This window comes from Sphingomonas telluris (assembly GCF_022568775.1).
GTDB classification, from domain to species: Bacteria; Pseudomonadota; Alphaproteobacteria; order Sphingomonadales; family Sphingomonadaceae; genus Sphingomicrobium; species Sphingomicrobium telluris.
Window position 1 is genome coordinate 193372 of the sequence record NZ_JAKZHW010000002.1, and the last position, 53836, is coordinate 247207.

63 protein-coding genes and 1 tRNA gene (2 of these 64 running past the window's edge) are annotated in these 53836 nt (G+C 64.9%); 21 read left to right on the forward strand and 43 right to left on the reverse strand.

Going from position 1 to position 53836, the window contains the following annotated elements; genetic code table 11:
- Window positions 1-1421, reverse strand: partial view of a TonB-dependent receptor gene (locus tag LZ016_RS11915; RefSeq protein ID WP_241447687.1) — the 5' portion only. Its footprint begins 901 nt before the window's first position; the window shows 1421 of its 2322 coding nt (coding positions 1-1421); the start codon lies at window positions 1419-1421; its stop codon lies beyond the left edge, outside the window.
- A gap of 126 nt (window positions 1422-1547) precedes the next feature.
- On the opposite strand from LZ016_RS11915, the gene LZ016_RS11920 reads away from it, so the two are divergent.
- Window positions 1548-2192: a TetR/AcrR family transcriptional regulator gene (locus LZ016_RS11920; protein WP_241448365.1), complete on the forward strand. Its 645-nt coding sequence runs from the start codon at window positions 1548-1550 to the stop codon at window positions 2190-2192.
- On the opposite strand, the gene LZ016_RS11925 is transcribed toward LZ016_RS11920, so the two are convergent.
- The 3 genes from LZ016_RS11925 to LZ016_RS11935 are packed head-to-tail and all read right to left on the reverse strand — an operon-like array spanning window position 2189 to window position 4604.
- On the reverse strand, window positions 2189-3337 hold the full coding sequence (locus LZ016_RS11925) for an aminotransferase class V-fold PLP-dependent enzyme (protein ID WP_241447688.1): 1149 nt from the start codon (window positions 3335-3337) through the stop codon (window positions 2189-2191). The two genes, LZ016_RS11920 and LZ016_RS11925, sit on opposite strands and share 4 nt — an antisense overlap.
- Entirely contained in the window at window positions 3334-4101 is a 768-nt protein-coding gene (locus LZ016_RS11930; protein WP_241447689.1) for a tryptophan 2,3-dioxygenase, read from the reverse strand. The genes LZ016_RS11925 and LZ016_RS11930 overlap by 4 nt, the downstream gene beginning before the upstream one ends.
- Window positions 4102-4145: 44 nt before the next feature.
- Window positions 4146-4604, reverse strand: a complete 459-nt coding sequence (locus tag LZ016_RS11935; protein ID WP_241447690.1) for an outer membrane protein assembly factor BamE — start codon at window positions 4602-4604, stop codon at window positions 4146-4148.
- A gap of 120 nt (window positions 4605-4724) precedes the next feature.
- Between LZ016_RS11935 and LZ016_RS11940 the strand changes: the two genes are divergently transcribed.
- Window positions 4725-5237: a ubiquinol-cytochrome C chaperone family protein gene (locus LZ016_RS11940; protein WP_241447691.1), complete on the forward strand. Its 513-nt coding sequence runs from the start codon at window positions 4725-4727 to the stop codon at window positions 5235-5237.
- A complete protein-coding gene (locus tag LZ016_RS11945; RefSeq protein ID WP_241447692.1) occupies window positions 5234-5761 on the forward strand; it encodes a YceD family protein in 528 nt (175 codons plus the stop codon). The genes LZ016_RS11940 and LZ016_RS11945 overlap by 4 nt, the downstream gene beginning before the upstream one ends.
- Here LZ016_RS11945 and ssb read toward each other — a convergent pair.
- From ssb to LZ016_RS11970, 5 genes are read right to left on the reverse strand one after another with little or no spacing between them, the layout of a single operon-like run.
- On the reverse strand, window positions 5758-6240 hold the full coding sequence (gene ssb / locus LZ016_RS11950; RefSeq protein WP_241447693.1) for a single-stranded DNA-binding protein: 483 nt from the start codon (window positions 6238-6240) through the stop codon (window positions 5758-5760). The genes LZ016_RS11945 and ssb overlap by 4 nt on opposite strands.
- Before the next feature lie 27 nt (window positions 6241-6267).
- Window positions 6268-8115 (reverse strand): ferrous iron transporter B, encoded by a 1848-nt coding sequence (feoB, locus tag LZ016_RS11955; RefSeq protein WP_241447694.1) that lies wholly within the window; start codon window positions 8113-8115, stop codon window positions 6268-6270.
- A 7-nt stretch (window positions 8116-8122) separates the two neighbouring features.
- Entirely contained in the window at window positions 8123-8389 is a 267-nt protein-coding gene (locus tag LZ016_RS11960) for a FeoA family protein (RefSeq protein ID WP_241447695.1), read from the reverse strand.
- Window positions 8390-8431: 42 nt separating this feature from the next.
- Window positions 8432-9082, reverse strand: a complete 651-nt coding sequence (locus LZ016_RS11965; RefSeq protein WP_241447696.1) for a COQ9 family protein — start codon at window positions 9080-9082, stop codon at window positions 8432-8434.
- A 6-nt stretch (window positions 9083-9088) separates the two neighbouring features.
- The gene (locus tag LZ016_RS11970; RefSeq protein ID WP_241447697.1) at window positions 9089-9985 is read right to left on the reverse strand and encodes a DMT family transporter; all 897 of its coding nucleotides are present in this window, start codon (window positions 9983-9985) and stop codon (window positions 9089-9091) included.
- Between the two features lie 161 nt (window positions 9986-10146).
- Here LZ016_RS11970 and LZ016_RS11975 point away from each other — a divergent pair, with 161 nt between their 5' ends.
- The gene (locus tag LZ016_RS11975; RefSeq protein WP_241447698.1) at window positions 10147-11235 is read left to right on the forward strand and encodes an alkene reductase; all 1089 of its coding nucleotides are present in this window, start codon (window positions 10147-10149) and stop codon (window positions 11233-11235) included.
- Here LZ016_RS11975 and ribH read toward each other — a convergent pair.
- Genes ribH through LZ016_RS12000 form a run of 5 tightly spaced genes read right to left on the reverse strand, consistent with a single transcriptional unit; the run spans window position 11232 to window position 14900 of the window.
- Window positions 11232-11654, reverse strand: coding sequence for a 6,7-dimethyl-8-ribityllumazine synthase (gene ribH / locus LZ016_RS11980; protein ID WP_241447699.1), 423 nt, complete (start codon window positions 11652-11654; stop codon window positions 11232-11234). The two genes, LZ016_RS11975 and ribH, sit on opposite strands and share 4 nt — an antisense overlap.
- Before the next feature lie 4 nt (window positions 11655-11658).
- A complete protein-coding gene (ribB, locus tag LZ016_RS11985) occupies window positions 11659-12942 on the reverse strand; it encodes a 3,4-dihydroxy-2-butanone-4-phosphate synthase (protein ID WP_241447700.1) in 1284 nt (427 codons plus the stop codon).
- 54 nt (window positions 12943-12996) lie between these two features.
- Window positions 12997-13602 (reverse strand): riboflavin synthase, encoded by a 606-nt coding sequence (locus LZ016_RS11990; RefSeq protein WP_241447701.1) that lies wholly within the window; start codon window positions 13600-13602, stop codon window positions 12997-12999.
- Window positions 13603-13611: 9 nt separating this feature from the next.
- A complete protein-coding gene (gene ribD, locus LZ016_RS11995; protein ID WP_241447702.1) occupies window positions 13612-14583 on the reverse strand; it encodes a bifunctional diaminohydroxyphosphoribosylaminopyrimidine deaminase/5-amino-6-(5-phosphoribosylamino)uracil reductase RibD in 972 nt (323 codons plus the stop codon).
- Window positions 14580-14900, reverse strand: a complete 321-nt coding sequence (locus LZ016_RS12000) for a hypothetical protein (protein ID WP_241447703.1) — start codon at window positions 14898-14900, stop codon at window positions 14580-14582. The genes ribD and LZ016_RS12000 overlap by 4 nt, the downstream gene beginning before the upstream one ends.
- Before the next feature lie 342 nt (window positions 14901-15242).
- On the opposite strand from LZ016_RS12000, the gene LZ016_RS12005 reads away from it, so the two are divergent.
- Complete coding sequence (locus LZ016_RS12005; protein ID WP_241447704.1) at window positions 15243-15497, forward strand: hypothetical protein; 255 nt, start codon at window positions 15243-15245, stop codon at window positions 15495-15497.
- 57 nt (window positions 15498-15554) lie between these two features.
- Here LZ016_RS12005 and LZ016_RS12010 read toward each other — a convergent pair whose 3' ends face one another.
- From LZ016_RS12010 to LZ016_RS12025, 4 genes are all read right to left on the reverse strand, one after another.
- On the reverse strand, window positions 15555-16226 hold the full coding sequence (locus LZ016_RS12010) for an energy transducer TonB (protein ID WP_241447705.1): 672 nt from the start codon (window positions 16224-16226) through the stop codon (window positions 15555-15557).
- Window positions 16227-16316: 90 nt separating this feature from the next.
- Window positions 16317-17633, reverse strand: a complete 1317-nt coding sequence (gltX, locus tag LZ016_RS12015) for a glutamate--tRNA ligase (protein ID WP_241447706.1) — start codon at window positions 17631-17633, stop codon at window positions 16317-16319.
- 1 nt (window position 17634) lies between these two features.
- Window positions 17635-18072 carry an META domain-containing protein gene (locus LZ016_RS12020; RefSeq protein ID WP_241447707.1) on the reverse strand — a complete coding sequence of 146 codons (438 nt, stop codon included), beginning with the start codon at window positions 18070-18072 and terminating at the stop codon, window positions 17635-17637.
- Window positions 18069-19745, reverse strand: a complete 1677-nt coding sequence (locus LZ016_RS12025; protein WP_241447708.1) for an NAD+ synthase — start codon at window positions 19743-19745, stop codon at window positions 18069-18071. Before LZ016_RS12025 ends, LZ016_RS12020 begins: the two co-directional genes overlap by 4 nt.
- 94 nt (window positions 19746-19839) lie before the next feature.
- On the opposite strand from LZ016_RS12025, the gene LZ016_RS12030 reads away from it, so the two are divergent.
- The 6 genes from LZ016_RS12030 to rplT all read left to right on the forward strand — a co-directional run bounded on the left by LZ016_RS12030 (window position 19840) and on the right by rplT (window position 23155).
- Window positions 19840-20772 (forward strand): ribose-phosphate pyrophosphokinase, encoded by a 933-nt coding sequence (locus tag LZ016_RS12030; protein WP_241447709.1) that lies wholly within the window; start codon window positions 19840-19842, stop codon window positions 20770-20772.
- A gap of 17 nt (window positions 20773-20789) precedes the next feature.
- Entirely contained in the window at window positions 20790-21374 is a 585-nt protein-coding gene (locus tag LZ016_RS12035) for an SOS response-associated peptidase family protein (protein WP_241447710.1), read from the forward strand.
- A gap of 11 nt (window positions 21375-21385) precedes the next feature.
- Entirely contained in the window at window positions 21386-21745 is a 360-nt protein-coding gene (locus LZ016_RS12040) for a cupin domain-containing protein (protein ID WP_241447711.1), read from the forward strand.
- A 30-nt stretch (window positions 21746-21775) separates the two neighbouring features.
- Window positions 21776-22429, forward strand: coding sequence for an SDR family oxidoreductase (locus LZ016_RS12045; protein WP_241447712.1), 654 nt, complete (start codon window positions 21776-21778; stop codon window positions 22427-22429).
- A 137-nt stretch (window positions 22430-22566) separates the two neighbouring features.
- Window positions 22567-22770 (forward strand): 50S ribosomal protein L35, encoded by a 204-nt coding sequence (gene rpmI / locus LZ016_RS12050; RefSeq protein ID WP_126717626.1) that lies wholly within the window; start codon window positions 22567-22569, stop codon window positions 22768-22770.
- A gap of 13 nt (window positions 22771-22783) precedes the next feature.
- A complete protein-coding gene (rplT, locus tag LZ016_RS12055; protein WP_241447713.1) occupies window positions 22784-23155 on the forward strand; it encodes a 50S ribosomal protein L20 in 372 nt (123 codons plus the stop codon).
- A 65-nt stretch (window positions 23156-23220) separates the two neighbouring features.
- Here the strand turns inward: rplT and LZ016_RS12060 are convergent, their stop codons facing one another.
- Genes LZ016_RS12060 through aceA form a run of 4 tightly spaced genes read right to left on the reverse strand, consistent with a single transcriptional unit; the run spans window position 23221 to window position 27132 of the window.
- Entirely contained in the window at window positions 23221-24030 is an 810-nt protein-coding gene (locus LZ016_RS12060) for a COG4705 family protein (RefSeq protein ID WP_241447714.1), read from the reverse strand.
- Window positions 24031-24081: 51 nt separating this feature from the next.
- Window positions 24082-25650, reverse strand: coding sequence for a malate synthase A (aceB, locus tag LZ016_RS12065; protein WP_241447715.1), 1569 nt, complete (start codon window positions 25648-25650; stop codon window positions 24082-24084).
- Window positions 25647-25844 (reverse strand): DUF4170 domain-containing protein, encoded by a 198-nt coding sequence (locus tag LZ016_RS12070; RefSeq protein ID WP_241447716.1) that lies wholly within the window; start codon window positions 25842-25844, stop codon window positions 25647-25649. Before LZ016_RS12070 ends, aceB begins: the two co-directional genes overlap by 4 nt.
- Before the next feature lie 10 nt (window positions 25845-25854).
- Window positions 25855-27132 (reverse strand): isocitrate lyase, encoded by a 1278-nt coding sequence (gene aceA, locus LZ016_RS12075; protein ID WP_241447717.1) that lies wholly within the window; start codon window positions 27130-27132, stop codon window positions 25855-25857.
- Window positions 27133-27253: 121 nt separating this feature from the next.
- On the opposite strand from aceA, the gene LZ016_RS12080 reads away from it, so the two are divergent.
- Window positions 27254-28678, forward strand: coding sequence for a helix-turn-helix domain-containing protein (locus LZ016_RS12080; RefSeq protein WP_277622773.1), 1425 nt, complete (start codon window positions 27254-27256; stop codon window positions 28676-28678).
- On the opposite strand, the gene LZ016_RS12085 is transcribed toward LZ016_RS12080, so the two are convergent.
- A complete protein-coding gene (locus LZ016_RS12085) occupies window positions 28675-29583 on the reverse strand; it encodes a DUF5996 family protein (protein ID WP_241447719.1) in 909 nt (302 codons plus the stop codon). The genes LZ016_RS12080 and LZ016_RS12085 overlap by 4 nt on opposite strands.
- A 58-nt stretch (window positions 29584-29641) precedes the next feature.
- Between LZ016_RS12085 and pheS the strand changes: the two genes are divergently transcribed.
- Window positions 29642-30709 (forward strand): phenylalanine--tRNA ligase subunit alpha, encoded by a 1068-nt coding sequence (gene pheS / locus LZ016_RS12090; protein ID WP_241447720.1) that lies wholly within the window; start codon window positions 29642-29644, stop codon window positions 30707-30709.
- The gene (gene pheT, locus LZ016_RS12095; RefSeq protein WP_241447721.1) at window positions 30706-33060 is read left to right on the forward strand and encodes a phenylalanine--tRNA ligase subunit beta; all 2355 of its coding nucleotides are present in this window, start codon (window positions 30706-30708) and stop codon (window positions 33058-33060) included. Before pheS ends, pheT begins: the two co-directional genes overlap by 4 nt.
- Here the strand turns inward: pheT and LZ016_RS12100 are convergent.
- From LZ016_RS12100 to ftsE, 4 genes are read right to left on the reverse strand one after another with little or no spacing between them, the layout of a single operon-like run.
- The gene (locus LZ016_RS12100) at window positions 33049-33729 is read right to left on the reverse strand and encodes a lysophospholipid acyltransferase family protein (protein ID WP_241447722.1); all 681 of its coding nucleotides are present in this window, start codon (window positions 33727-33729) and stop codon (window positions 33049-33051) included. The two genes, pheT and LZ016_RS12100, sit on opposite strands and share 12 nt — an antisense overlap.
- On the reverse strand, window positions 33726-34259 hold the full coding sequence (locus LZ016_RS12105) for a YdcF family protein (protein ID WP_241447723.1): 534 nt from the start codon (window positions 34257-34259) through the stop codon (window positions 33726-33728). Before LZ016_RS12105 ends, LZ016_RS12100 begins: the two co-directional genes overlap by 4 nt.
- The gene (locus LZ016_RS12110) at window positions 34256-35134 is read right to left on the reverse strand and encodes a cell division protein FtsX (RefSeq protein WP_241447724.1); all 879 of its coding nucleotides are present in this window, start codon (window positions 35132-35134) and stop codon (window positions 34256-34258) included. Before LZ016_RS12110 ends, LZ016_RS12105 begins: the two co-directional genes overlap by 4 nt.
- Window positions 35131-35844, reverse strand: coding sequence for a cell division ATP-binding protein FtsE (ftsE, locus tag LZ016_RS12115; RefSeq protein ID WP_241448366.1), 714 nt, complete (start codon window positions 35842-35844; stop codon window positions 35131-35133). The genes LZ016_RS12110 and ftsE overlap by 4 nt, the downstream gene beginning before the upstream one ends.
- 119 nt (window positions 35845-35963) lie before the next feature.
- Between ftsE and LZ016_RS12120 the strand changes: the two genes are divergently transcribed.
- Complete coding sequence (locus LZ016_RS12120; RefSeq protein ID WP_241447725.1) at window positions 35964-36872, forward strand: zinc-ribbon domain-containing protein; 909 nt, start codon at window positions 35964-35966, stop codon at window positions 36870-36872.
- A 4-nt stretch (window positions 36873-36876) separates the two neighbouring features.
- Here LZ016_RS12120 and LZ016_RS12125 read toward each other — a convergent pair whose 3' ends face one another.
- On the reverse strand, window positions 36877-37089 hold the full coding sequence (locus LZ016_RS12125) for a hypothetical protein (protein WP_241447726.1): 213 nt from the start codon (window positions 37087-37089) through the stop codon (window positions 36877-36879).
- A gap of 161 nt (window positions 37090-37250) precedes the next feature.
- On the opposite strand from LZ016_RS12125, the gene LZ016_RS12130 reads away from it, so the two are divergent.
- Window positions 37251-37337: transfer RNA gene (locus LZ016_RS12130), tRNA-Leu, on the forward strand.
- 81 nt (window positions 37338-37418) lie between these two features.
- Here LZ016_RS12130 and LZ016_RS12135 read toward each other — a convergent pair.
- From LZ016_RS12135 to LZ016_RS12150, 4 genes are all read right to left on the reverse strand, one after another.
- Complete coding sequence (locus tag LZ016_RS12135; protein ID WP_241447727.1) at window positions 37419-40088, reverse strand: MSCRAMM family protein; 2670 nt, start codon at window positions 40086-40088, stop codon at window positions 37419-37421.
- Window positions 40089-40118: 30 nt separating this feature from the next.
- A complete protein-coding gene (locus tag LZ016_RS12140; protein WP_241447728.1) occupies window positions 40119-40940 on the reverse strand; it encodes a fimbrial biogenesis chaperone in 822 nt (273 codons plus the stop codon).
- A 174-nt stretch (window positions 40941-41114) separates the two neighbouring features.
- Window positions 41115-41606: a DUF4402 domain-containing protein gene (locus LZ016_RS12145; RefSeq protein ID WP_241447729.1), complete on the reverse strand. Its 492-nt coding sequence runs from the start codon at window positions 41604-41606 to the stop codon at window positions 41115-41117.
- Between the two features lie 152 nt (window positions 41607-41758).
- Window positions 41759-42283 carry a DUF4402 domain-containing protein gene (locus LZ016_RS12150; protein ID WP_241447730.1) on the reverse strand — a complete coding sequence of 175 codons (525 nt, stop codon included), beginning with the start codon at window positions 42281-42283 and terminating at the stop codon, window positions 41759-41761.
- Between the two features lie 169 nt (window positions 42284-42452).
- Here LZ016_RS12150 and LZ016_RS12155 point away from each other — a divergent pair, with 169 nt between their 5' ends.
- Window positions 42453-44534 (forward strand): transglycosylase domain-containing protein, encoded by a 2082-nt coding sequence (locus tag LZ016_RS12155; RefSeq protein ID WP_241447731.1) that lies wholly within the window; start codon window positions 42453-42455, stop codon window positions 44532-44534.
- Here LZ016_RS12155 and LZ016_RS12160 read toward each other — a convergent pair.
- Complete coding sequence (locus LZ016_RS12160) at window positions 44481-45110, reverse strand: M48 family metallopeptidase (protein WP_241447732.1); 630 nt, start codon at window positions 45108-45110, stop codon at window positions 44481-44483. The genes LZ016_RS12155 and LZ016_RS12160 overlap by 54 nt on opposite strands.
- Window positions 45111-45177: 67 nt before the next feature.
- Window positions 45178-45630, reverse strand: coding sequence for a YcgN family cysteine cluster protein (locus LZ016_RS12165; RefSeq protein ID WP_241447733.1), 453 nt, complete (start codon window positions 45628-45630; stop codon window positions 45178-45180).
- 52 nt (window positions 45631-45682) lie between these two features.
- On the opposite strand from LZ016_RS12165, the gene LZ016_RS12170 reads away from it, so the two are divergent.
- A complete protein-coding gene (locus LZ016_RS12170; RefSeq protein ID WP_241447734.1) occupies window positions 45683-46291 on the forward strand; it encodes an ankyrin repeat domain-containing protein in 609 nt (202 codons plus the stop codon).
- Here the strand turns inward: LZ016_RS12170 and LZ016_RS12175 are convergent.
- The 9 genes from LZ016_RS12175 to LZ016_RS12215 form a co-directional block, all read right to left on the reverse strand.
- A complete protein-coding gene (locus tag LZ016_RS12175; protein ID WP_436286366.1) occupies window positions 46288-46782 on the reverse strand; it encodes an MmcB family DNA repair protein in 495 nt (164 codons plus the stop codon). The two genes, LZ016_RS12170 and LZ016_RS12175, sit on opposite strands and share 4 nt — an antisense overlap.
- 32 nt (window positions 46783-46814) lie before the next feature.
- Window positions 46815-47468, reverse strand: a complete 654-nt coding sequence (locus LZ016_RS12180; RefSeq protein ID WP_241447735.1) for a cell wall hydrolase — start codon at window positions 47466-47468, stop codon at window positions 46815-46817.
- Window positions 47469-47646: 178 nt separating this feature from the next.
- Complete coding sequence (locus LZ016_RS12185; RefSeq protein ID WP_241447736.1) at window positions 47647-47988, reverse strand: DUF1491 family protein; 342 nt, start codon at window positions 47986-47988, stop codon at window positions 47647-47649.
- Complete coding sequence (locus tag LZ016_RS12190; protein ID WP_241447737.1) at window positions 47988-48461, reverse strand: PaaI family thioesterase; 474 nt, start codon at window positions 48459-48461, stop codon at window positions 47988-47990. The genes LZ016_RS12185 and LZ016_RS12190 overlap by 1 nt, the downstream gene beginning before the upstream one ends.
- Window positions 48442-48906, reverse strand: coding sequence for a PTS sugar transporter subunit IIA (locus LZ016_RS12195; RefSeq protein ID WP_241447738.1), 465 nt, complete (start codon window positions 48904-48906; stop codon window positions 48442-48444). The genes LZ016_RS12190 and LZ016_RS12195 overlap by 20 nt, the downstream gene beginning before the upstream one ends.
- 67 nt (window positions 48907-48973) lie before the next feature.
- Window positions 48974-49543 (reverse strand): ribosome hibernation promotion factor, encoded by a 570-nt coding sequence (locus tag LZ016_RS12200; RefSeq protein ID WP_241447739.1) that lies wholly within the window; start codon window positions 49541-49543, stop codon window positions 48974-48976.
- Between the two features lie 71 nt (window positions 49544-49614).
- Window positions 49615-50313 carry a DNA polymerase III subunit epsilon gene (gene dnaQ, locus LZ016_RS12205; RefSeq protein ID WP_241447740.1) on the reverse strand — a complete coding sequence of 233 codons (699 nt, stop codon included), beginning with the start codon at window positions 50311-50313 and terminating at the stop codon, window positions 49615-49617.
- A 21-nt stretch (window positions 50314-50334) separates the two neighbouring features.
- Window positions 50335-50928 (reverse strand): dephospho-CoA kinase, encoded by a 594-nt coding sequence (gene coaE / locus LZ016_RS12210; RefSeq protein ID WP_241447741.1) that lies wholly within the window; start codon window positions 50926-50928, stop codon window positions 50335-50337.
- A 40-nt stretch (window positions 50929-50968) separates the two neighbouring features.
- A complete protein-coding gene (locus LZ016_RS12215; protein WP_241447742.1) occupies window positions 50969-51550 on the reverse strand; it encodes a Maf family protein in 582 nt (193 codons plus the stop codon).
- A 345-nt stretch (window positions 51551-51895) separates the two neighbouring features.
- Here LZ016_RS12215 and hemE point away from each other — a divergent pair, with 345 nt between their 5' ends.
- The 3 genes from hemE to rho all read left to right on the forward strand — a co-directional run.
- Window positions 51896-52909, forward strand: coding sequence for a uroporphyrinogen decarboxylase (gene hemE / locus LZ016_RS12220; protein WP_241448368.1), 1014 nt, complete (start codon window positions 51896-51898; stop codon window positions 52907-52909).
- Complete coding sequence (locus LZ016_RS12225; protein WP_241447743.1) at window positions 52906-53358, forward strand: CopD family protein; 453 nt, start codon at window positions 52906-52908, stop codon at window positions 53356-53358. Before hemE ends, LZ016_RS12225 begins: the two co-directional genes overlap by 4 nt.
- A 174-nt stretch (window positions 53359-53532) precedes the next feature.
- Window positions 53533-53836, forward strand: the beginning of a protein-coding gene (gene rho, locus LZ016_RS12230; RefSeq protein WP_241447744.1) for a transcription termination factor Rho. 953 nt of this gene lie beyond the right edge of the window; 304 of the gene's 1257 nt are visible here — the first part of the coding sequence; it begins with the start codon at window positions 53533-53535; its stop codon lies off the right edge, out of view.

Genomic DNA, 53836 nt, shown 5'->3' on the forward strand with positions numbered 1-53836 from the left:
GTGCTGGTCGTCCGCCAGTAATCCTTCGTCTCCTTGGTGAACCGAACACCGGCCGACAGGCGAACGTTCGGCACGATCTCGTAGCTGCCGTTTGCGTAGCCGGCGTAGCTCTTGGTGTTGAGCTTGTCGTCAATCGTACGCAGGAAGCCGCTGTTCAGGAAGAGCGGGCCGAGCAGGTCGTCGGCATAAGCTTCCTGATGCGAGTCCACGTTCTCGTTGAGGTAGTAGAGACCCGCGACGCCGTTGAACCTGTCGCTGGTATAGGCGAGCTGGAATTCCTGGCTGAACTGATGCTGGTCGACGCCGACGAAGACGTCGCCGACTTCGTAATGCGTGGCATCGATGTCGATGTAGTCGTCGGTCTTGAGGTTCCGGTACGCCGTGATCGACTTCAGCGTCACGTTATCGGTCACGTCGAAGGCGGCCGTGCCGGCGAAACCGTAGTGCTTCAGCTTCGTCGAGTTCGGCAGGCCGGGCGTGGTCTCGCCCTTCCAATTATATTTGCCGGAGCCGACCGGGTCGGTGACGACCAAGGTTCCGCCCGAGAAAGTCGTCAGGTTGTTGACCGGGCGCCCGACACTGAGCGCGGCATCGTCTCGGCTGTAATCAGCCGTCAGGTCGATGCGGATACGGTCCGACGGAGTGAAGGCGACTGCGCCGCGCGCGCCGAAGGAATCGCGGTCGTTATATTCGCGGTCGTCGAGGCGATCCTCGACATAGCCGTCGTGCGTCGAGCGCATGATCGAGACGCCGACAGCGACGCCATTAGCGATCGGGCCCGAGATGTTTCCGCGCAGGTCGAACTGCTTGTACGAGCCGACGGAGGCGCTGCCCTCGGCGCGGAGCTCGTCGCCGGGCTTGCGGCTGACGAACTTGATTGCGCCGCCGATCGTGTTCTTGCCGTAGAGCGTGCCCTGCGGACCGCGCAGCACCTCGATGCGCTCGACGTCGAGCAGATCGAGCTGGTTGCCGCGGATGCGCGAGAGATAGACGTCGTCGACATAGACGCCGACGGCTGGGTCGAACGTCTGCAACGCGTCGGGCTGGCCGATGCCGCGGATGAAGATGTTGGTCGCATTCGACGAGCCGCGGCCCTGCACGATGTTGAGGTTCGGCACTGCACCCTGCAGACCGGTCGTGTCCGTCGCCTGGATGCGGTCGAGAGCGCGCTCGTTGAAAGCGGAGATGGACGACGGGACGCGCTGGATACGCTCGTCGGTACGACGCGCAGTGACGATCACGTCCGTCGTCGCCGTGTCCTGGCCTTCGTCGTTGGTGGCTCCGGTCGCGTCCGGTGCGGGAGGTTGCTGGTTCGCTTCGGCAGTGGTCTGCTCGGCGGTCTGCGCCCAGCTGGGTGTGGCGATTGCGAGGCTTGCGACACCTGCAAGCAGCAGGCGGCCAAAACGGTCAGCGCGGATCATCTATTTCCCCTCTCCCTCGGCGCTAATATGATTGCGCCCGGTCCGGTCTTGCGTAATACTGAAACCTGAACCGGCTTTCATGTTGCATGAAGAAACGGGACAGACAAGGGGGGATGCTTGGCGCGAATCCGTGAACGAAGCGCTGATGCGCCCGCGCAACAGGAGAGCGCTGCGAGCGACGGGAAGGCGCCGCGTACCGCGCGCGGCGAACGCACGCTGCGCAAGATCCTCGACGCGGCGCTGGAGGAGTTCGGCGAAAAGGGCTTTTCCGACGGCTCGATCGTCGGAATCACCAGCCGCGCCCGCGTCGCGCTCGGAACATTCTACACCTACTTCGACAGCAAGGAGGCGGTGTTCCGGGCGTTGGTCAAGGACATGTCCGCGCAGGTCCGCGACAATGTTGCACCGGCCCTGGAGCAGTCGACGGATACACTCGACGGCGAGCGTCGCGCGCTTCAGTCCTTCCTGGAATTCGTCGCTACGCACCGGCAGGTTTATCGCATCATCGACGAGGCCGAGTTCGTGGACCCTGACGGGTTCCGCAAGCATTACGAAACGACAGCCGAGCGCATCGCCGCGCGCCTTCAGGCCGGAAAAGACAAAGGGGAGGTGAACGCCATCGATTCGAAGCTCGCGAGCGAGGTCGAAGCTTGGGCCATCATGGGCATGAACGTCTTCCTCGGCCTGCGCTTCGGGGTGTGGAGCAAGGAGGATCCGGAGGAAGTCACTCGCGTTGCCAACGGCCTCATTCGGCGCGGGCTGGAGCCCTAAGTCAGCGACTTCGCCAAGGCGACGAACGCGTCCACGTCGGCTTCGTCATGATAGATCGCCAGCCCGATGCGGAGGACGTCGCCGCGCACGTCCGTAATGCAGTTGCGCGCCTTGAGCTCGTTGGACCACCGCTGCGCCTCAGGTGAACGAAAGGCGAGAAATCGCGCATCGCCGGGCCGGTTGAGCCGCTCCGCTGAACCGACGCTCGTTCCCGCAAGCCGCTCGAGCAGAGCTTCTTGAAGCGCTTCCACATGAGCGGAGACACGCCCGGTCGTGAGGCCATTCGCCTTCAGCATCCGCTTGATCGCGTTGAAGCGGTACAGCCCCGACGCGTCGAACGTCGCGCCCATGAAGCGCATCCCGTCCTTGCGATAACCGACGGAGCCCGGCGGCAGCGTCAGATCCTCGAACTCCGCGAACCAACCCGTGATCCGCGGCCGCTCGCCGAAGCCCGGCGGAGCATGGAGAAAGGCGCAGCCCTCCCCCGCCATCGCATATTTATATCCGCCGCCAAGGTAGAACGCCGACCCGGGCGCGCTTCCGGCGAATGGCCGCTCGAGTGCCATGAACGCGTGATAGCCGTCGACGACGACCCACGGTCCTTCCGGCCGGCTCAGCTCCGCCAGTTCCTCGACGCGTTCGAAGCGCCGGCCGCTCCCGAACAGCACCTGGCTGACGAAGATGAAATCCTGCTCGCCGCTGCGTGCGCGTTCGAGGAAGCGGTCGGAGAAGCTGTCAAAAGGCTCGGCAGGAACGCGCTCGATCGTTGCCGCGCCGGCTTCTTCCCACCGAGCGAACTGGCGCCGCGCGCTGTGGAATTCGCCATCGCTGGTGAGCACGCGGATCGGCCAGGTCGACGTTGCCGCCGCGAACAGGCTGACGAGCAGTTGATGCGTGTTCGGAGCGAAGACGAGCGCTTCCGGCATTCCTGTGCCGAGCTCCGCTGCGACATGGCCCTGCGCTTCGGGCCAGACCTCGTCCATGATCCGGTCCCACTTGCGGTCCGCCATCCGCGCCGCGTCTTCCCAGCATTCGACTTGTCCATCGAAGCTGGCGTCGGGCCAGAGATGGTGGCTGTGCGCGGCGACGTGCAGGCGCGTGGGGTCGGCGCCGAGGCTCCGCGAAAACAGATGCTTGAAACTCAAAGCTCGGTTCTCAGCGACCACAATTCCGGAAACACGCGCTTTTCGAGCGTGGCGCGGAGATAGGGCGCGCCGGCCGATCCACCCGTCCCGGGACGGTTGCCGATAATGCGCTCGACCGTCAGCACATGCTTGTGCCGCCACGCAAGGAGGGCGTCGTCGATGTCGACCAGCTTCTCGGCCAGTTCGTACAGTTCGAACCAGCGATCGGCGTCGCGATAGACCTGCAGCCAGGCGCGGCTGAGCGCCTCGACCGAGCGGTCGCCGACATCGAAGCCCGCCCGTTCGAGCGCTCCAATCGCTGCGTCGCGAAGGCTCGGCTCCTCAAGCGCGCGCTGAAGCCTTGCGCGCTCCACGCTGCCTTCCTCGTAATGATTGACGAAGTTCGGCTCCTTGAGCCCAAGGCGAAACTCGATCTCGCGGAACTGAGCGGATTGGAAGCCCGACGACGTGCCCAGCACGTTGCGGAATTTGAGATAGTCGACCGGCGTCAGGGTCGAGAGCACGTCCCACGAGAGGGTCATGACGGCCTGGATGCGGCTGATCCGCGCCATTGCCTTGTACGCCTCGCCCATCCGATCCTCGCCGACGAACGGGATGGCCAGCGCCAGCTCGTGGAGAAGCTGCTTCATCCACAGCTCCTTGGTCTGGTGGATGACGATGAAGAGCATTTCGTCGTGGAGCGGCGACAACGGCTGCTGCGCCGACAGGAGTTGGTCGAGCTTCAGATAGTCGGCATAGGTCATGCCGGCGGGCGTCGCGGTCATGGGAGAGCGCTTACGGCAAAGGCCATAAGCTGCCTAGATCGGCCTTACTGGCTGCCCGGAAGGCCCGGCTGGCGGATCGTCCCGATGTTGCCGAACAGCTCTTCGAAGAAGCTCTTGCTGCGGCCGAGCGTCGGAGTCTGGTCCTTCGACGGCTTGATCGCGGCGATCAGGGCCTCGTCGGTCTGCTCGACCGAGGCGACGTTGCCCGCCCCGTCGAACCGGATGTGCAGCACCGTCTGGTCTATCGTTTTCGGATTGCGGAAGGCGAAGGCGCGGGTCTCGCGAGCGACATAATACCAGTCGTTCTGGTCGAACGTGCCGGTGAAGGTCGGCAGACCGAGCGTCTTTTCGACCGACGCCTTGTTGTCGGTTCCGACGGCCACGGCCGTGGTCAGCGTCTCGTCCATCACATAGCCGCGATGCTCGCGCGTGCTGAGGCCGCAGCCGGCCAGAACCGCCGCGCCCACGAACATCGTCGCAACCTTAACAACCGCAGACTTCATGATTGGACCTTCTTCCCTTCGAGCCGCATCGCTTGCGCGAAGGCGACCGCGCCTCAATATGCGGGGCGCCCCAGGAGGCGCAAGCCCAAGTGCCCGAACCGCAATCGAATGAGGAGTCCTATGTTTCGCCGCCTGTTCGCAAGATTAACGGGCGAGCCCCAGCGCGGGCAGGCGCTGTTCAACCTCGCAGTGACCGAGGCCCGGCCGACGCACTGGTTCCTCGAAGGTGGCGTGCCCGACACCGTGAACGGACGATTCGCCGTGCTCGCCACCATCGTGGCGCTGATCACCGTTCGCCTCGAGAGCGCGGGGCCGGAAGGCGCAGAGGCCACGGTCGCGCTGACGGAGCGCCTCGTGGAGTCGCTCGACACCGAGATTCGCGAGATGGGCGTAGGCGACCCGACGCTCGGCAAGCAGGTTCGGAGGCTCGTCGGTTCGGTCGGAGCACGGGTCGAACGATGGCGCAGTGTCATCGGTCAGAAGGACTGGGGCGACGAAGTTCAACTCAGTCTCGATCTCGACGAGACGGTCGGCGCGCGCGCCGTGGCGCATGACGAGAACGCGCTTCGAGACCTGTGGAGGCGTCTCAGCGAGTCGAGCGTTGAGCAGCTGGCCGAAGGGAGGACTGCATGAGCGACGATTTTGCGCACCGCCTCCCGCTCAACCAGATTCGCGACGGCGAACGCATCGATCTGTCTGCCGACGAAGGCGAGCGCGGGCGAATCGCAGAGCGGTTGGGACTTCCGGCACTCGATTGCATGAACGCCCATGCCGCGCTGGACGTGAAGGGCGAGATCGTGCGCGTGCGTGGGCGGCTCAAGGCCAGCCTTTCGCAAAGCTGTGTCGTCACCGGCGATCCCGTCGAAGCGCATATCGACGAACCGTTCGACATCTACTTCCTGCCCGAGCCGACACAGTCGACGCCCGACGAGGAAGTGGAGCTGGCGGAATCGGACTGTGACGTCGTCTTCCACGACGGCGCTACGATCGATCTTGGCGAGGCGATTGCCGATACTTTGGCGCTGAGCCTCGATCCCTATCCGCGCAGCGCGGGCGCAGAAGCGACTCTAAAGGAAGCGGGCGTGCTCACCGAAGAACAGGCTGGTCCGTTTGCTGCGCTCGCCAAGCTGAAGCGGAGCGACTCCGACCAGCCCTAGAAGGGGACGTCGTCGTCCAGGTCGCTGTCGAACGCCGCCGGTTGCGGGCGCTGCTGGCGCTGCTGCGGCTGACCGCCGCCGCCGAAATCCTCGCCGGCCCCGAAGTCGCGGCCCCCGCCGCCACCGCCGCCCTCGCGGCCGTCGAGCAGCACGAGTTCACCGCGGAAGCGCTGGAGGACGACCTCGGTCGTGTACTTGTCGTTGCCCGACTGGTCGGTCCACTTGCGGGTCTGGAGCTGGCCTTCGAGGTAGACCTTCGAACCCTTGCGCAGGTAGCTCTTCGCGACGCGGCCCAGGTTCTCGTTGAAGATCACGACATTGTGCCACTCGGTACGCTCCTGGCGGTTGCCGTCGCGGTCCTTCCACTGCTCCGACGTAGCGATGCGCATGTTCACGACTTCGCCGCCGTTGTTGAGCGAACGGGCCTCCGGATCCGCGCCGAGATTGCCGACCAGGATCACCTTGTTCACGCCCGCCATTTCGACCTCCTTGATTCTGGAGGCCAGCTATAAACCGAGCGCGACCGCCGTCCAGTAGGTTGCGCCCGCCGCGACATAGGCGAGCACGAAAAGGTAGCTCACCATGAAGAGCGGCCACTTCCAACCGTTCGTCTCGCGGCGGGTGACTGCGATCGTCGAGATGCACTGTGGCGCGAACACGAACCAGGCGAGGAAGGCCAGCGCGGTCGCCAGCGACCAGCGGCCGCGCAGCTTGTCCTCGAGCGCGACGTTGGCGGAGGCGTCGTCGCCGGAATCGATCGAATAGACGGTCCCGATTGCGCTGACGGCGACCTCACGTGCCGCCATGGCCGGCAGCAGCGCAAGCGAGATATCGCGGTTGAATCCGATCGGCTTCACGACCTGGTAGATGCCGTCGCCGATGTGACCGGCGATCGAGGCTTCTACCTGGCTTTGTCCCGGCTTCGCCTGCGGGAAGCTCGCGAGAGCCCACAGCAGGACCGTTGTTCCAAGGATGATCGTGCCGGCGCGCTTCAGGAAGATGACCGCACGCTGATAGAGGCCGATGACCACGTCCTTCAGCAGCGGCATCTGGTATTTCGGCAGCTCCATCATGAATGCGCCGCCGCCACCGCGCGTAATCGTCCGGCGCAAAGCCAGCGACGCGAGGAGCGCTCCGGACACGCCGGCGATGTAGAGGCCGAACATCACCAATCCCTGCAGGCCGATGCCGTAGCCGACGCTGCGATCGGGAATGAACGCCGCGATGATCAAGGTGTAGACGGGAAGCCGCGCCGAGCAGGTCATCAGCGGCGCGACCAGGATGGTGGTCAGGCGGTCCTTGGGATTGTCGATGGTGCGCGTGGCCATGATGCCCGGCACCGCGCATGCGAAGCTCGACAGCAGCGGAATAAAGGCACGTCCCGACAGCCCCGCGCCGTGCATCAGCTTGTCCATCAGGAAGGCGGCGCGGACCATGTAGCCGCTCGCTTCGAGCAATAGGATGAAGAGGAACAGGATCAGGATCTGCGGCAGGAAAACGATTACCGCCCCGACCCCACCGAGCACGCCGTCGACGAGCAGCGATCGGAGCAGCCCGTCAGGGAGCAGGTCCGTCACCCCTTGGCCGACCCACGCGACGAAGCTTTCGATCCAGCTAACAGGCACTTCGCTCCAGGCGAAGACGGCCTGGAACATGACGAAGAGGACGGCCGCGAGGATCAGCGGCCCCACGACCGGATGCAGAAGAACGGAATCTAGCCGGTGGGTCCACAGGCGGACGGGGCTTTCGCGAAGCACAGCCGCCTTGGCGATGTCGCGTGCCCTGCGCTGCAGGCGGACCAGGTCCGACGGCGCATGCTCGTGCACTCCGCAACGCGGCGAAGACAGCATGTCGTCGAGCGCCGCCTGCAGCTCGGCAATGCCGCGGCGGCGGACGGCGACGGTCTCGATCACCGGAACGCCAAGTTCCGCCTCGAGCACCTTCGCATCGAGCTCCAGCCCGTCGCGCTTGGCAAGGTCGACCATGTTCAGAGCGACGATCGTCGGCAGGCCGAGCTCGATCAGCTGCAGTGCGAAACGCAGATGGTTATCGAGATTGGAGGCGTCGACGACGATGACTAGCGCATCCGGCGCACGCTCGCCCTTCTGTCGGCCGAGAAGCACGTCGCGCGTCACCGCTTCGTCTGGGCTTCCCGGTTCGAGGCTGTAGCTGCCGGGAAGGTCGACCATCTCGACCGGACGGCCGTCGGCGAGCACGAGCCGCCCGGATTTCCGCTCGACGGTGACGCCGGGGTAGTTGCCGACCTTCTGACGCGCGCCCGTAAGTGCGTTGAACAGCGCGCTCTTGCCGGCATTCGGGTTGCCGGCGACTGCAACCAGCGGAAGGGGTGTCATGCCGGGCCTATGCGGTCGGGATCACGCGGACGGCGCGGGCGTGGGTGCGGCGGATCGCGACGGTCATGCGCCCGACGCGAATTGCCAAAGGGTCGCGGCCGAACGGGCCAAGGTGGAGCGGCTCGACCGTCACGCCCTCATCGAAGCCGAAATTGCGGAGACGGCACGCCTCGCTCTCTTCGAGCAACGTCCAGTCGATGGACACAATGGACGCGCGCGTGCCGACCTTAAGCTGGTCGAGCGAAACCGACTCCGGTTTGAAGTGCGCGGTCATCTTGCAAGTGATTATCAATAACGGCGCACTTTGGAAAGTGAACTAGCGCGCGGGGTAGCGCAGGCGGCCGAGGAAGCGGCTGACGCTGAAATGCTCCTGTCCGCTCCATTCGTGCTTCAGCTTCTCGATCTTCATCACGTCGTCGATGCGGCGATCGAGGAAACTGGACGTCTCGGCAAAGCCCGGAGTTTGATCGTCGAGCCACACGAGCAAAGTCGACGCATAGACTCCGCCAAGCATGAGCCGCTTGGTGTAGTGATTGTAGTCGGTGCTGGTGTCGCCGGCGATCCGCCACATGACGTCCGCCGTGCGCCAGCCGGTCTTGAGCCCCGTCGGCGCATTCTGCGGCATGGCCAGGACGGACAACGCACGTCGAACAGCTTCGCGTGCGGGTTCCATGATCTCCAGACGCTTCCAGACGATGGCGCGGATTTTCTCGCGGATCTTCAGGCCGTCGAGGCGCTCGGGCGTGAACCAGTCTTCCAGGGCGCGGTCGACGCCGCGGATGTAGAGGTCGATCTTGCTCGCCTGATCCTTCGGCACCGCGAGCTTCGCCTGACCGGGATCGATGCCCAGCTGGTTCGCTGCCGCGTCGACCGCTGCAGCGGTCCAGCCGTCGAACACCGCATTCTCGCCGATCGGCAAGGCGATCTGGCGCCGGATCTGCTCAAGGTGACTCGGCTGGTCGTCCATGGGCACTCAACTCGCGCCCTCCGTCGCGGGTTTCAAGTCCCTGGCTGGCAAGCGCACGAGGATCAGGGCCGCCGCAATGGCGAAGGCGCCGATCCAATCGAGCGGCTGCAGTGTCTCGCCATACACTGCCCAGCCGACGAAAGCTGAGATGGCGGGCTGAGTCAGCAAGGTCAGTCCGACGACCAGCGGCGACAGCCCTCCGATCGCATAGACGAGCAGCCCCTGGCCGATGACTTGACTGCTAATCGCCAGAATCACCGCGAAGGTCCAATCGTCGGGGATGATCTTCTCGCCCAGCAGGATGGAGAAGGGCAGCAGCATGACCGCGCCCATCGCGCTCGACAGGAAGAGCAGTGGCAATGGCGCCAGCTTCTCGCGGGCGCGTTCGACCGAGATGAGATAGCCGGCGTAGAGCAGGCCCGCAGAGAGGGCGAGCAGGTCGCCATGGAGGTTGCGGGCAGACAGCTCGGCGCTGCTGCTCATCAGCAGGATGGCCCCGAGCGCAGCCAGGATGAGCGCGGCCGCCTGGATGGGCGACGGCCAGCTTCGCGCCAGCCAGAGCCCCCACCCCGCGAAAGCGAAACTGGCGACATTGCCGAACAAAGTCGCATTGCCGAGCTTCGTCATGTGGATGCCGACGTGCCAGGCGGCGAGGTCCGCTGCGAAGAAGAAGGCGGCGAAGGCGATGACGATGCCGAGCGCCTTGCCCGGCCAATGCACGGGCTGCCCTGCGAAGCGCGCGATTGCGAAAAGGAAGGGCAGCGCCAGCGCTAGCCGCCAGAACCCCGCCGCGACCGGGCCGACGCCCGCGAGGCGAACGAACCATGGGCCGAGCGCGAGCGCGCTGCTGCCGACGAACAGGGCCGGAAAGGCGAACGGATGATGATGCTTCGGGCGAGCCACTGGCCGCGCCTAGGGCCTGCGCACGAAGCTTGAAACCCCGAAGCGCAGCGCCGCTCGATAAATCAGGCTTATGGCTGTCGAGGCCGATTTGAATTGAAAGCGAACGGCCCAAACCTATTTGCGCGGCTGGCGCTGGGGAGCGTCGCATTGGAAGGACTCAAATGGCTGGTTTGTTCGATCCACTCGAGCTTGGTGCGCTCGACCTCCCCAACAGAATTGCGATGGCGCCGCTGACGCGCGCCCGTTCAGGCCGCGAAGGCGTGCCGAACGATTTGATGGCAGCTTATTACGCGCAGCGAGCCAGCGCGGGCCTGATCATTTCCGAAGCGACCGGCATTAGCCGCGAAGGTCTCGGATGGCCGAACGCTCCGGGTCTGTGGAACGACGAGCAGGTCGATGGCTGGAAGCTCGTGACCGGGGCCGTCCACCACAACGGCGGACGCATCGTCGCGCAGCTCTGGCACATGGGCCGTCTGGTCCACCCCGATCTCGGTGGCGGTCAGCCCGTCAGCTCTTCAGCAACGACTGCGCCTGACTTTGCGCACACTTACGAGGGCAAGAAGCTCTACGTCGAAGCGCGCGAAGCCACTCGCGAGGACATCCAGCGGATCATCGGCGACTATGTCACCGCAGCACGCAACGCGATCCGCGCCGGATTCGACGGCGTCCAGATCCACGGCGCCAACGGCTATCTCGTCGACCAATTCCTCCGCGACGGAGCCAACTTCCGCACCGACGAATATGGCGGCTCGATCGAGAACCGGCTTCGCTTCGTCACCGAGGTGCTGAAGGCGGTTGGCGACGCGATCGGGATGGACCGCGTCGGGATCCGCTTCTCCCCGAACATCTACGTCCAGGGCGTCGAAGACAGCGATCCGATCGCATTGTTCACCGCATTGGCGCAGCGGCTTGAAGAACTGAAGGTGCCGTGGATCGAGCTCCGCGAGGCGCATCAGCCGACGTCCGCGGGCGCGATCCCGACCGCGCCCGTCAGCCCGGCGATCCGCGCGATCTATTCGGGCAAGATCCTGGTCAACAGCGACTATGACGGCCCAAGTGCGCACGCGCGGATGGCGGAGGGCATCGCCGACGGGATTAGCTTTGGTCGACCCTTCATCTCCAATCCGGACCTCGTGCACCGCATCGCCATTGGCGCGCCGCTGGCGCCAGGAGACGTCGGCACATTCTATGCCGGCGGAACCGAAGGCTATGTAGACTACCCGGCACTACAGGAAGCGAAGGCCGCCTAGGCCCCGTACTTCTCGCGAAGGTCGTAAAGCGAAAGGGCGGCGCGCGCAGCGTGGCCGCCCTTGTCGCCCTGCTTGGGATCGGCGCGGACGATCGCCTGCTCCTCATTCTCGACGGTGAGCACGCCATTGCCGATGGCGAAGCCGTCGACGGTCAGGTCCATCAGCGCGCGTGCGCTTTCCTCCGACACGATCTCGAAGTGATAGGTCTCACCGCGGATCACCACGCCCAAGGCCACGAAGGCGCAGAAGCGCCCGCTCTTTGCGGCCAGCGCAATCGCCGCGGGAAGCTCCAGGGCACCGGGGACGGTAATCGTCTCGTGCTTGTGACCCGCGGCTTCGATGGCTGCCCGCGCGCCTTCAAGGAGCATGTCGTTGAGCTGCGGATAGAAGCGCGCCTCGACAATCAGGATGGTCGCCATGACGTCAGGCCTGCCGCTCGATGGCGCGTTCCTCGACGATCTCCAGCCCGTACCCCGCGAGCGCCACAGGCGACTGGTGCGTGTTCGTGAGCAAGATCATCTGGTGCACTCCGAGCGCGGCCAGGATCTGCGCACCGATACCGTAGCTTCGAAGCTCGTGCCCGCCTTCGGGCGGCTTGCCCGAGCGCAGATCGGCGGAGCGTGAGAGCGAACCCGGCGCAGCGGCGTGCAGCGCGACGATCAAGCCTGAACCCTGCTGCTCGATCATGTGCATGGCGCCCTGGAGCTGGCCCGAACGCGGGCCGGCCTCGCCGAGGACGTCGGCGAACAGGTCGAGGCTGTGCATGCGCACGAGCACCGGCTTGGTCGGGTCGAGCGCACCGTGGACGAGTGCGAGCTGCTCCTCGCCGGTCGCCTTGTCGCGGAAGACCTGCGCCTGCCACTCGGCGCCGCTCTTCGCCTTGAACGCGGTCGAGGCCGAGCGCTCGACCATGTGGTCCTTCTTCAGACGGTAGGCGATGAGATCGCGGATCGTGCCGATCTTGAGATTGTGCTGGCGCGCGAAGTCCATGAGGTCGTCGAGGCGCGCCATGGTGCCGTCGTCGCGCATGATCTCGCAGATCACGCCACTGCTGTTGAGACCGGCCAGACGGGAGATGTCGACCGCAGCCTCGGTGTGACCCGCACGGACCAGAACGCCGCCGGGACGCGCCACGAGCGGGAAGACGTGGCCTGGAGAGACGATCGAGTCCGCTCCATGCGAGGCGTCGATGGCGACGGCGATGGTTCGCGCGCGATCGGCAGCGCTGATGCCCGTCGAAATGCCCTCGCGTGCCTCGATGGAAACGGTGAAGGCGGTCTCGTTGCGGCTGCGGTTGTTGTTCACCATCGGCTGCAGGCCGAGCGCGTCGGCGCGTTCCTTCGTCAGCGCGAGGCAGATGAGGCCGCGGCCGTGGCGGGCCATGAAGTTGATCGTCTCCGGAGTCGCCATCTGCGCGGGAATGACGAGGTCGCCCTCGTTCTCGCGGTCTTCATCGTCGACGAGGATGAACATGCGGCCGTTGCGGGCCTCGTTGATGATCGCCTCGGCGCCGACCAGCACTTCGTTGTTGCCGCGCTGGATGAGCTTTTCCAGCCGCATCAGCGTATCGGCCGTGGGATTCCATTCCGTCGAGCCCAGCTTGCGCAGCGAATTGGGGTGAAGGCCGGCAGCGCGGGCCAAAGCGGCGCGACTGACCTCGCCGGTTTCGATGATGGCATTCAGCCGATCCATAAGATTCGTGCTCATGGAGCGGGCATATATCACACTCGAGTGTGATAAAAAGGAGGAACAGGCGTGTTCCTATTGTGCGCGGGCCGCAATCATCCGATCGAGATAGCGGGCGATCACGTCGATCTCGACATTCAGCTGTTTGCCCGGTGCGAGCGCGCCGAGCGTGGTCTCATGCACCGTGTGCGGGATGATGTTGACGGAGAAGTGAGTCCCATCCTCGGCATCGCGAACTTCGTTCACTGTCAGCGACACGCCATCGAGCGAGATCGAGCCCTTCTGCGCGATCGCCGGCGCCAGGTCGCGCCCGACGCGGATGCCGATCTTGCGGGAATCACCTTCGGGGCACACGCCGATGACTTCACCGACGCTGTCGACATGACCGGTGACGATATGACCGCCGAGCTCGTCGCCCATGCGCAGCGGCCGCTCGAGGTTCAGGCGCGCACCCTGCTTCCACATGTCGGCAGCGGTCCGTGAGACCGTCTCTGCGGAAACATCGACCGCGAACCAGTCCGGGCCCTTGTCGACGACGGTCAGGCAGACGCCCGAGCAGGAGATGGATGCGCCAAGATCGACTGTGGAGAGGTCGTAGCCGGTGCGGATCTGGAGCCGCAGATCGCCGCGCTGCTCCGCGCTGATCACTACCCCGACGTCGGTGACGATGCCTGTGAACATGGCCGCGCCCTAGCGCACCCGCTCGTAAACTTCGAGACGGTCGACGCCGAGGCGCCTGCCGTCGCTGGGCGCCCAAAGACCGTGCGCGTCCGCGATGGCGTCGAGGCCGACATAGCCGAAACTGGACTTGCCCTCGCCGACGATGATCGGCGCGCGATAGATCAGGATCCGGTCGACCAGATCGGCCGCCAGGAATGCCGTCGCGGTCGCCGATCCCCCTTCGACGAGCAGATCGTTGACGTCATGAAGTCGGTACACATCCTGCGGAGATTGCAGGATTTCCCATCCGTCGACCGCCTCGCCGTGCGTCAGCAGAGCCCGGCGCGGCGACCAGTCTTCGAGCCCCGGAAGGCGGACGTCCAGGCGCGGCGCATCGGCTTGGTAGGTGCCGCGGCCGACGAGGATCATGTCGGAATGCGCCCTCTCCAGATGCACATGCGCGCGCGCATCTTCCCCGGTGATCCATTTGCTCTCGCCGGAGGGGAGCGCGATCTTGCCGTCGATCGACAGGGCCAGCTTCAGCGTGATGCGCGGGCGGCCGAGCTTCAGCCGCGTCAGCCAACCGGACAGCGATTCCTCGGCGGCCCTTCGACCCACGCCCACCTTCACGTCGATGCCCGCGTCGCGAAGTCGCATGATCCCTTTTCCGGACGTGCGCGGGTCGGGGTCCTTCATTCCAACGACAACGCGCGCGGGCTTGGCCTTCAGCAGGAGGTCCGTGCAGGCAGGGCCACGAGAGCTCTGGTGTGTACAGGGCTCCAGCGTCACGTACACCGTGGCTCCGGTGGCCTTCCTCCCGGCCTGTTCTAGCGCAGCCGCCTCGGCGTGTGGCCGGCCGCCAGCCGCCGTTGCTCCTCGCCCGACCACCCCGCCATCTGCGGAGACGATCACGCAGCCGACGTTCGGATTGGGCGCGCTTCGCCCGCGAGCGGCTTCGCCGAGCCGCACCGCTTCGGCTATGAAGCGCCGGTCAGCGCTCACATTCCGAGCTGCTTTTCCAGCTTCTGGAATTGCCGTTGCTTTTCTTTGGCGTAGGCGTCGCGCTTCGCCTGGTCTTTCTTCTGATCGGCGATGATCTCCGCGTCCGTGCGGTCGGCCGACCAACTCTCCGCGTAGACGACCTGCGGCGGGGGCGCGGTGTTGATCTTCGAATCGACCAGGAACTCGATGACGATAATGGTCGTCACGAGGACGGCGAGCAGCGCGCCAATCACCTGCTCACGGCTGCGCTGGCGCATGAAGGCGCGCAGGTCGCTGAAGGCCTCTCGCGGTCCAACCGGCTTAGGAAACCATCCCATGTGGACGAATGTAAGCGCTGCATCGTGCCAGTGCTAGGGAGCGCCCAGAAGGTACAATGCTGGCGCCCTCCGGCCGGATTTGAGAAAATTATTGCTCTAACAGCACCGTCCGCAGCAAGTTCGGCGCTTTTTGGATCCGACCACTTGCAAGTTCACGGTGCAGAGTGGGATTTGGACGGCGTCCGGTTTCTGGAGCACGCGCGCTCTTGAGGAGATTCTTCTCATCTGTGCGTCGGTCTTGATCCGGCGAAACTCCCTAAGGCCCCGGCAGCAATGCCGGGGCCAATCCGAAGATCAGGGAGCGGGGGAATTCAGCAAATCAATGCGGAGGAAGGAAGCACAATGAAGTCATTTCGGATCGTAGGCGTTGCGATCGCCGTAGCGGCGCTGACCGCCTGCGGGGGGAACAAGGCCGAAGAGAACGTCGCCACGGAAAACCTCTCGCTCGAGACGGAGAACCTCGACGTCAACGCCACCGACCTCAACGCGGTCGACGTGAACGCGGTCGATGCGAATGCCACGGTGGGCAACGAGTCGACCGAGAATGCCGTCGACGCGAATACGGCTGCCGCGGACAACGCGACGAACGCTCAGTAAGCTTTTCAACTTCGCTGAGGGCGCGGACCGGCAACGGCCCGCGCCCTTTCTTTCGCCTCAGCCGTCCAGCTGAAAGCGCAGCGTGATGACGGTGGTCGAGGCCACCGGACGTCCATCCTCGGTGGCAGGTTTGTACTTCCAGTGCGCGATGAGATGCTTCCGCGCCGAGGCCAGGAATGAGGGATCTACGCGGCCGACCGGATCGACGGCCACGACCCGACCGTGCTCGTCGATAGTCAGACGAAGCTTCAGCAAGGCCTCTTCTTCCAGCCGCCGTTTGTCGTCCGGGTAAGGCGGCTTCACCAGCCAGTCTGGCGTGGCGAAGCGCGCTGTGACGACAACTGGGAGCGGCGGCGGAGGAACGTAGGGCGGGCCCGCGTCGGTCCCGCTTCCCGTCACTTTGCCGAAGTCCGGCGGGATTGGAGTCGTGTCGGTCGTGGGCCGGTCGTCTTGCGTCGGGGTGCTGATGACCGTCTTGGGCTGGTCGATAGTGGACTTGGGGTTTTCGGTCTTGGGCGTCGAAGGCTGCGGGATCGGCTCCGGCGGCGGCGGGAGGGGTTCCGGCCAGAAGTCGATGACGGTCGGCGGGTTCTTGATCCTGATCGGAAGATCCATCTTCGCCGTCATCAGGGCGACGATCGCCGCCGCGTGAACTCCAACGATCAGCATGAGTGCGCGAGGGTGACGGCGCTGGTCGCCGAAACCTGGGGTGGGAGCGTAGACGGGCATACCGGCTCTCCTTCTCTGCGATCATGCAATGTTACATCATTACATTTTTCGAGCAAGAGGAATTGCATCAGCCCTTAGCGGCGGCAGCGATTAGCGCTTGGCGGCGGCCTTCAGCCTCTGGATCGCGCGGTCCTTGCCCATACGGGCGACAAGACCGGCCATCTCCGGACCGCTGTCGCGGCCGGTGAGCGCGAGGCGTAACGGATGGAACAGCTCGCGGCCCTTGCGGCCGCTGACGGTCTTCAGCTCGCCGGTGAGCGCCTTCCATGGCTCGGCAGCCCAGTCGAGGCCCTCCGCGATGCTGGCAGCATCTTTCATCATGAGCCGCTCGTCGTGCGCGAGCTCCGGCACTTCGACATCCCCGTGCAGCACGTCGAACCAGTCGCTGAAGTCGGACAGCCGTTCGAGGTTCGGCCTCAGGAGGATCCAGTCCTCCTCCCTCGCGGCGGCAGGCAATCTGTCAGCGACAGCCGAATGCTCCAGCCGATGCAGCAGGCGTGCGTTGATCAGCTCCACGTCGTGCGGGTCGAAATGCGCGGGTGCTCGCCCGAAGTGAGCAAAGTCGAACCCGTCCACCAACTCCTCGAGCTTCAGGGGCTCAACCGGCTGCGAGGTGCCGATGCGGCCGAGCACATCCAGCATCGCCAGCGGCTCGACGCCTTCCTCCCGCAGATGCTCAGCGCCGTAGGAGCCCAGGCGCTTCGAGAGCTTGCCCTCGGCAGCAACCAGCAACGCCTCGTGCGCAAAGTGCGGCGGCTTCGCGCCCAGCGCCTCGAACATCTGGATCTGCGCCGCGCTGTTCGTGACGTGGTCCTCGCCGCGAACGATGTGCGTGATGCCAAGGTCGACATCGTCGATCACGCTGGGGAGCAAATACAGCCAGCTGCCATCCTCACGGCGGACAACGGGGTCGGACAGCAGCTTCGGATCGAACCGCTGCGGGCCGCGAATAAGGTCGTTCCACTCGATCGGCGCGTCATGGTCGAGCTTGAAGCGCCAATGCGCCTGGCGGCCTTCCGGCACGGGAGCGTCGGCAGCCTTCCGCTCGTAGACTGGCGGCAGGCCGCGTCCGAGAAGCACCTTGCGACGCAACTCAAGCTCCTCGGGGGTCTCGTAGCAGGCATAGACCCGCCCGGCCGACTTCAGGCGATCGAACTGGCGTTCGTAGTTGTCGAAACGCTGCGACTGCCGAACTTCCGAATCCCACAGCAGCCCGAGCCATGTGAGATCGTCGCGAATGGCCTCCACGAATTCCTCCCGGCTGCGTTCGCGGTCGGTGTCGTCGATGCGCAGCAGGAACTTGCCGCCGTTCTTCCGGGCAAAGAGGAAGTTGTGCAGCGCCGTGCGGATATTCCCGACGTGCAGGCGCCCTGTCGGCGAGGGTGCAAAGCGAGTGACGACGCTCATTCTAACGCCGGGTCAGGGTTGCGGTGCCGCCGTTGCCGGATAGCTGAACTTCACGCCCCTCCTTTGAGAAAAGAGCGATGTTCGCTCCCTTCAGCGCCCGCTCGATCTCATTCTCGTTCGTGGTCTGGTTGCGGCCGCAATGCCCCGTCGACATCGGGCTGAACGCGACGATGTTGCCGTCCTGCGTGTAGCTCCAGGCAAAGGTCACGCATTCCGAATGCACCGTGGCTTTGTCGGCGGTGATGCTCGCGGTCATCGGGAAGACCTGCTGCAGTGGCTTTCCGCCCAACGCGGTCACGCTCCACTCACCCGCCAGCGATGGCACGTCTGCCGGCTTCTCCCTGGCAGCGGGCTTTTCGGTCTGGTTGGCAGCCGGCTCGTTCGCCGACGGCGAGCACGCCGCGACCAACAGGGTGGCGATCATCGTCAGTTGTTTCATCGCGGAAGCTCCACCTCGGGTCCGGTGTGGAAGAAGTTGCTGATGGGGTAACGCCGGTCGCGGCCGAAGTTGCGCACGCCGATCTTCACGCCCGGTGGCGCCTGGCGGCGCTTGTACTCTGCCTTGAGCACCAGCTGCTCCATCTTCGCGACCAGTTCGAGCGGCTCGCCCGTGGCGTTCGCCACCTCGCGCACCGACATCTCCTTGTCGATCAGCCCTTCCAGGATGCGGTCGAGGTCGGAGTAGGGCGGCAGGCTGTCCTCGTCCTTCTGATCGGGGCGCAGCTCGGCCGACGGCGGCTTGGTGATCACGTTCGCCGGCATGACCGGACCGTCCGGACCCAAGGCGCCCTCGGGTTTGTTGCGGTTGCGCCAGCGCGACAAGGCAAACACGGTCGTCTTGTAGGCGTCCTTGAGCACATTGTAGCCGCCGGACATGTCGCCATAGAGCGTTGCATAGCCCACGCTCATTTCGCTCTTGTTCCCGGTCGTAAGCAGCATCGGCCCGAACTTGTTCGACAGGGCCATGAGCGCGACCATGCGCAGCCGCGCCTGCAGATTCTCCTCCGCAAGACCAGGCGTCGTTCCCGCGAAAGCCTCCTTCAGCGCCTCGTCGAAAGCGGCCACTCCGGGTGCGATGGAAATGACGTCATGACGACATCCGAGCAGTTCCGCGCACTCGCGCGCGTCGGCCAAACTCTCCTCCGACGTGTACTTCGACGGAAGCATGACGCACCAGACCTTGTCCGCCCCAAGCGCATCGACCGCGATCGCTGCGGAGAGCGCGCTGTCGATCCCTCCCGAGAGACCGAGGATCACCCCCGGAAAGCCGTTGCGAGTCACATAGTCGCGCAAGCCGACGACCATCGCGCGATAGACATCCTCCGGGAAAGGATCGAGCTGATGCTCGGCGCGGGTCCTGCAGAGCCAACCCTGGGGGCCGCGCTGCCACTCGGTCAGAAGCAGCTCCTCCTCCCAGTCGCAGAACTGCACCACGCGCTCGCCGTCGGCGTGCATGATGAAGGAGGAGCCGTCGAACACCAGCTCGTCCTGGCCGCCCACGCGATTGAGATAAGCGAGCGGGAGGCCGGTCATCGTGACGCGCGACCGCACGAGCAGTGCGCGCTTGTCGTCCTTGTCGAGTTCGTACGGGCTGCCATTCGGCACGAGCAGGAACTCCGCGCCCGCATCGGCGAGGTGGGAGCAGACGACGTCCTGCCAGATGTCCTCGCAAATCGGCACACCGATCTTCACGCCGCGGAACTCGATCGGCTCCGGCAACGGGCCCGAGGTAAACACACGCTTCTCGTCGAACGTGCCGTAGTTCGGAAGCTCGCGCTTGAGCGTCCGGGCGATCATCCGGCCGCCCTCGGCGAGGATCATCACGTTGTAGTTGAGGCCGTCCTCATTGTGGATCGAGCCGAACAGCAGAGCAGGGCCGGGCGTCGCGGTCGCGTCGATCAGCCGTTCCGCCGCCTCCATCGTCCGCCGAACGAACTCCGGCTTCAGCACCAGGTCCTCCGGCGGATAGCCCGTCAGCTGCAGCTCCGGCACCATCAGCAAGTCCGCGCCGGCCGCCTTCTCGCGCATCTCGAGGATTGCCGCGGCATTGCAGGCAAGATCGCCAACGCGCTGGTTCATCTGGGCAAGGGCGATCACGAGCCGGTCGGTCATGCTGGCGATTTAGCGCGCGAACGGTCTTCGGCAACCTTTACGGGAACGTGACTCGCTCGCTAAGGCTGCTCAAACGTCGACCCGGGGAGCCGAGATGAAACTGCTTGCGGGCAACAGCAATCCGCCGCTTGCCAAGTCCATTGCCGATTATCTCGAGATCCCGCTGACGGAGGCGAGCGTCCGCCGCTTCGCCGACGAGGAAGTCTTCGTCGAGATCAACGAGAACGTGCGCGGCGAGGACGTCTTCGTCCTCCAGACGACGAGCTATCCGGCCAACGACAATTTGATGGAGCTGCTGATCTGCATCGATGCGCTGCGCCGCGCGTCGGCTAAGCGGATCACGGCCGTCGTCCCCTATTTCGGCTATGCTCGACAGGACCGGAAGCCGGGACCACGCACGCCGATCTCGGCGAAGCTGGTAGCGAACCTGATCACCACCGCGGGAGCGAACCGCGTCCTGTCGGTCGACCTGCACGCGGGGCAGATCCAGGGCTTCTTCGACATTCCGACCGACAACCTCTTCGCCGCTCCGGTGATCGCCGCCGACATCCAGGCGCGGCTGTCGAACAAGAATCTGATGATCGTGTCTCCGGACGTCGGCGGCGTGGTTCGCGCGCGCGGCCTCGCCAAGCGGCTCGACAATGCTCCGCTGGCCATCGTCGACAAGCGCCGCGAGCGGGCCGGTGAATCCGAAGTGATGAACATCATCGGCGACGTCGACGGACGCACCTGCATCCTCGTCGACGACATCGTCGATTCGGCAGGCACGCTCTGCAACGCCGCCGCCGCGCTGAGGCAGCAAGGCGCCGAGGAAGTCTTCGCCTATTGCACGCACGGCGTTCTTTCGGGCGGAGCAGCAGCCCGCGTGGCGGCGTCGGAGCTCAAGGAGCTGGTGGTCACCGATTCCATCTGGAGCGGCGAGCCCGACGAAGACGGCAAGATCCGTCGCCTGACGATCGCGCCGCTGCTGGCGGAAGCGGTCCGCCGCATCGCCGACGAAAGCTCGGTTTCGAGCCTGTTCGACTAGGCGAGGCGTCCCGGACGGTGTGCAACCTCTACCGTCTCGAAAAGAACCCGGACGCCATCCGGCGGCTGTTCGCCGAGATCGAAATGACCTTGGAGTTTCCGGAAGGCATTCCGAACTTCGAGCCGCGCGACGTCCGGATCACCGATCGCGCCCCGATCGTCCGGTTCAACCGCGACCGTGGCGTAGCGGAGCTCGTCGAGCGCCGCTGGTCCTGGCCCGCGCCGGGCGGCAAGCCGGTCTTCAACATGCGCTCGGACGGGCGCGAATTCTCCCGGGACCGCTGCCTGGTCATGGCCGACAGCTTCTACGAATTCACTACTCCTGCCGACGCCAGGCAGAAGCGCAAGGATTGCTGGCTCTTCCGGCCGTCGAACGAGCAGCCCTTCGCCATCGCCGGCGTGACGCGCAACGACCCGCAGTTCGGCGAGGCGTTCACGCTGCTGACCGTTCCGCCGGGACCGGACATACAGCCGTATCACAACCGCCAGATCGCCTTGCTCGGCCTGACCAAGTGGCGGGCGTGGCTCGACGGATCGATCAGCTCGAAAGAAATGCTGCAGCCGGCGGAAGCGGGAGAGCTAGCGGTCGCCGCCGCGGCCTGACGGAGGAGCCGATGCACACGGACGTCATCCTCAAGCGCTTCGAGCAGCCCGACGAGGTCCGCGAATTCCCGCTCGGCAAGTTCGAGCTGGTAACTCTCGGCGGAATGACCATCGGCCGCGCGACCTATCAGCCGGGCTGGCGATGGTCGGTCCACGTTGGCGACCAGCTCGGCCAGGCGTCATGTCACATCGAGCATGTCGGAATGGTCGTGTCCGGCTCGGCAACCGCCGCCATGGACGATGGCGAGGTCATCGAAATGCGCGCCGGGGACGTCTTCTACATCCCGCCGGGACACGACAGCTGGGTCGTCGGCGACGAGCCGTACGTCTCGCTGCACTTCCTCGGCGCCGAGAGCTACGCGCACGACTGACCCTTTTCGATGGAGCCGCGTTGTGGGGCCATGCCACACGTCCTGATCACCGGAGCCAATCGCGGCCTCGGCCTCGAATTCGTCCGCCAGTACAAGGAGGCCGGCTGGCAGATCACCGCCACCGCCCGGGAATCCAGTCCGGAGCTCGACGCACTGGGCGTCGAGGTCGAGACGCTGGAGATGAGCGACCTCGATGCGGTCGCGGAATTCGGGAAGCGCTTCGACAGCCTCGACCTGCTGATCGCCAACGCCGGGACCTACGGTCCGCAACAGGTCCGCGACGCGGAAGCGGCACGCGCCTGGGAAGAGACGTTCGTCGTCAACACGATCGCGCCGTTCCTGCTAGCCCAGTCCGTTCTCCCCGCGGTCAACAAGGCCGGCGGCAAGCTGATCGCCGTCAGCACCCGCATGGGGAGCATCGAGGACAATGACTCCGGCGGCTTCATCGCCTATCGCTCATCCAAGTCGGCGCTCAACTCCGCTTGGCGCAGCCTCGCGATCGACAATCCCGGCGTGACCTGCGTCGTGCTCCATCCGGGATGGGTGCAGACCCGCATGGGCGGGTCGTCCGCTCCGCTTCAGCCGGAAGAGAGCATCGCCGGCATGCGCAAGGTCATTGAAGGGCCGCGCCCGGAGCAATCCGGAGGCTTCTTCGCCTACGATGGCGCGACGGTTCCCTGGTAGTCCTCTGACTTGCCTTGAGGCGCCGCCGCCTCTATAGGCCCGCGCTTTCCAGATCATTGGAAAACCAATGGCCCGGCCAAAAGGCATGCCGTGGCGGTTGGATCATGTCGCGTCCCTCGGGGCGCAAAGGAGACGAAATGCCCAAGCTGAAGACCAAGAGCGGCGTGAAAAAGCGCTTCAAGCTCACGGCGACCGGCAAGATCAAGCACGGGGTCGCTGGCAAGCGCCACCGGCTGATCAGCCACAACGCCAAGTACATCCGCCAGAACCGCGGCACCGAAGTTCTCGCCGACGCCGATACGGCGCGCGTGAAGCTCTGGGCGCCCTACGGCCTCAAGTAAGGAGTAGCGGGATATGGCACGCGTCAAGCGCGGCGTTACCACGCGCGCAAAGCACAAAAGGATCCTCGACAATGCGAAGGGCTATTACGGCCGTCGCAAGAACACGATCCGCATCGCCCGCCAGGCTGTCGAAAAGGCAGGCCAGTACGCCTACCGCGACCGCAAGGTGAAGAAGCGGAGCTTCCGCGCCCTCTGGATCCAGCGCATCAACGCTGCGGTCCGCGCGGAAGGCCTGACCTACGGGCAGTTCATCCACGCGCTCAAGCTTGCGAACATCGACCTCGACCGGAAGGTCCTGGCAGACATCGCGATGCACGAAGGCGAAGCGTTCAGCGGCATCATCGCCCAGGCGAAGAAGGCGCTCGAGGGAAAGGCCGCGGCCTAGCCCTCACACGCTGAAGAACAAGGAAGGGCGTCGGAGCTTCGGTTCCGGCGCCCTTTTCTTTGCGTCTAGGCCGGCAAAGGCCCTTCTTCGCCGGGATGTCGGCCCGCCCGCTGTGGCAGCAGGACGATCAGCGCGATGATCGCCACGGCCAATGCAAGCGATGCGATCGGACGGCTCAGTTGGAGGCCACCGTTGCTGATCGGCTTGTCCAGGAAATCGCCAACCGTGGCACCAAGGGGCCGCGTAAGAATGAACGCAGCCCAGAACAGGAAGACGCGGGAGATGTTCGTCCAGAAGTACAGCGCCGCGGTTAATACCAGCATGGCGCCGAACACCATTGCGCCACCCGAATATCCAAGTCCCGCATCCGCGATCCAATCGCCGAGCGCGGTGCCCAATGTCTGGGAAAAGGTGATCGTCAGCCAGTAGAAGGCCTCGGCCTTTGGTGTTGCGACCGTATTAACGTCCACAGTCCCGAGCGATCGATGCCAGAAGAACAGGGAGGCCAGAACGAGCGCCAGCAGGATCAAGGAGCCGCCCGGATAACCGACGCCCAGGGCCCGATCGGCAAAGTCGGCCAGCGTCGTACCAGCCGTCGTGGAGGCCGCGATCGTTGCCCAATATAGCCATGGGTTGAAGGCGCGCGCCCTGATCTGCGCAGCGACGAGCACGATCAACAATACACCGAAGATCGCCGTGCCAATGAGATAGCCGTTGGGGACAGGGTGCGGCGTGGTTTCGCCCAGCCACGTCATCGTTACCGTGTCACCCGCGGTTTCTCCGAGGGTCGTGGCGAGGATCTTGATGATCCAGAAGCCCAGCGTGATTGCGGGGACTTTGGAGAGGGCTTCTTGCCGCAATTGCCGATCGTCCATCCTCAGCCTCGCGTCACTCGGACGCGTCGATCCTAGCCAAGGCAGCGAGTTTTAGTCGAGCCGCTCGTAGGCCGGCAGTGTCAGGAACTCCGTAAAGTCGTCTGAGACGACCATTTCGCGGAACAGTTCGGATGCGTCGGCGATGTCGGGCACTTCCTGCAGCAGGCCGATCTCTTCGTCGTACAGCGCGTCGAACAGCTCTCGCGTAAATTTGCGGCCGTCGTCGAGCGGCGCTTCGAAATGCAGCCACTGCCACAGCTGCGCGCGGCTGATCTCCGCCGTCGCCGCATCTTCCATCAAATTGTAGAGCGGCACCGCCCCCTTTCCGCCGAGCCAAGCGGCGAGATATTGGACGCCGACCCGGATATTCTCGCGAGCGCCATGCTCCGTGCGTGGGCCCTTGTGCAGTTCCAGCATCTCCTCACGGCCCGGAACATGCTCCGGCCGCTTGGACAGCTGGTTCGGACCCGGCATCGCTTCGAAAGCCTCCAGGGCGATCGGTACCAGCCCCGGATGCGCGACCCAGGTCCCGTCATGGCCGTTAGTCACCTCGCGCAGCTTGTCTGCCCGCACCTTGTCCATCGCGGCTCGGTTCGCGTTCTCATCACCCTTCACGGGAATGAAGGCCGACATGCCGCCCATCGCGAATGCGCCGCGGCGGTGGCAGGTGTCGATCAGCCGCAGCGAATAGGCCGCGAGGAAGGCCTTATCCATCGTCATCGCCGAGCGATCAGGGGTCAAGCGGCCCGCGTGGCGGCCGAGCCGCTTGATGGTCGAGAAGATATAGTCCCAGCGGCCGCAGTTCAGGCCGACGATGTTCTCACGTAGGGCGTAGAGAATCTCGTCCATCTCGAACGCCGCCGGGATGGTCTCGATCAGGATCGTCGCCTTGATCGTCCCCCGCTCCAGCCGAAGTCGGTTTTCCGCGAGCGCGAAGATATCGCTCCACAGCGCCGCTTCCTCCGCACTCTCCAGCTTGGGAATATAGAAGTACGGGCCCGAGCCCTGCGTCAGCGCGGCCCGCGCATTGTGCCAGACGTAAAGCGCGAAATCGAAGAACGCGCCCGCGACCGGCTCGTAATCGACGGTGACATGGTCTTCCGGCAGGTGAAGTCCGCGCGGCCGGACCATCAGAACCGCCGGATTTTCTCCAACCTCATAGGCCTTGCCGCTGTCGGGGTCGGTGAAGCCCAGCCGCCCAAGCCAATAGGCCTTGAGGTTCGCCTGTCCGGTGACGAGCTCGTCCCAGGTCGGCGACGTCGCGTCCTCGAAGTCGGCCATGAAGACGCGCGCGCCCGAATTGAGGGCGTTGATCACCATCTTCGCATTGGTCGGCCCGGTAATCTCAACGCGCCGGTCCTGAAGATCGGCAGGGATGCTTCCCACGGTCCATTCGGCCTCGCGAATGTCGCGCGTATCGTCGCGGAAATCCGGGAGCTCCCCGGCGTCAAAACGCTCCTGCCGCTCGAGGCGCTTGTCGAGCAGTTCGCGGCGGCGGCCGTCGAACCTCTCGTGCAGCTCCGCCACGAGGTCGAGAGCGTCCGGGGTGAGTACTGCGCCCGCCCCCGGCACTCGGCTGGGCTCGGCCACGATCCGCGGCCGGTCTATGACTGAATTCATGCGCGATTCGGCTCCACACAGATCGAATAGCGCGTTGTCGCCCCACAATGATCCCGGAAAGTGAGACGCTGCCATTCGGTTCGCGCCTTCACTTCGTCGTCATAGGGGCCGTGCATCGTTTCGGTGCCCGGAGTGATGTCCTTGAACCGGCAGTCGCTGTAGTCGCCGCCGATCACCCAAAAACGCTGTGCCATGCTGTCCTCCTTACTCGGCCGCGACGAACTGGGCGGCTTCGGTGGATTCCTTCAGTGCGACGGTCGACGACTGGCCGCCCGAGATGGCAGTCGCGACGGCGTCGAAATAGCCGGTGCCGACTTCGCGCTGGTGGCGGGTCGCCGTGTAGCCCTTCGCTTCGCTTGCGAACTCGGCCTGCTGAAGCTCGGAATAAGCCGCCATGCCGCGGTCGCGGTAGCCGGTCGCCAACTCGAACATCCCGTGGTTGAGGCTGTGGAAGCCCGCCAAGGTGACGAACTGGAACTTGTAGCCCATCTCGCCCAGCTCGCGCTGGAAGTTGGCGATGGTCTGCTCGTCGAGCTTGGCCCGCCAGTTGAAGCTGGGCGAGCAATTGTAGGCAAGCAGCTTGCCCGGGAAGTGAGCATGGATGGTCGCGGCGAAGAGGCGCGCCTCTTCAAGATTCGGATGGCTGGTCTCGAACCAGATGAGGTCGGCGTGGGACGCGAATGCGAGGCCGCGCGAGATGCAATGATCAAGGCCGGTGCCGTCCTTCAGGCGGAAGAAGCCCTCGGGAGTCCGTTCGCCGGTCAGGAATTGCCGGTCGCGCTCGTCAACATCCGAGGTGATGAGCTTGGCGCTCTCCGCGTCGGTGCGGGCGACGAGGATCGTCGGGACGCCGCAGACGTCGGCGGCCAGGCGAGCAGCATCCAGGTTGCGGACCGCTGCCTGTGTCGGGATCAGAACCTTGCCGCCGAGATGTCCGCACTTCTTTTCCGAAGCGAGCTGGTCCTCGAAGTGCACGCCGGCGACGCCCGCCTCGATGTAGGCCTTCATGATCTCGAAGCAGTTCAGCGGCCCACCGAAGCCGGCTTCCGCATCGGCAACGATCGGCGCGAACCAGTCGCGTTTGGCGCCGCCTTCCGAGTGCTCGACCTGGTCGGCGCGCTGGAGGGCGCGGTTGATGCGCTTGGCCAGCTCTGGGCCCGTATTTGCTGGATAGAGCGACTGGTCGGGGTACATGGAGCAGGCGGTGTTGGCGTCCGCAGCGGCCTGCCAGCCGGACAGGTAGATCGCCTGAAGGCCCGCGCGGACCATCTGCATTGCCTGATTGCCGGTGACCGCGCCGAGAGCGCGGACGGGCTCGTCCTGCTGCAGCAGCTCCCAAAGCCGAAGCGCTCCGCGACGAGCCAGCGTGTGCTCGATCGGGAACGACCCGCGCAGGCGGAGGACATCATCGGCAGTGTAGGGACGCTCGATTCCATCGAAGCGGCCAGACGGAGCGGAAACGACGACACCAAAGTCAGACATTGCGAATCCCCTGTGATTGGACCCGCAGAGAAACACGAACGATCAGTAGTGGATGCACAGATAAGGGCTAAGCTGACAGAAGTAGACTTGTGTACTTTGTAAATTCATTCACAATTGTACCATGGCAGTGCAACGAAAGCTGTTGCTGGGTGCGAGGCTGAGACGGCTCCGGCGCGACCGCGGCCTCAACCAGGCCGCCATGGCCGCCGAAATCGGCATCTCCGCCTCTTACCTGAACCATCTTGAGCGCAATCAGCGGCCGGTCACCGCAGGCATCCTCCTGCGGCTGGCTGAAGCGTTCGACATCGACATGAAGGCCTTCGCCTCCGATGGCGGGGACACGGCAGGGGCGGAGCAGCTGGGCGAAGTCTTCTCCGATCCGATGCTCTCTGACCTTGGTATCGGCAGGCCGGAATTGATCGAGTTGGCGGACAACGCTCCCGCGGTCTCCGAGGGTGTCGTGCGCCTCTACACCGCGCTGCGTGAGCTTCAGCGACGGCCGCTCGACATTGACGAAGGTGAGACCACCGCCGATCCGCGCTCGCTGATCACGCCGGAGACCTGGGTGCGCGACTACATCCAGGCGCAGCGGAACCATTATCCGGAGCTTGAGGAGCGCTGCGAAATTCTCGGCGAGGCGCTGAACGATCCATTGTCGGTGTCAGAAGCACTCCGTCGGCGGCTCAAGGAAGCGTTCGGCGTCGAATCGCAGGTTGTGGCACCGGAGCTGCTCGCGGGCTTCAGCCAGCACTACGACCCGCAGCGGCGGACTTTCATGATCTCGGCGCTGCTGCGTTCCGAGAATCGCACCTTCGGCCTTGCCTATCAGCTCGCTCTGCTGGAGCTGGCGCCGCTTCTTCAGCGAATGGCGGACGACGCGCGTCCGCCGGATGCAGGGACCCGCGCGCTGCTTCACATGAGCTTCGCCAACTACGCGGCCGGTGCGATCATGATGCCCTACGGCCGTTTTCTCCGCGCCGCCGAAGAGCACCGCTATGCGATCGACCGGCTGTGCGGCCAGTTCGGGGCGAACGTCGAGCAGATCGCCCATCGCATCACCACCCTCGGGCGCTCCGGCGCACGCGGCGTTCCCTTCTTCATGCTGCGCGTCGATCCGGCGGGGAATATCTCGAAGCGCTACGCGGGCGAGAGCTTCCCCTTCTCGCACTTCGGCGGGACCTGCCCGCGCTGGCACCTGCATGCGGCGTTCCAGACGCCCGGCCAGACCATCCGCCAGCTGATCGAAACGCCGGACGGCCAGCGCTTCTTCACCATCAGCCGCACGATCGAGCGTCCTATCCGCCCCGACCTGCGCGACGACGCGCTGTTGGCGATCGGCCTTGGCTGCGACATTCGCTACGCGCCGCGCATCGCTTATGCCGACGGTCTGGACCTGGCGAACACGCCGGCGACGCCGGTCGGCCCGGCCTGCGCGATCTGCCCGCGGATGGAATGCCCTTATCGCGCGACACCGCCGGCAGGGCGGATGCTTGCCGTGCATGAGAACCGCAAAACGATCTCGCCCTTCCCGTTCCTGCCCGGCTAGGGCGCGACCGGCTCCCGCTCCAGTTTCACGCGGTCCCAATCGGCAAGATCGGCCGCTGCATCATATGTCGATTGAAGGAAGCTGGTCAGCACGGCTTCCGGATCCGCCGCGCTCCGCACCTCTTCGTACGAGAGCGTGAATTCCTGCCAGTTCCCGTCGAAGGCGCCTGCCGCGACGGTTCGGTCCCGGAAGCCCGCGGGCTCGGGATAGGCATAGCTGTAGAAGAAGGGGTCGGCTTGGGTGACGCCGCCTGCCCAGAAGCCAGCGCTCGACACTTCCTGGCTATAGGCTTCGCGAGTGACGCGGTCGGGCAGGCCCGGAACGCCCCCCGGATGCTGCGGGGCTGTTCTCCCGGAAAAGCGCGTGACGGCCAGATCGAAACTCCCCCACCAGAAGTGCAGGGGGCTCGATTTGCCCGTGAAGCCGGCGCGAAAGCGTTCGAACACCGGGAGCATGGCGGCGAACGCCTCGCGCAGCCTGCCCGCCGAATCGCGGCTGTAAACGCGGTGAGCCTTGTCGTCGGGGAAGGCCACGGCGTCCGGAATCTCATTGGGCTTGCCACTGAAGTCGCTCGGAAGCTGGTACTTACGAAGCATCTCGACCACGCCACTATGCAATGCTGCGATGCTTCCTGCAGCCAGCGGAAGCTCCTCCCGCTCCTCGGCGCTCGTCGTCAGGACGATCGCGTGCCGACAGAGATCGAGCGCCAGCGTGAACGTCCGTCCATCGCCTGCAGCTGTCGGCAATGTCGCCAGTCCGCGCGCGTTCGGCTGAAGCGCGACATGCCAGCCGTGGTTGGTCCACGGAGCATGGCGCACCCGGATCTTGCCGAGCATCTGTGCCGCCAGATGCAGGATCGAAAGCGTCTGGTGATCCTTCGCCGGATCGAGAACGGGCCAGCTCATCGCCGCCCTTTAGCACGGCCCTTTGCAATTTGCGCTGCGGTGCAGCTAAGGCCGCGCCATGGCGTCAGACACTGACATTCTCGATCAAATCCGCGGCGCGACCGACCTTGGTACGCTCGACCAGCTGCGCGTGTCCGTGCTGGGCAAGTCCGGAAGCATCACCGCGCGCCTGAAGTCGCTCGGATCGATGGACCCGGACACGCGCGCCGCCGAAGCGCCCAAGATCCACGCGCTGCGCGAGCAGGTCACTTCAGCCATCGCCCACCGCAAGGCCGCGCTGGAAGCCGCCGAGCTCGATCGCAAGCTCGCGACGGAGACGATCGACCTTTCGCTGCCGGCGCAGGACAGCCCGAGCGGTACCGTCCACCCCGTCAGCCAGGTGATGGACGAGCTTGCGGAAATCTTCGCCGACCTCGGCTTCACGGTCGGTGAGGGGCCCGAGATCGAGGATCAGTGGTACAATTTCACCGCGCTCAACATGCCCGAGTTCCATCCGGCGCGCGCGATGCAGGACACCTTCTACACGGAGCCGCGCGAGCCCGGTGAGGAACCGAAGGTGCTGCGGACGCACACCTCGCCGGTCCAGATCCGCGCCATGCAGGCCAAGGGAGCGCCGATCTACATGATCGCCCCCGGACGCGTGTACCGATCGGACAGCGACGCGACCCACACGCCCATGTTCCACCAGGTCGAGGGCCTCGTCATCGACCGCGCGATCCACATGGGCCATCTCAAGTGGACGCTGGAGACCTTCCTCCGCGCTTTCTTCGAGCGCGACGATGTCGTCCTGCGGATGCGCCCGTCCTACTTCCCATTCACGGAGCCCTCGGCGGAGGTCGACGTCGGCTACACGCTCGAAAACGGAAAGCGCGTCATCGGCGGCAGCGAGGGCTTCATGGAAGTGCTCGGCTCCGGGATGGTTCACCCGCGCGTCATCGCCAATTGCGGGCTCGATCCCGACGAATGGCAGGGCTTCGCGTTCGGCTGCGGTATCGATCGCCTGGCCATGCTGAAATACGGAATGGACGACCTGCGCGCGTTCTTCGACGGCGATATCCGCTGGCTGAAGCATTACGGCTTCCGAGCGCTCGACGTGCCCACGCTCAGTGGAGGAGTGGGCGCATGAAGTTCTCGCTGAGCTGGCTGAAGCAGCATCTCGACACCGATGCCAATGCCCAGACTATCGCCGACACGCTGACGGCGATCGGCCTCGAGGTCGAAGGTGTCGAGAATCCGGCTGAGGCGCTGGCGCCGTTCCGCGTCGCCAAGGTGCTTACCGCGGAAAGGCATCCGCAAGCGGACAAGCTGCAGGTGCTGACGGTGGATGCGGGCTCCGGTGAGCAGATCCAGGTCGTCTGCGGCGCTCCGAATGCACGCGCCGGCCTGGTCGGCGTCTTCGGCGGACCGGGAACCTACGTGCCCGGGTCGGACCTGACGCTGAAGGTCGCCGCCATCCGTGGCGTCGAGAGCCGCGGAATGATGTGTTCGTCGCGCGAGCTGCAGCTGGGCGACGACCATAGCGGCATCATCGAGCTACCCGAGGACGCACCCGTGGGCGCCGTCTTCGCGGACTATGCCGGTCTCAACGACCCGGTGTTCCACGTGAACGTCACGCCCAACCGCCAGGACTGCATGGGCGTTCGCGGGATTGCGCGCGACCTCGCAGCCGCCGGCATCGGCACGCTGAAGCCACTCGCCGTTCCGCAGATCGAGGGCAGCTTCAAATCGCCGATCGACATTCGCATCGAGGATTCGGCGGGTTGCCCAGCCTTCTTCGGGCGCGCCGTCCGCGGCGTACGCAACGGACCGTCGCCGGAGTGGATGCAGCGCCGCCTGAAGAGCGCGGGCCAGCGGCCGATCTCGGCGCTGGTCGACATCACGAATTACGTCATGATCGATCTCGGTCGTCCGGCGCATGCTTACGACATCGCGAAGATCGACGGTGCGCTGATCGCCCGCGCCGCACGCGACGGCGAGAAGGTGCTGGCGCTTAACGAGAGGGAATACACGCTCGACTCGTCCATGACCGTGATCGCCGACGAGCGTCAGGTGCACGATATCGGCGGCATCATGGGCGGCGAGGATTCGGGTGTCAGCGAAGGCACGACCGACGTGATGCTGGAAATCGCCTACTTCACGCCGGAAAACATCGCTCGCACCGGCCAGAAGCTCGGCCTCACCAGCGATGCCCGCACCCGCTTCGAACGCGGCGTCGACCCAGCCTTCCTCAAGGACGGCTTGGACGTTCTCACGGGCCTGATTCTCGACATCTGCGGTGGCGAGGCTTCGGAAGCGCTGTACGTCGGCGAGCCGCCGATCGAGCAGAAGATTGTGCCGTTCCTCCCCCAACGCGCGTTCGCGCTCGGCGGCGTCGAGGTTCCGGAGGCGCGCCAGCGCGCAATCCTCGAATCGCTCGGCTTCAAGTTGGAGAACGGCTCGGCCCGCGTGCCGACGTGGCGGCGCGACATCGACGGGTCGGCGGACCTCGTCGAGGAAGTCGCCCGCATCACCGGTTACGACAAGGTCGTCGCCACGCCGCTTCCGCGCAGCCCGGGTGTCGCCAAGCCAACGGCGACGCGTTCCCAGTTGCTTGAGCGGAAGGTGCGCCGCACTGCCGCCGCGCGCGGCCTGGACGAGGCGGTCACCTGGAGCTTCATCTCCGAAAAGGAAGCGGCTGTCGTTGGAGGTGCCCCTTGGCGGGTAGCCAACCCGATCAGCGAGGAAATGAAGGTGATGCGGCCCTCGCTTCTGCCCGGCCTGATTGCCGCGGCGAGCCTCAACCTCGCACGCGGATCTTCGTCGATACGCTTGTTCGAGATCGGCCGTCGCTATCTGGAAGAGGCCGAGCGGCCGACCGCGACCTTGCTGCTGGCAGGCGAGAAGCACCCGCGCAGCTGGCAAAGCGGCAAGGCGAAGACCTTCGACGCGTTCGATGCCAAGGCCGAAGCCATCGCACTGCTCGAAGCGGCGGGCGCCCCGGTCGGCAATCTCCAGCTCTTCGCGGACGCGGGGCCTACCTGGCATCCGGGCCGCTCGGCGACGCTGCGGCTCGGCCCTAAGACGATCCTGGCGGCCTTTGGCGAACTTCATCCGCGACTGTCGAAGGAGCTCGACGCTCCGGAACGCGCGGTGGCGGCCGAGATCTATCTCGACGCCATCCCGCTTCCGCGGTCGAGCGGACATTCGCGGCCGCACTTCACGCCGCCTGCCCTCCAGCCTGTGACGCGGGACTTCGCCTTTCTCGTTCCCGCGGACGTGCCGGCCGACAATCTGGTCCGCGCGATCCGCGGCGCCGACAAGCAGGCAATCGTCGGCGCACGATTGTTCGACCGCTTCGAGACTCCGGACGGACTTAGCCTTGCCGTGGAAGTCACCCTTCAGCCGGCGGAAAAGAGCTTCACCGAAGCCGAGCTCGGCGAGATTTCGAAGCGTGTCGTGGCTGCGGGCGAGAAGCTCGGCGCCCGCCTAAGGAGCTGATTCGAGCGCGTTGATCGCCGCGTGCACGCGGCTTTCGATCTCCTCGCGCTTCAGGCCGGACGGGATCGGCGACCCGATCAGGAAGCGCACGGTCCCGCTCCCCTTCGGCAGGTTCGCGCCCCACACACGTCCGCTGTCCAGCGCAATTGGGACCACTGGAAGGCCGAGCGCCTTGTAAAGACCCGCGAAGCCCGCGGCCAACGCCGGCTGCTCTCCCGGCCGCACCCGCGTCCCTTCCGGATAGATGAGTACCGGCCGCCCGGTCGCCAGCGCGTCCTTGGCCGCCGCAAGCATTTCGCGGAGAGCCTTCGCACCTGCCTGCCGGTCGACCGGAATGACGCCATAACGTCGCGTGGCCCAACCGAAGCCCGGCAAAACGCTGAGCTCCCGCTTGAGGACGACGACCGGCGTCCGTGCGATCCGCATCATCTCAAGCGTTTCGAACATCGACTGGTGCTTGACCGCGATCAGGTAGGCCCCGGGAGGAATCGTCCCCTCAACGACCAGCCGCGTCCCGAGCAGCTTAGCCAGCCCATGATGGAAATCGGTCCAGGCGTGCACCACGGATCGGATGGGTCCCGATCCGAACAGGCTGGCCACGAAGCAGCCGAGAACGAAGAGCGCGGTCGCGGGGTAGAAGATCAGGGCATAGATGACCGCCTGGATCACACGTCGATCCAAACCGACAGCTTGCGCAGCAAATACTTGTTGTACTCGGCGAAGAGGATCTTGAAGCCCGGCTCCGTCCGCACCGCATCCTTCACCAACTTGTACTTGCCGCCGAGAACGCGCCGGAACTCATAGCTCGCGCGGCGCATGTGCCAATCGCTCGTGATCAGGCGCACCGACTTGTAGTTGCGCTTGGCGAGCCAGCGCTGGGCCTCTTCGGCATTTGAGCGCGTGTCGACGGACTCGCTCCCAAGGTCGACGCAGCATTTGACGAGCCGCGCCCGCCCGCCGAGCCGCGCAATCAGGTCATTCTTGGTGACCGACGGGTCGGTTCCGGAGACCAGGACGCGCTTCGCCTTGCCGTCCGCAAGAACGTCGATCGCATGCTCGATCCGGCCGGGGCCGCCGGTAATCACCACGATCGCGTCGGTGGTCACATCCTCCTTGGCAGGCCGCCCCAGCGTCACTCCGAAAAGGATGAAGCCAAGCAGATAGAGGAGGAGAAGGAGCGAAAGGAAGCGGGCGATCATGGAGCGGCGCGCAATGCACTGAGCACCGCGGCCCGCGCAACAAGCGTCGCGAGGAAGACCGCCGCGAGCGGCATCAGGGCCAGGATGATCAGATCGCTGGTGCGAAGCGGCGAGCTTCCCGCGAGATCGCTCGCCATCGCTGCTCCGCTTCCCGCGATGATGAGCAAGCCGATCGCAGCGGCGGCACCGCCGGCAAGAGCTCCGGCCATCGCATCGAGCGCGATCTTGCGCTGGAAGAGCTTCGCGACCTGCTCGTCCGTCGCCCCGATGCCGTGCATGATCTCGATGGTCGAGCGATGCGTATCGAGCGCTCCGCGGGCCGCGAGGATGACTGCAGCGCCCGTCGCAGCTGCCATCAACAACACGAGGGCGACCGAGAGCCAGCGCAGGGCCCGGAGCGAGCCCAGAAGCGGACGGACGGTGGCCTGTTCCGCAATGAAGTGGGCGCCTGGCACCGATCGTTCGAGCGCCTTTCCGACAGCATTAGGATCGGCGTCCGGTGCGACATCCAGGTGAATGATCGCCGGGACGGGGAGCTCATTCCCGACCCCGCCTGGCCCCAGCCACCGCTCGAGGGTACGCCGCATCTCCTGTTGAGACACGGGCTCGACGGACGTGACTCCGGGAATTGCATGGGCTGCGCCGACGGCCGCCTCCAGCTTACCTCCGCCGCCATCGTTGAGCTGAAGAACGTAGCGATGCTCCACGGCGCCGGCGACGATGCCCGCGGCATTGGCAAGGGTGAGACCGGCCGCGGCGACGATCATCATGGCGAAGGTCATGATGGCGATGACGTAGAGCGTCGGACCGCGCAGGGTCGCGCCCGGCAGCAAGCGCCGCTCCGCCTCCGACACCGTGAACAGCGGCAGCTTCATCGCGAGCCCGCCGTCAACTGAGGTGGGTGGCGAAGCAGGCCGGTCGGATCGGCCATCGTGCCCTTTTCCAGTCGCATCAGCTGCGCGCCGGGAGTGCTGGTGATCAGGCTCAAGTCGTGCGTCGCAACGACGATCGTCGTCCCAAGGCGATTGAGCGCGGAGAACAGGTGAAGCAGCCGCTGTGCCATCTCCGCATCCACGTTGCCGGTCGGCTCGTCGGCGACTAGCAGCTCCGGCTGGCTGATAACGGCCCGGGCGATCGCCACACGCTGTTGCTCTCCGCCCGAAAGGGTCGGCGGGCGAGCACTCGCGCGGTCCGCCAACCCGACCCAGGCCAGCATTTCGCGAACCGGCCCTTCGACCTCCGCATCCGTCCTGCCTGAGATCCGCAGCGGCAACGCCACATTGTCGAAGGCGGACAGGTGCCGAATGAGACGGAAATCCTGGAAGACCACTCCGATGCGCCGCCGGAACGAAGGCAGAATCTCGCGCGGAGCCTCGCTCAGATCCTCCTCGAACAGGCGGATCCGCCCGCGCGTCGGACGGCGCGCGAGATACAGAAGCTGCAGCAGAGAGGTCTTCCCCGCGCCCGATGGGCCGGTCAGGAAATAGAAGCCGCCCTTGGCCAACCGAAAATCGAGGTCGCGCAGGACCTCGGCTCCAGTGCCGTAACGCAACCCGACGCTGTCGAATTCGACGATAGCCGACAGAAGCCCGCCCCTCCATCACTGAAGGGACTTCTCGCATGCGGCCGCCGCCTTGCCAATGGGCGCGCATTCCTGTTTACCCTTTGAAAACGGCGGAAAGGCCCCGAGCGGGAAAAGCGCGAATGATCCTGACCTGCCCCTCCTGCGGAACGCAATATGTCGTGAAGGACGGCGCCATCCCGCCGGCCGGCCGGCAGGTGCGCTGCAAGGCATGCGGTCACAGCTGGCGCGAGACGCCGGCCGGAGCGGCGGAAGAACCGCGCGAGACTGTGGCGGAAGCGGAAAATGCGTCGGAGGCCGCGTCCTCTCCCGTGCTGCCACCCATGGACCAGGCCGCCGCCGAGGCCGTCGACGAGCCACGCGAACATTTCGGCGAGAGCTATGCCGCCCGGCAGGAATTTGCAGAGGTCGCCAGGGAGCGATCAGAGGAGAGCTTCCCGCCCGCGTCTGAGGTCGAACGGGGGGACGAGCCGCTCGTGGAGGCGCCATCGCCACCCCCGATCCCGCCGGAAGCCGAAGTCACGGAGCTCGCAGAGGCCGCTCCGTCAGGCCGGCTCGAGTGGGTCGAACAGGACGACGAGTTCAGCCCCTTCGCGCGGCGTGAGCCGACAGAAACGAAGTCGCGCGGGCGCCTCATCACCATTCTGGTGCTGCTTCTGATAATCGCGGCCGTGGCTGTGGGCATCTGGTTCTTCGCGCCGCCGGAATGGAAGCAGCGCCTGGGCATCGCCAGCGCTGAAACCCCTCTCCAGTTGATGATGACGCACAGCGACCGCACTCAGCTCGCCAGCGGCAACGAATTCCTCAACATCAGTGGTCGGATCATCAATCCGACGCAGAAGCTGCAGAAGGTGCCGCCGATCCACGCACAGCTGCACGACAGCAAGGGCAAGGTCGTTTACAGCTGGACGATCCCGCCGCCCGCGCGGACGATCCCGCCTGGCGGAAGCACGACGTTCAACAGCGCAGAGCTGAACATCCCGCCGGCCGCGGAGGAGCTCACCGTCACTCTCGGCGAGCCAAAGGCCTGATTCCTCAGTAGAATTCGACTAGCGATGCCGGCCTGATGGTCCCGTCGCGTTCGCGCACCTTTGTCGCGCGAAGCCTGCCGAACTCCCCCGGCTCAAAGCCGAAACGTACCGGCGACACTCGAACGATCGTCACCGTGGCCCGGGCCTGCTGCACCGGAATTGCGACCGTCTTCGGCGGTGCTTCGGACAGCGCGGCGGCGAGGAGGAGCGACAGCATTGCCCATAGCTAAACGCACCGGCGGCCAAAGGTAAACAAGCTATTAAGCATTGTTCCGCAGCGGGACGCGAAAGCGCCGTTGCGCGGCCGGAAACCCTTTGCTAGAGGCGCGCGCCTGCCAAGGAGTTGCGGCGATCCGCCGCCTCCCATCTTCATGACGTGCGGTCGTGGCGGAACTGGTAGACGCGCAGCGTTGAGGTCGCTGTGGCCGAAAGGCCGTGGAAGTTCGAGTCTTCTCGACCGCACCATGACTGAGTGGACCGCTCCCGGAAGTGGAGCGGACTTCCTCTTCCCGATTCTCAATAGCGAAAAAGAGTCGTCTGAGACGACTATCGGTCGGCGGATGCCATTCGCGGCAGCGGCTGTGCCTCGATCGTTCCGAGGCGAACGACCGGCTTCTCATCGCTAACCCTCGCGAAGATGTTCAGATCGGCGATGAGCTTCGCCGCCTCGGCCGTGTCTGACGACAGACGGACACGGTATTTGCCGTAAGGGACGCGGTCGAACAGGAAGAAACCGTCGAAGTCGCTTTGCGCCTTCATTGCGACCTTGCCGTTCGCGTCCACGAGCTCGAGCGTGAGGCCTTCGACGCCCAGTCCTCCGTTCTTGACGATGATTCCTTCGATCGAACCGCCGCCGACGAGGCCGATTTCGACGTCTGCGGGCACGCCCGGCCTCGGTACGACCACCTGGAGCGCCTTCTTAGGCACCAACGTAGGGTCCGCGAGGCTTGTCGCGTCGACGCCTACCGCAATCGGAGCATAGGTATTCAGCCCGCCGACCAGGACCGAGCCTTTGTCGTCGGTCGGATGGTCGGCAATTCGCGTGCCCGTCGTGATCAGCGCCCCTTTCTCAAACGGCTCGGCCGTGTCGCGCACGCCGTTGTCGTTGAGATCTCTGTAGACACGCGCGCGGATTGCCCCCGCGCCGGCAAGCGGCTGCCGTGACAGCGTTACGCCGTGGATCGGATCGAGCGAGAAGTTGAGATTCAGTCCCACCGCGACCGATCCGTCCGTCGCCGCTTCCCCCGTGAAGGTAAGCGCCATGGTGCTCAGCCGGCGGATATGACTGATCCGCGCGCGCGCACGATGCACGTCGGCATCGTACGCAACCGCGCCCTCCCAATCGACGCGATCGCTTGCCGACCAATAGGCCGACAGCTCCGCCGATCGGAATCGCGTCTGGGGAAGCGTTTCGGCGACGAGCGAGCCGCGCAAGCGAACATCGCCCACGCGGCCGGAGCCAATCATTTCGGCGGTCAATTCCCCCGGCGGAGCAGGACCGTGGGCAAGATATTGCTGGGTGTACCGGATGTCGGTCGCGAGATTGAACCGGTTGATATTGGCCGACAATCTTGTTGCCGCCTCAAGCTCACTCACGCCATCGGTCAACTTCACGTAGCGGACATCGGCATGCGCGGGGATGACCAGGCGGCCGATCTTCACGGGTGCGTCGATATTGAGCCGCACGTCGCGAGCCGTATTCTCACGGCGCCCACTGAGGATGAAATTCCTGGCGATGAGCGCTTCGCCGCTGAGGTTCACCGATCCAAAACGGCCCACCATCTGCGCTCGCGCCGCCGTGCCGCCGTTGTTCGCTCGCGCAGCGGCAACTTCGACCAGCGCGGTGCCGATCGAGCGCCGCACCGACCCCTCCACGAAGGTCACTCGCTGATCGTCGATCAGCATCATGCGCGCGAGCGCGCCGACCGATGTGCGGTCGTCGATTCCGTGTTCCAGCGAGGCCGAGGCCTGCATTTTCGGGATGTCGACGATGTCCGGAGGCTTGTTGAGCGCCACCAGGTCGCGCGACGGCTGGTTGAAGCCCGCCCAGTACCACGTCTTCCCGGCCGGAACATTGTCCTGGCCGACGTTGATCGTTTCCTCACGCGTCCGTATCTGCCCTTGTGGGCCGTACATTACGACGCTGATCTGGTTCTCGCCGTAGAAAAGCTGAACGTCGTCAAAGCTATAGCGCTGGTCGGTAGGGCGAGCGAAGGCGACGAGCTCTCCGTTGCGATACAGCTCCGCCTCCCATCCGAGGGGGAGATCTCCCTCGAAATGGGTTTGGTCGAACGCCGTAGGCTGTACCACGGGACGGTTGGTCACCAGCGCTCCGCGGCCGCTCACCGCCGAGCCGCTGAGCGGGCTGTCGAGGCCGACGACGTCGCCGATGGCGAAATGCGTCGCGTTGAGTGGGCCGAGCATGCCGCCGTCGGGGCTCGAACGATAGGCGCGCATCCTCAACGAGGCAGGAATGCCTTTCTCGTCGGTCGCGAGCTGCGCGTCGTAGGACAGGGTAGCGATCTCACCGGCGGCGTAGATGGCCGTCCGACGGTCCACCCGAGTGCCGCTGTGCGCATTATAGGTCACGCCCGCGGTGACGACGAAGTCGAGAGCGGGCGTCCGCCACATCCTGTACGGCAGTTTCACCTGTGGAAGCGTGGACAGGTCGAATTTCGCCGGTTTGAGGGAAGCCGCGCGCTGCTTTCGCTCGATTGCGAGCTCGACCGGCAGCTTCGCTTCGGATTCCAGGACGAGCGCGGACGCATTGGTCAGCGGCTTGATCCCGATTCCGAACCAGCGGGCCAGCGCAGCCGTGTCGATGCACCAGCCGTCGGGCGTTTCGCGAACCGCGCCGGCGGCCAGAGGCTCGGTGGTCTGGCCGTAAGTGACTGAGCCCGCCTCCGCATCGATGACGATCCGGTGCTCCTCCTTGAAGGCCCATCCGCTGGCTTTCTTCGCAGCCAGGTCGATTTTCATCGGCACGTCGAGGGCCGTAAGGAAGTCGCCGAAGATCACGCACGTGCCCTCGGGCGTGGTGTACGCGCGAACGCCGTCGCCAAGCCGCAGCCGACGGAGATCGACGTCCAGAAGAAATTGCTTCTCCGGGTCCGCGGTCCAGCCGCTGGGCGTCGCCGCGCCGGCACCGACACCGCCGACGAGGGCGGCGCCGAGGAGTGCCAGGGCAGAGCCTAGCCTCTTGCCGGCAGCAAGCATTGCGATCGTCCCCGCCGATCTCTCGCGCTGCTAGCGCAGAACCGCCTTCTGCTCGGCGATCGTGTTCGTGCCGTCGCCGAACGTCTCGACATATTGGACGGTCACCGGCCCGCGCGGGTCGCCCTTGAACTCGTCGCTGACGGGAATGCTGACGTGGCGCTTGCTCAGCTCGGTGTAGACCGCGACCCCACGTTGGATCGCGATCGGATCCTTCACGCCGGCCTTGAAGACGCGCACTTCGCCATAGGTCGACCGATCGCCGCTGCGATTGAGGTCCAGTCCGACGGTCTGCTTGCCATCTTTCGATTCCAGCCGGATGTCGTCGATTCCCGCCTTCACCTGAAGATTGCCCAGACGGACGATCACCGGAATGGTCACACCGTAGACGGGAATCAGCTCGAAACTGAGGCCCTTGCCCTTCTCTGCAGGCTGGTCGGTGACGGGAATTGCCGGCGGGATCGCGCGGAACAGCATGTGCACGCGATATTCCCCGTCGGGGATGTTGGGACCCGGACGCGCAGCGATGCGGATGATCTGCGGGGTGCGCGGCGCCAGATCGACGCGGCGCGGATGATAGATGATCATGTCCTCGGCGACCTGGTCGCGGTCGGTCGGCTCCGCGACGTCCTGCAAGGTGCCGTCCTCGGCCATCCGGCGTAGTTCGACGGAAATGCGATAGCTCGCCGGCTCATTGCCGATATTGCTGAGGACGACCTCCGCGCCCTTGCGGCCGTCGAGGACGATGCGCGTAGGCGCGACCAGCAGGTCGCCGACGCCTCCCTCAGAGGCTGCAGCGGCCGACGGAAGCGCCAGCACGGCGACGGCGGCGAGGGTGTTGATGACAGTACGCATGCTCGGCGATCCTTCGTTGACTCCATTCCGGAGTGATCGCCTTCGTCATTGCTCCGATTTGGTTTATTTTCGGTCAACCATGCGCGCTAACAGCCGTTTTCCACGTACAAAAAGGGCCGCCGTTTCCGGCGACCCTCCTGCCCTCCACCGCCTGCGCGGCGAAGAAACGCCCACTTAGTAGTTGACGGTCACCGCAAAGGTGCCCTGGTACGTGCCGTCGACGGTCGCACCGTTCACAGTCACGTTGCCGCCGATCGAGAACTCGTCACCCAGCGCGTTCGTGAGAAGGACCGAGGCCGGAGCATCGACGGTCATCAGAAGCTGGTTCGCACCGCTGGTCAGCGTGACGTTGCCGCTGTTGACCGTAACCGACTGACCCGGGATCCCGGTGACCTTGTACTTGGCGACCTTCGGAGTGCCCGTGCAGGTGGCGTTGCCGGCCGGGCAGCTGAACACGCCAGCCTTGGTGATGCCGACCGTGGTCGAGCCGCTGCCGGTCAACGTGATCGAGCCAAGGTCGAGATCCTGAGCCCACTCAAGCTTGAGCGGCTTGACGATCGTGACGGTTGCAGTCGCCTGCTTGTCCGGCGGCGTCGGCGCGGCAAAGGCCGGCGTCGTAGACAGCGTCAGTGCGGCAACGGCCGCCATACGAAGAAGCTTGGTCATTGTTATTTCCCCACTTGAGTCCAAAAGTTCGGCGGCTGCCCGACCTTTTGGCTCGGTCACCCGTGCTTCCCGCATTAACCTCATGCGCTTACGGCTTTCCTCAAGGGGATGGTTACCGGAACGGAAAGGATTCAGTCCGAAACGGATCGTTCTCACAGATATTCGGCGGTGATCGGAAGGTCGCCGCGGAAGTCGCCTTCCTCATCTCCGCGCACGCTGATGCGCCCGCCGAATCGAAAGCTGAGCGTTCCCGACGCGTCCAGACGCGGAACGGACTGAAGGTCAGTGGTGATCTCGTCGATCGTGATTCGCCCACCGTTTGCGGAATAGAGCTCGATGCGGCGGGGAAGGTCGATACGGATGGCGCGGCCCGGCTGCCCGCGTACGCGCGCTTCGCCGACCATCGCTCGGCCGCTCAGGGATTCGACGGTCCCGGTGGTCTGGCTCGAACCGTCAGGGCCCAGCTTCGCAGTGCCGGCGCCGCGGCCGAGCACGATGAGGCGATCGAAGTCGAGAGCAGCATCCACTTCCAGGTGGATCAGGCCGTCAGCAGTGGCCGCTTCAGGAGCAGTTGTGGGGGTCGAACAGAGCCTGCACTGGGCAAGCGCCGACGGCGCCGGGGCGAGGGCCACAGCGGCAAGAAGCCACAACGCGATGAACACACGACGTTCCATCATCGGGCGACGCTAGCGGCGAATGCATAAAACAGGGTTAATCCGCGGGTAACGTCCTGCGTCGCACGGGATCGAACAGTGACGCTTGTCGGTTCCCCAATGACTTTCTATCCGTTGATCCCAGATGGCCCGCGCTGATCCTTCACCTTCCCGCCGGCCGTTAGTCACAGCGATGAAGGCGCTCGTCTATCTCGCGCTGGTCGGATTGCTGGCGCTCATCGTCGCCGTGGCGGTCGCTTATGCCAACCTGCCGAGCTATTCGTCGCTCGCGAAGCGCAGCGATCTTGGCCAGATGATCCGAGTTCGCGCGGCGAACGGCGCCGTGCTGGTCAATATCGGGCCGAGCTTCGGTCAATGGCTGAAGTACAACGACATTCCACCGGAAATGCGAGCGGCCATGATCGCGGTCGAGGACAAGCGCTTCCGCTCTCACCTCGGCGTCGATCCGCTTGGCGTGGCGCGCGCAGTGAAGGTGAGGGCGCAAACTGGGCACTGGGCCCAGGGCGGCTCGACGATCACGCAGCAGCTCGCGCGCAATATCTTCCTGACCAACAACCGGACTTTCGCCCGCAAGGTGAAGGAAGCCATCCTGGCGCTGGCGATCGAGCGCAAGTTCTCGAAGAACGAGATTCTCGAACTCTATCTCAACCGCGTCTATTTCGGCGGCGGCGCGTACGGAATCGACGCGGCATCACGCCGGTTCTTCGGTCACAGCGCGCATAACCTGTCGCTGGGTGAGGCAGCGATCATCGCCGGTCTGGTCAAGGCGCCGTCAAACTATTCGCCGACGGCAGACGTCGAGGCCGCGCGCGACCGTTCGAAGGTCGTGCTGCAGACGATGGTCCAGAACGGCTTCGTCGATTCGGCCAGTGCCGCGCAGGTCGATCCGGCGACTATCGCGATCCAGCCGACGACCAAGCAGAACAGCGTTCGCTACTTCACCGACTGGGCTCTCCCGCAGCTCGACGCGCTCATCGACGAATCGAGCGAGCCGATCGAAGTCTGGACGACGCTCGATCCGAACATGCAGGCTGCGGCGGATCGCGCCATTGTTGCGAATGCGCCGGCGAATGCGCAGGGCGCACTGGTGGCGATGGATCGCGATGGCGCCGTTCGCGCCATGGTCGGCGGTCGCGACTATGTGAGCTCGATCTACAACCGGGCGACGCAGGCGGAACGGCAGCCCGGCTCGGCCTTCAAGCTCTTCGTCTACCTGGCGGCGCTCGAATCGGGGATGAAGCCGACCGATACGTTGGTCGATGAACCGGTGACTATCGACGGCTGGACGCCGCGCAATGCCACGCGCACGAACATCGGCCCGGTCGAGCTGCGCGAAGCGTTTGCGCGATCGATCAACACCATCAGTGCAAAGATCGGCGCTCAGGTTGGCTTCGGCACCATCGCCGACATGGCACGCCGGTTCGGCATCAGCAGCAAGATCTCGACCTTCCCCTCGATGGTGCTGGGAACGAGCGAGGTCCGCCTCATCGACATGACCCGTGCCTTCGCATCGGTCGCGAACCAGGGTGTCGCGGTCCAGCCCTACGCGATCCGTCGTGTCGTAACCGCCGACGGACGCCAGCTCTACGCACATGATGCCGAGGAAGGCCGTGTGCTCGTCGCGCCTTGGGTCGCGGCGGAGATGACGGACTTGCTGCAGACCGCGGTGATGACCGGCACCGGTCGCGCTGCGCAGATAGGGCGGCCCGTCGCGGGCAAGACGGGCACCACCAGCTCCAACAAGGACGGCTGGTTCATCGGCTTCTCGAGCGGGCTGACAACCGGCGTGTGGATGGGCCGCGACGATGCGCGCCCCATCGCCGGCCTTCAGGGCGGCACCGCGCCTGCGCGAGCTTTCCACGATTTCATGAGCGTCGCCGTCGCCAACCGGCCCGTCGAGCAGTTCCAGACCCAGGTCCCAGTTCCCGATTGGGACCTGGGGGACGACGGCGCCGAATATGCCACCGACAACCAGGTGGGTTTCGAGCCGCTGGTCGACGAAAACGGCAACCCGCTGCCCAATCAGCCAGCCGACAATCCGCCGCCGCCAGAGACGCAGCAGCCGCAGGGTGGCCAGGTCGATCAGCAATGGCTGGACCAGGTTCTTCCGCCGAACGGGCAGCGCTCCAACCAGCCGGTTCGCCCGGCTCCGCCTCAGCCTCAGGTTGTACGGCCGCAACCGACGCAGCCGCAGCCGAGGTCAGTGCGACCGCCCGATCCGCTTGAGCCGGCCCCCGACACGCCGCAGCAATAGCCGCGCGGCGTCCGCGTCGCCGCCGAACAACTCAGACTCTAGCGCCTTGAATTCGCGGCCATGATCCATGTGCCGCAAGTGCGCGACCTCGTGCGCGACGACGTAACGCCGCGCCTCCGGAGGGGCGAGGATCAACCGCCAGCTGTAACGAATCCGGCCGGCCGAGGAGCAACTGCCCCAGCGCGTGTCGGCATCGCCAACGCCGACCGCTTTGACCGTTACGCCGGCGCGCTGGGCGATTTCCGCGGTCTCGGACGACAAAACGTCCAGCGCGCGACGTTTGAGGAAGAGCTCAATCCGACGCGCGAAGCCGTCTTGAGGACCGCCGCAGGTCAGCCGGCCGCCTGTCAACTTCGGGGTACGTGGCGCGGTCGGCGACCACACCAGCTCGACCTCCTCGCCCTCCACCGGAATGCGCGCGCCGGATTCAAGAGGTTCGCTCGGCAACATCGCGCCGAGCTGCGCTTGGACCCACTCCCGCTGCTCGGCTGCCCAGGCGAGCGCGACCTTGCGGTTCATGCGCAGCGGACCCGTGAGCTTGAGGACGCCGCGCCGCTCGTCGAGCCGCAGCCGCATCCTGCGCGCTCCACGGATCCCGCGGATCTCCACGGGCAAGGGCAGGTCGGAATGCTGGAACAGTGCCTCAGAGGGCCTTGTCGACGACATGATCCTCCAGTTCCTCGACGTCGGCCTCGCTGACCGTCCAGCCTCGCGTGGACTGACCCGCCTCGTGAACCGTCTCACGGCTGCCCGAGACGAGATAATGCCAGGCGGGGAGAGGCTGGCCTTCCGAGCGCAGCCGATAAGCGCAGCTCTCCGGTAGCCAATCCAGCTTCCCGATGCTGTTCCGGCTCAGGACCACGCAGTCGGTCACCCGGCTCTTGCGATGCGCATAGTCCGTGCAGCGCCCGTTGCGCCGGTCGAGCAAGGCGCAGGCGACGTTGGTCGGGTAGATGAGGCCAGTCTCCTCATCCTCTAGCTTGTGGAGGCAGCAACGGCCGCAGCCGTCACACAGCGCTTCCCACTGACCGCGGTCGAGTTCGGCGAGGGGTCTCTCCCAGAAAGGCTTCACATCGGCCATGACAAGTTCAGACATGCTTTGCTATCGGCACGCATTCAAGGACACCGGGGACAAAAGGGTTCGGAATATGAAGCGCTTCGGATGGGTGGTGCTTGCGGCAGCGGCTGTTTCGACGGCTTCGCCCGTGCTCGCGCAATCCTACGTCTCGGACGCCGAGCCGTTCATCAGCGCCGTCAAATCCCGCGATGGCGACAAGGCGACGCAGCTGGTGAACGACCGGCCGACGGTCCTCAACACGCGAAACGCCAAGGGCGAGACTGCGCTGAATATCGTCATCGCCCGCAGCGATGAGCTCTGGACGCAATTCCTTCTCGGCAAGGGTGCAGACCCGAACTTTGCCGCGTCGAACGGCGACACGCCGCTCATCACGGCGGCGCGCGTTGGATTCCTGCCGGCTATGGACCTGTTGTTCCAGTTGGGCGTCAAGGTCGATACAGCGAACAAGATGGGCGAGACGCCGCTGATCGTCGCAGTCCAGCAGCGCGAGCTGGAGGCCGTGAAGCTTCTTCTCGCGCATGGCGCCGACCCAGACCGGAAGGACAGCGCGGCAGGCTATTCGGCGCGCGATTATGCCAAGCGTGACAATCGTTCCCGCGACATTCTGAACGCGATCGAAGCGGCGAAGAAACCCGCGTCGAAACCCAAGTCCGACGACCTGAACAGCTTCAAGCTCTAGAAGTCGTCCCCGAGGCTCGGATCGATCTGCGCCGAGAGGCGGCGCGCGGCCCGCCGCGCAAAGCGTAGCAGCTCGGACTTCCGACGCGCGGGCGGAAGCGGCCGCTGCACCGCGTCGCGCACCAGCACTGCGTCGTAACGGTCGGCGACGATAAGGCCCGCTTCGTTGGGAAGGAATCTCTCCGCCTCGCAATGATGCGCCAGCTCGGGCGGGACCGCCCAGAAGAAGCGGTCGCAATAGTCGAGATATTCCGTCCACTTCGCGTCCCCGAGCAGGTCGCTCTTGGCGACCTTGATCTCTACGATCGTGAGCGCGCCCTTGCCGTCGATCGCCATCATGTCGGCGCGACGGCCGTTCGCGAGCGGCACTTCGCAGATGGCGAACAGGTCCTGGCGGCAGAACAGGCGAGTGACCCCGCGCGCGACCTCCGCGGCGATGGGAGGCGCGTCCTGGAAGCAGGGTCCGAGAATCGATTCGGGGGCTGTGCTCACCCCCGAAGGCTAGAACAGAATTAGAACGCCGCCTAGCGGTAGAAGACGTGATTGCCGATGGAGGCGACGCGCTTCAGGCGCCAGCCCGGCGACACACGCTTGGCGTGGAAGAACAGGGCATTGTTGGCCGCCGAGTCCTTCAGATCCTGGTCGACGATCTTGGCGATCGCGACCGCGGTCTGCCACTGGCGGCTGGCGCGCGGAACCGAGGGAAGCGAACGGCCGTGGACGAAGCTGAACTGCCCACGCTGGAAAAGCACGCCGCAATAGGTCGACGGGAAACGGCCGTTCGAATTGGCGCGGTTCGCGATCACCTGGCCGACGGCCAGCTGACCCGCGAGCGGCTCGCTCTTGGATTCGAAATAGATGCCGACCGCCAGGCACTCGACCTCGTGACTGCCCGCATCCGCGCTGCGGAATTGCTCGACCAGCGACGGCAGGTCGCCCGTCGGCTTGGCGGGAGTCGCTTGAACGTCGGCGGTAGAGTCAGTGTCGGGAGTAACGACCGGGTCGTTCGACACCGGCAGAGCAGGATATTCGATTCTATCGGGCTCAACGATCTTCGGAAGCGAAGCGCTCGTTGCGGCGATGAGGGGTTCAGAGCTCGGGCCAACCTGGGCCGGAGCAACCGAGCTTCCGCTTACCGCGGCGAAGATCAGCAGTGCCGATCGAAGCGATACCAACATAATTTCCGGACAAACTGCGGTTAGCCCCCTTGAGGACGCACAAACTCACGCTCGAAACACGGCGTATTGCGTCTAAGGTTGCTCCCCGTCTTGCGTGGCATCTCCTCCGGCTAATCCCGGTTGGAGGATGCCCCCCGCTCTGTGCTTGTCCTAGGTTTTGGGCCGGTCGGGCTCAGGGTCAACCCGGAGGCATCGTTTCAGCGATGAATCGTTCCGGGTCCGCGATATCTAGTTCAATTAACCAAAAATCCGCGTCAAACCGCGCTTTTTTGCGGACCAGTTCGTCGAGAGAATCGGAACCAGCTGTTTCAGGGAACTTCTTGAAGACCCACTGATACGTGAAATCCGGCCCGAGCTCGCGTTCCAGCAGGCCGTGAACCTCGCCCCTGCAACGCAGGATCAGCGTCAGCGCCCCGCGATCCGGATCGCCCTTCTTGAGCACCGCAGCGAACCCGCCCTGGGCCTCCGCGCGGCGCCGGATCGCAGCCGCCTCGACATGAGCCGGCAGCCGGTCGGTCATCAGCCCGCGTAGCCCGCGAGACTACTGAGTGCGATGTGCGACCGCAGGAAGGTTCCCGTGCCGCGCGCGGCTTCCTCCCCATCCGGACCGATGATGTGGGCGTCGGCGATCAGGACTCGCCGGCGGCCGCTGATCCAGCGGCCTTCGGCAATCGCCTGCCCGGCCCGCATAGGCCGCGTGAAGTGCAGGTTGAACGCGGTCGTCAGGAGAAAGCGGTCGCTGATGAGGCTGTTCGCCGCATAGAAGGCCGCGTCGTCCAGCATCTTGAAATAGAGAGTGCCGTGGGCCGCATTGGCGGCGTGGAAGCTCCCCTCGTCGACTTTGAACCGGATTCGCGCGGTCCCGGCGCCGGTGATCTCGATGTCCGAGTCGAATTGCCGGTTCACCGGAGCCGAACGATAAAGTGCTTCGAGACGGCGGAAGTGCGCCTCCGCCCCAGTCGCCGCCAATTCGTCAGGCGGCGTCGCGCTCATCGGCCCCCATGAGCACGGCGGCGAGCGCGTCGCGGCTTCGCGCGCCGCGCATCTTCTCCAGCGTGGGCGCGTGGCGAGTCACCCGGCTGATCGAGGCCAGCGCTTTCAAATGCTCGGCCCCCGCGTCGGGCGGCGAGAGCAAAAGGAAGACCAGGTCCACCTTCTGCCCGTCGATCGCCTTGTAATCGATCGCCTCCGAGAGCCGGACAAACAGGCAGTAGATCCGGTTGATCCCCTCGATCTTTCCATGCGGGATCGCGACGCCGTGGCCAAAGCCGGTCGACCCAAGCCGCTCACGTTCCGTGACGCTCGACAGGATCTCGCCGGAATCGACGCCCAGGCGCTGTGCCGCCAGCTGCGAAAGCTGCTGCAGGAGCGCACGCTTGTTTCCCCCCGAGAGGGAGGCCTTGATCGCGTCGAAATCGAGAAAATCCGAAAGCTGCATGTCAACTCAACCAACAGAATGCGGCGGCGCGCCGCATTAGAGACCGTTACACGAAATCACAATTGGGTCAGCGGTCCTGGGGTTCAACCCAGCCGATGTTTCCGTCCTCGCGGCGATAGATCATGTTCAATTCGCCTGTGCCACTGTTCTTGAACATCAGCGCGCTGGTGTTGCGCAGGTCCATGAGCATGACCGCATCGGAAACACTCGCCTCGGGAATGTCGACGCGCGTTTCCGCAACAATCGCCGGGGCCGTCCCCTCATCCTCGTCGGCGTCCTCCTGTTGAGGCGCGAAGATCGTATAGCCGGCGTTCTCGATGAGCGCGTCGGCGCCGTTGCCCTTATGCTCGCGCAGACGCTTTGCGTAACGCCGAAGCTGGGTCTCGATCTTATCGGCTGCAGCTTCGAAGGCGATGTCGGATTTTTGCGCACGGTGGTGCGCCTTGAGGACGACGCCGTTCGTCACCGGCGCCACGATATCGCAGATGAAGTCGTTCTGGGGCCCCGGACTGAATGTCACGTTGGCCGCAACAGCGCGGGAAAAATACTTGTCCGCAATGGATTCCATGCGACCGATTGCCTGGTCGCGCAGCGAGTCAGCAACATCCTGCTGATGGCCCGTCACCCGTACGTCCACCTGAGCTAGCCCTCCTTCCTTGGCTGGCGCGGACCGGAGGGTTCGCGCCGCTACTGGCGTTGACCAGCGCCTCAGACAGCGGGGGCGAAGCGCTCCCACAAAGGGCTGGTCAATCGTGCGATAAACGCACGATGCCGCTCCAGTTCCTCCGCGCTCGCGAAATGCGGACGCGGAACGCGAGGCTCGCGGACGCTCACGGTACGCCCGCTGACCCTGACTTCGCCGGGGTCCGTGTCGGCGACGAGGCCGAGGCCGATCTGACGGCCGCCGGTAAGCTCAACATACACCTGCGCAAGCAGCTGTGCATCCAGAAGAGCCCCATGTTTTACGCGCAGGCTGCGGTCGACCCCGAAGCGCGTGCACAACGCATCCAGGCTGTGCTTGGCGCCCGGATGCCTGGTTCGAGCGAGCACGAGCGTATCGACCATCCGGCTCATGCACACGACGGGCCGACCGCAAAGCTGCAGCTCGTAATTGAGGAATCCGAAGTCGAACGTGGCGTTGTGGGCGACGAGCGGCGCATCGGCGATGAAGTCGAGCAGCTCCTCGACCTTCTCCGCAAAAAGAGGCTGAGCGGAGAGGAAGATCGTCGAAAGGCCGTGAACGGCCTCCGCTTCGGACGGCATCGAGCGTTCGGGATTGAAGTAAGCGTGGAAATGCCGGCCGGTCTCGACGCGGTTGATCATCTCGATGCAGCCGATTTCGACCATGCGGTCGCCCGTCGCCGGATTCAGCCCGGTGGTTTCCGTATCGAAGACGATCTCGCGCAACACCCTTACCCCTAAGGGAATCTATCGCTCTGCGGGGATTTCCAGACAAGCGAGAATTTCCCGGACTTGGCTTTCAGTTGTGGATAGGTCGCCGCTCGTGTCGATCACTAAATCCGCGCGCCGGCGCTTCTCCGCGTCGGGCATCTGGCGGGCAAGAATCGCCTCAAGCTTATCCGGAGTCATGCCGGGCCGGCGAAGGACGCGATCGCGCTGCACCTCCTCGGGAGCCGAAACGACTATCACCTTGTCGAAGACCTCGCCCCCGCCAGTCTCGAACAGCAGCGGAATGTCGAACAGCAGCGCCGGGGCATCGCGATGATCAAGGATGAAACGTGTTCGGGCCGCGTGTACGAGCGGGTGGACGAGGGCCTCCAATGCATGGAGCTCTGCGGGTGCGCCAAGCACTGCGCGTGCAAGCGCTTCGCGATCGAGAGCGCCATCGCTGACCGTGCCTGCGAACCGCTCGCCGATCGCCGCGATGAGATTCGGATCGTTGGCCCGGAGGTCGCGGACGACTGCGTCGGCATCGAACACCGGCACGCCTGCGCGCTCGAACATGTCGGCTACGGTCGACTTGCCCATGCCGATCGAGCCAGTGAGTGCCAGGCGGATCACAGATTGCCCTCAGCAAAAGTGACGTCATGCCGTCGTGACGTCACGATGGTAGAACTCCTCTCTCGCGAAGCGCGCCGAGAAGCGGGATCAGCGGCATTCCGAGAATTGTGAAATAGCTGCCGTCGATTTGCTCGAAAAGTTGCACGCCGCGGCCCTCCATCCGGAACACCCCCACGCAATAGCCGACGTCCGGCCATTCCGCATCGAGATAGGATTCGATGAAGTCCTCCGAAAGCGGCCGCACCTGCAGGCGGGCGGTATCGACGTGGCTCCAGTCGCATAGACCATCGCGAGCCAGAGCAACCGCGCTGGTCAGGATCATCGACTGGTCCGAAAACAGGCGAAGATGCTCTACAGCGTTCACGCGGTCCCGCGGCTTGTCGAAGATCCGTCCGCCGACGGACACGACGCTGTCGCTTCCGATGACCCATTCGCCCGGCCGCGCAACGCTTACGGCGATCGCCTTCTGCCTTGCCAGCTCGCCCGCGATTTCCTCCGCAGTGCTCAGCCGCGCCTTCGCGGCACCTTCGTCGACATCCGGCTTGATCGCGATATGCTCGACGCCTGCATCCTCGAGCATGGTCCGGCGGATGGCACTTCCGGAGGCAAGGATTAGCGGCAAAGGACAATCCTGTGGAAAAGACCCTGCGAGGTCCTAGCGCCAGGATGGGGAGCGGCTCAACTCGCCACTTGTCCGACATCCGTTTCGGACCTTCCCAAGATTCATCCACGGAGCCCGGATTCCATCCCCAGCCTGTGAATCATGGGCAACAGCCGGTGCGACTCGCGGATTCGCCTTGGGAGCGCGATTCCGCGGCTTGTTGGCAAATTCGGGAGCCGCGCCTAAACCCCGCGTCCCGCCTGCCAACAACATCATCAGTCTTCTAAGATTCTTATATATAAGGAGAGTAAGAGGGTGGCCTCGAGCCCGAATGAGCGGTCCGACGGCGCGTTGGCGCGCAAGCCCATGCTTGCCGTGCTCAGCGGTGAACGCGTCAGCCCTCCTCCCGTATGGATGATGCGCCAGGCCGGCCGGTATCTCCCTGAGTATCGCCAGCTGCGAGCGGACAAGGGCAGCTTCCTCGACCTCGTCTATGACAGCGACGCCGCGGCGGAAGTGACGCTGCAGCCGCTGAAGCGCTTTCCCGAGCTCGACGCCGCGATCCTCTTCTCGGACATCCTCATCGTTCCGTTTGCGCTCGGCCAGAACCTGAGCTTCGTCGCCGGTGAGGGGCCCCGCCTGACGCCCCCGCTGAGCACCGCAGCGCTCGAGGACCTGACGCCCTACCTTACGCGCCTCGATCCGATCTACGAGACGGTGCGCAAGGTGAAGGCAGCGCTGGATCCTTCGAAGACGCTCATCGGCTTTGCCGGCGCGCCCTGGACCGTCGCGACGTACATGGTCGCGGGGCAGGGCAGCCGCGACCAGTCGGAAACGCGCCGCCTCGCCTACGCCGATCCGGGGCGCTTCCACGCGATCGTCGACCGGATCGTCGACGTGACCCTGGATTATCTCGCCGGGCAGATTGAGGCGGGCGCGGAAGCAGTGCAGATCTTCGACAGCTGGGCAGGCAGCTTGGCGCCGGCCGAGTTCGAGAGCTGGGTCATCGCTCCCACTGAGAAGATCATCTCCGCGCTGAAGAGGCGGCATCCGCACGTGAAGATCATTGGCTTCCCCAAGGGCGCCGGCGGCAAGCTACCGGCCTATGCTCGTGAAACCGGCGTTCACGCGATCGGCGTGGACGAGACCGTCGATCCCGTCTGGGCGGACCGCGATTTGTCGGACGGCCTGCCTGTCCAGGGCAATCTTGATCCGTTGGCCCTGCTCTCAGGCGGCGAACGCCTAACGGAAGCCGTCCAGCGCATCCTTGACGCGTTCGCGAACCGGCCGCACATCTTCAATCTGGGGCACGGGATTCTTCAGGAAACTCCGATCGCGAATGTCGAGCAGATGCTTGCCGCAGTGAAGGGCCGCGCATGAGCCAGTTCGCCGGTTTTCTCGGTGCCGCTTACCCCTGGGTGAAGGCTGCGCACGTCACCTTCGTCATCTTCTGGGTGGCGGGTCTGTTCATTCTCCCGCGCTTCTATGTCTATCATCACGAGACTTCGCCCGGTTCGGCCGAGGACCGCGCCTGGACCGAGCGTGAGGACCGCGTCCGCACCATCATCCTGACGCCTTCGATGATCATCGTTTGGGTCCTGGGCCTGCTGCTGGCGTTCCATTTGGCCGCCTTCGGTCAGCATTGGCTCAGCGCGAAGCTTCTCTTCGTTGTCGGATTGACCGGTTACCAGGGCTGGCTGGGCTCTTACGGCCGCCGGCTCGCCGCAGGGCATCGTCCGCTCGACAACAAGACGCTGCGCATCATGAACGAACTCCCGGGGGTCGCCGCCGCGATCATCGTCGTCCTGGTCATCGTAAAGCCGTTCTGACGCCGCGGAGCATTGACTCAGGGCATTGCAAAACATACCTCGGCGGCGACGGCTGAATCGGCCAGTTCCACTTTCCCGCCGATGAACCGTTTGTCCCGGATGAGGCGTCCTGCCCATCCCGCGCTTTTTGACTAAAGCTACTCTTCTTCACCTTCGTCCGAAGCGACATGCCAAATGCATCTCAAAGATCTCAAGAAACAGACCCCCGCTGAACTCGTCACCATGGCCGAGGAGCTCGGCGTCGAGGGGGCATCCACCCTGCGCAAGCAGGACCTCATGTTCTCCATCCTCAAGGTCCACGCTGAGACCGGCGCCGAAATCAACGGCTCCGGAACGATCGAAGTCCTCAACGACGGCTTCGGCTTCCTGCGCTCGCCCGAGGCCAATTATCTTGCCGGCCCTGACGACATCTATGTCGCGCCGAGCGTGGTTCGCCGCTTCGGCCTGCGCACCGGCGACACGGTCGAGGGCGAGATTC

Bases quoted from the DNA above. Each gene is read 5' to 3' on its own strand.
- LZ016_RS12135 (WP_241447727.1), bottom strand. From the start codon at position 40,088: ATGCTTGCTGCCGGCAAGAGGCTAGGCTCTGCCCTGGCACTCCTCGGC.
- gltX (WP_241447706.1), bottom strand. From the start codon at position 17,633: ATGAGCGTCGTCACTCGCTTTGCACCCTCGCCGACAGGGCGCCTGCAC.
- LZ016_RS12085 (WP_241447719.1), bottom strand. From the start codon at position 29,583: ATGAGCTGGCCCGTTCTCGATCCGGCGAAGGATCACCAGACGCTTTCG.
- LZ016_RS12060 (WP_241447714.1), bottom strand. From the start codon at position 24,030: ATGGACGATCGGCAATTGCGGCAAGAAGCCCTCTCCAAAGTCCCCGCA.
- LZ016_RS12140 (WP_241447728.1), bottom strand. From the start codon at position 40,940: ATGCGTACTGTCATCAACACCCTCGCCGCCGTCGCCGTGCTGGCGCTT.
- LZ016_RS11930 (WP_241447689.1), bottom strand. From the start codon at position 4,101: ATGACCGCGACGCCCGCCGGCATGACCTATGCCGACTATCTGAAGCTC.
- LZ016_RS12105 (WP_241447723.1), bottom strand. From the start codon at position 34,259: ATGATCGCCCGCTTCCTTTCGCTCCTTCTCCTCCTCTATCTGCTTGGC.
- LZ016_RS12125 (WP_241447726.1), bottom strand. From the start codon at position 37,089: ATGCTGTCGCTCCTCCTCGCCGCCGCGCTGTCCGAAGCACCGCCGAAG.
- ribH (WP_241447699.1), bottom strand. From the start codon at position 11,654: ATGGCGACCATCCTGATTGTCGAGGCGCGCTTCTATCCGCAGCTCAAC.
- LZ016_RS12000 (WP_241447703.1), bottom strand. From the start codon at position 14,900: ATGGGATGGTTTCCTAAGCCGGTTGGACCGCGAGAGGCCTTCAGCGAC.
- LZ016_RS12080 (WP_277622773.1), top strand. From the start codon at position 27,254: ATGGCAGTGCAACGAAAGCTGTTGCTGGGTGCGAGGCTGAGACGGCTC.
- hemE (WP_241448368.1), top strand. From the start codon at position 51,896: ATGCTTGCCGTGCTCAGCGGTGAACGCGTCAGCCCTCCTCCCGTATGG.
- LZ016_RS11945 (WP_241447692.1), top strand. From the start codon at position 5,234: ATGAGCGACGATTTTGCGCACCGCCTCCCGCTCAACCAGATTCGCGAC.
- LZ016_RS12030 (WP_241447709.1), top strand. From the start codon at position 19,840: ATGAAACTGCTTGCGGGCAACAGCAATCCGCCGCTTGCCAAGTCCATT.
- LZ016_RS12185 (WP_241447736.1), bottom strand. From the start codon at position 47,988: ATGACCGACCGGCTGCCGGCTCATGTCGAGGCGGCTGCGATCCGGCGC.
- LZ016_RS12145 (WP_241447729.1), bottom strand. From the start codon at position 41,606: ATGACCAAGCTTCTTCGTATGGCGGCCGTTGCCGCACTGACGCTGTCT.
- LZ016_RS12005 (WP_241447704.1), top strand. From the start codon at position 15,243: ATGAAGTCATTTCGGATCGTAGGCGTTGCGATCGCCGTAGCGGCGCTG.
- LZ016_RS11990 (WP_241447701.1), bottom strand. From the start codon at position 13,602: ATGTTCACAGGCATCGTCACCGACGTCGGGGTAGTGATCAGCGCGGAG.
- LZ016_RS12120 (WP_241447725.1), top strand. From the start codon at position 35,964: ATGATCCTGACCTGCCCCTCCTGCGGAACGCAATATGTCGTGAAGGAC.
- pheT (WP_241447721.1), top strand. From the start codon at position 30,706: ATGAAGTTCTCGCTGAGCTGGCTGAAGCAGCATCTCGACACCGATGCC.
- LZ016_RS11965 (WP_241447696.1), bottom strand. From the start codon at position 9,082: ATGGACGACCAGCCGAGTCACCTTGAGCAGATCCGGCGCCAGATCGCC.
- LZ016_RS12180 (WP_241447735.1), bottom strand. From the start codon at position 47,468: ATGTTGGTATCGCTTCGATCGGCACTGCTGATCTTCGCCGCGGTAAGC.
- ssb (WP_241447693.1), bottom strand. From the start codon at position 6,240: ATGGCGGGCGTGAACAAGGTGATCCTGGTCGGCAATCTCGGCGCGGAT.
- LZ016_RS11975 (WP_241447698.1), top strand. From the start codon at position 10,147: ATGGCTGGTTTGTTCGATCCACTCGAGCTTGGTGCGCTCGACCTCCCC.
- LZ016_RS12170 (WP_241447734.1), top strand. From the start codon at position 45,683: ATGAAGCGCTTCGGATGGGTGGTGCTTGCGGCAGCGGCTGTTTCGACG.
- LZ016_RS11960 (WP_241447695.1), bottom strand. From the start codon at position 8,389: ATGACCGCGCACTTCAAACCGGAGTCGGTTTCGCTCGACCAGCTTAAG.
- LZ016_RS11935 (WP_241447690.1), bottom strand. From the start codon at position 4,604: ATGAAGTCTGCGGTTGTTAAGGTTGCGACGATGTTCGTGGGCGCGGCG.
- LZ016_RS12025 (WP_241447708.1), bottom strand. From the start codon at position 19,745: ATGACCGACCGGCTCGTGATCGCCCTTGCCCAGATGAACCAGCGCGTT.
- feoB (WP_241447694.1), bottom strand. From the start codon at position 8,115: ATGACACCCCTTCCGCTGGTTGCAGTCGCCGGCAACCCGAATGCCGGC.
- LZ016_RS12190 (WP_241447737.1), bottom strand. From the start codon at position 48,461: ATGAGCGCGACGCCGCCTGACGAATTGGCGGCGACTGGGGCGGAGGCG.
- LZ016_RS12150 (WP_241447730.1), bottom strand. From the start codon at position 42,283: ATGATGGAACGTCGTGTGTTCATCGCGTTGTGGCTTCTTGCCGCTGTG.
- LZ016_RS12040 (WP_241447711.1), top strand. From the start codon at position 21,386: ATGCACACGGACGTCATCCTCAAGCGCTTCGAGCAGCCCGACGAGGTC.
- pheS (WP_241447720.1), top strand. From the start codon at position 29,642: ATGGCGTCAGACACTGACATTCTCGATCAAATCCGCGGCGCGACCGAC.
- LZ016_RS12195 (WP_241447738.1), bottom strand. From the start codon at position 48,906: ATGCAGCTTTCGGATTTTCTCGATTTCGACGCGATCAAGGCCTCCCTC.
- LZ016_RS12160 (WP_241447732.1), bottom strand. From the start codon at position 45,110: ATGCGGCTGCGGCTCGACGAGCGGCGCGGCGTCCTCAAGCTCACGGGT.
- LZ016_RS12165 (WP_241447733.1), bottom strand. From the start codon at position 45,630: ATGTCTGAACTTGTCATGGCCGATGTGAAGCCTTTCTGGGAGAGACCC.
- LZ016_RS11940 (WP_241447691.1), top strand. From the start codon at position 4,725: ATGTTTCGCCGCCTGTTCGCAAGATTAACGGGCGAGCCCCAGCGCGGG.
- LZ016_RS12225 (WP_241447743.1), top strand. From the start codon at position 52,906: ATGAGCCAGTTCGCCGGTTTTCTCGGTGCCGCTTACCCCTGGGTGAAG.
- aceA (WP_241447717.1), bottom strand. From the start codon at position 27,132: ATGTCTGACTTTGGTGTCGTCGTTTCCGCTCCGTCTGGCCGCTTCGAT.
- LZ016_RS12155 (WP_241447731.1), top strand. From the start codon at position 42,453: ATGAAGGCGCTCGTCTATCTCGCGCTGGTCGGATTGCTGGCGCTCATC.
- aceB (WP_241447715.1), bottom strand. From the start codon at position 25,650: ATGAATTCAGTCATAGACCGGCCGCGGATCGTGGCCGAGCCCAGCCGA.
- LZ016_RS12045 (WP_241447712.1), top strand. From the start codon at position 21,776: ATGCCACACGTCCTGATCACCGGAGCCAATCGCGGCCTCGGCCTCGAA.
- rpmI (WP_126717626.1), top strand. From the start codon at position 22,567: ATGCCCAAGCTGAAGACCAAGAGCGGCGTGAAAAAGCGCTTCAAGCTC.
- rplT (WP_241447713.1), top strand. From the start codon at position 22,784: ATGGCACGCGTCAAGCGCGGCGTTACCACGCGCGCAAAGCACAAAAGG.
- LZ016_RS12110 (WP_241447724.1), bottom strand. From the start codon at position 35,134: ATGAAGCTGCCGCTGTTCACGGTGTCGGAGGCGGAGCGGCGCTTGCTG.
- ribB (WP_241447700.1), bottom strand. From the start codon at position 12,942: ATGAGCACGAATCTTATGGATCGGCTGAATGCCATCATCGAAACCGGC.
- LZ016_RS12070 (WP_241447716.1), bottom strand. From the start codon at position 25,844: ATGGCACAGCGTTTTTGGGTGATCGGCGGCGACTACAGCGACTGCCGG.
- LZ016_RS12010 (WP_241447705.1), bottom strand. From the start codon at position 16,226: ATGCCCGTCTACGCTCCCACCCCAGGTTTCGGCGACCAGCGCCGTCAC.
- LZ016_RS12020 (WP_241447707.1), bottom strand. From the start codon at position 18,072: ATGAAACAACTGACGATGATCGCCACCCTGTTGGTCGCGGCGTGCTCG.